This window comes from Rubrobacter calidifluminis, from assembly GCF_028617075.1.
GTDB lineage: Bacteria > Actinomycetota > Rubrobacteria > Rubrobacterales > Rubrobacteraceae > Rubrobacter_E > Rubrobacter_E calidifluminis.
This window is the reverse complement of the sequence record NZ_JAQKGV010000004.1, coordinates 112811-168577: the sequence shown is the minus strand read 5'-3', so window position 1 is coordinate 168577 and position 55767 is coordinate 112811. Positions and strand designations below refer to the sequence as shown.

General features: G+C 64.4%; 64 protein-coding genes (2 of these 64 only partly in view). 11 read left to right on the top strand and 53 right to left on the bottom strand.

What is annotated here, in order from left to right; all coding sequences use genetic code 11:
* The 11 genes in view from PJB24_RS04975 to PJB24_RS04925 are tightly spaced (at most 16 nt apart) and all read right to left on the bottom strand, a layout consistent with a single transcriptional unit that may run on beyond the window.
* Nucleotides 1-237 carry the 5' portion of an NADH-quinone oxidoreductase subunit N gene (locus PJB24_RS04975; RefSeq protein WP_273843338.1) on the bottom strand. It extends 1203 nt beyond the left edge of the window, so the window shows 237 of its 1440 coding nt (coding positions 1-237); it begins with the start codon at nt 235-237; its stop codon lies beyond the left edge, outside the window.
* A 1-nt stretch (nt 238) separates the two neighbouring features.
* On the bottom strand, nt 239-1699 hold the full coding sequence (locus PJB24_RS04970; RefSeq protein WP_273843336.1) for a complex I subunit 4 family protein: 1461 nt from the start codon (nt 1697-1699) through the stop codon (nt 239-241).
* A complete protein-coding gene (gene nuoL, locus PJB24_RS04965; protein ID WP_273843335.1) occupies nt 1696-3681 on the bottom strand; it encodes an NADH-quinone oxidoreductase subunit L in 1986 nt (661 codons plus the stop codon). Before nuoL ends, PJB24_RS04970 begins: the two co-directional genes overlap by 4 nt.
* A gap of 16 nt (nt 3682-3697) precedes the next feature.
* A complete protein-coding gene (gene nuoK / locus PJB24_RS04960; protein WP_273843333.1) occupies nt 3698-4018 on the bottom strand; it encodes an NADH-quinone oxidoreductase subunit NuoK in 321 nt (106 codons plus the stop codon).
* Entirely contained in the window at nt 4011-4544 is a 534-nt protein-coding gene (locus tag PJB24_RS04955) for an NADH-quinone oxidoreductase subunit J family protein (RefSeq protein WP_273843332.1), read from the bottom strand. The genes nuoK and PJB24_RS04955 overlap by 8 nt, the downstream gene beginning before the upstream one ends.
* The gene (locus PJB24_RS04950) at nt 4541-5059 is read right to left on the bottom strand and encodes a NuoI/complex I 23 kDa subunit family protein (RefSeq protein ID WP_273843330.1); all 519 of its coding nucleotides are present in this window, start codon (nt 5057-5059) and stop codon (nt 4541-4543) included. Before PJB24_RS04950 ends, PJB24_RS04955 begins: the two co-directional genes overlap by 4 nt.
* Before the next feature lie 15 nt (nt 5060-5074).
* Complete coding sequence (gene nuoH / locus PJB24_RS04945) at nt 5075-6079, bottom strand: NADH-quinone oxidoreductase subunit NuoH (protein ID WP_273843329.1); 1005 nt, start codon at nt 6077-6079, stop codon at nt 5075-5077.
* 1 nt (nt 6080) lies between these two features.
* A complete protein-coding gene (locus PJB24_RS04940) occupies nt 6081-7274 on the bottom strand; it encodes an NADH-quinone oxidoreductase subunit D (RefSeq protein WP_273843327.1) in 1194 nt (397 codons plus the stop codon).
* Nucleotides 7271-7762: an NADH-quinone oxidoreductase subunit C gene (locus PJB24_RS04935; RefSeq protein ID WP_273843326.1), complete on the bottom strand. Its 492-nt coding sequence runs from the start codon at nt 7760-7762 to the stop codon at nt 7271-7273. The genes PJB24_RS04940 and PJB24_RS04935 overlap by 4 nt, the downstream gene beginning before the upstream one ends.
* 2 nt (nt 7763-7764) lie before the next feature.
* Nucleotides 7765-8523: an NADH-quinone oxidoreductase subunit B gene (locus PJB24_RS15835; protein ID WP_337959005.1), complete on the bottom strand. Its 759-nt coding sequence runs from the start codon at nt 8521-8523 to the stop codon at nt 7765-7767.
* On the bottom strand, nt 8523-8912 hold the full coding sequence (locus PJB24_RS04925) for an NADH-quinone oxidoreductase subunit A (RefSeq protein WP_273843324.1): 390 nt from the start codon (nt 8910-8912) through the stop codon (nt 8523-8525). The genes PJB24_RS15835 and PJB24_RS04925 overlap by 1 nt, the downstream gene beginning before the upstream one ends.
* Nucleotides 8913-9142: 230 nt before the next feature.
* On the opposite strand from PJB24_RS04925, the gene PJB24_RS04920 reads away from it, so the two are divergent.
* The 4 genes from PJB24_RS04920 (at nt 9143) to ccmA (ending at nt 13051) form a co-directional block, all read left to right on the top strand.
* Entirely contained in the window at nt 9143-9781 is a 639-nt protein-coding gene (locus PJB24_RS04920) for a response regulator transcription factor (protein ID WP_273843322.1), read from the top strand.
* Between the two features lie 120 nt (nt 9782-9901).
* Nucleotides 9902-10231 carry a lactococcin 972 family bacteriocin gene (locus tag PJB24_RS04915; protein WP_273843320.1) on the top strand — a complete coding sequence of 110 codons (330 nt, stop codon included), beginning with the start codon at nt 9902-9904 and terminating at the stop codon, nt 10229-10231.
* Nucleotides 10232-10301: 70 nt separating this feature from the next.
* Entirely contained in the window at nt 10302-12413 is a 2112-nt protein-coding gene (locus tag PJB24_RS04910; protein ID WP_273843317.1) for a hypothetical protein, read from the top strand.
* A gap of 8 nt (nt 12414-12421) precedes the next feature.
* The gene (gene ccmA, locus PJB24_RS04905; protein ID WP_273843315.1) at nt 12422-13051 is read left to right on the top strand and encodes a heme ABC exporter ATP-binding protein CcmA; all 630 of its coding nucleotides are present in this window, start codon (nt 12422-12424) and stop codon (nt 13049-13051) included.
* Nucleotides 13052-13057: 6 nt separating this feature from the next.
* Here the strand turns inward: ccmA and PJB24_RS04900 are convergent, their stop codons facing one another.
* From PJB24_RS04900 to PJB24_RS04735, 34 genes are all read right to left on the bottom strand, one after another.
* Nucleotides 13058-14215 carry a M20 family metallopeptidase gene (locus PJB24_RS04900; RefSeq protein ID WP_273843312.1) on the bottom strand — a complete coding sequence of 386 codons (1158 nt, stop codon included), beginning with the start codon at nt 14213-14215 and terminating at the stop codon, nt 13058-13060.
* Between the two features lie 77 nt (nt 14216-14292).
* Complete coding sequence (murA, locus tag PJB24_RS04895; RefSeq protein ID WP_273843310.1) at nt 14293-15582, bottom strand: UDP-N-acetylglucosamine 1-carboxyvinyltransferase; 1290 nt, start codon at nt 15580-15582, stop codon at nt 14293-14295.
* Between the two features lie 46 nt (nt 15583-15628).
* Complete coding sequence (atpC, locus tag PJB24_RS04890) at nt 15629-16084, bottom strand: ATP synthase F1 subunit epsilon (protein WP_273843309.1); 456 nt, start codon at nt 16082-16084, stop codon at nt 15629-15631.
* Nucleotides 16085-17602, bottom strand: a complete 1518-nt coding sequence (gene atpD / locus PJB24_RS04885; protein ID WP_273843307.1) for a F0F1 ATP synthase subunit beta — start codon at nt 17600-17602, stop codon at nt 16085-16087.
* Nucleotides 17603-17623: 21 nt separating this feature from the next.
* Nucleotides 17624-18490 (bottom strand): ATP synthase F1 subunit gamma, encoded by an 867-nt coding sequence (atpG, locus tag PJB24_RS04880; protein ID WP_273843305.1) that lies wholly within the window; start codon nt 18488-18490, stop codon nt 17624-17626.
* 4 nt (nt 18491-18494) lie between these two features.
* Complete coding sequence (atpA, locus tag PJB24_RS04875) at nt 18495-20063, bottom strand: F0F1 ATP synthase subunit alpha (RefSeq protein ID WP_273843302.1); 1569 nt, start codon at nt 20061-20063, stop codon at nt 18495-18497.
* Nucleotides 20064-20065: 2 nt separating this feature from the next.
* Nucleotides 20066-20605 (bottom strand): ATP synthase F1 subunit delta, encoded by a 540-nt coding sequence (gene atpH / locus PJB24_RS04870; protein WP_273843300.1) that lies wholly within the window; start codon nt 20603-20605, stop codon nt 20066-20068.
* Between the two features lies 1 nt (nt 20606).
* The gene (gene atpF / locus PJB24_RS04865) at nt 20607-21131 is read right to left on the bottom strand and encodes a F0F1 ATP synthase subunit B (protein ID WP_273843298.1); all 525 of its coding nucleotides are present in this window, start codon (nt 21129-21131) and stop codon (nt 20607-20609) included.
* 24 nt (nt 21132-21155) lie between these two features.
* Complete coding sequence (gene atpE, locus PJB24_RS04860; RefSeq protein ID WP_273843296.1) at nt 21156-21467, bottom strand: ATP synthase F0 subunit C; 312 nt, start codon at nt 21465-21467, stop codon at nt 21156-21158.
* Between the two features lie 75 nt (nt 21468-21542).
* A complete protein-coding gene (gene atpB, locus PJB24_RS04855) occupies nt 21543-22328 on the bottom strand; it encodes a F0F1 ATP synthase subunit A (protein ID WP_273843294.1) in 786 nt (261 codons plus the stop codon).
* On the bottom strand, nt 22325-22756 hold the full coding sequence (locus PJB24_RS04850; protein ID WP_273843292.1) for a hypothetical protein: 432 nt from the start codon (nt 22754-22756) through the stop codon (nt 22325-22327). The genes atpB and PJB24_RS04850 overlap by 4 nt, the downstream gene beginning before the upstream one ends.
* Nucleotides 22753-22950 (bottom strand): AtpZ/AtpI family protein, encoded by a 198-nt coding sequence (locus PJB24_RS04845; RefSeq protein ID WP_273843290.1) that lies wholly within the window; start codon nt 22948-22950, stop codon nt 22753-22755. Before PJB24_RS04845 ends, PJB24_RS04850 begins: the two co-directional genes overlap by 4 nt.
* A 96-nt stretch (nt 22951-23046) precedes the next feature.
* The gene (locus tag PJB24_RS04840) at nt 23047-23520 is read right to left on the bottom strand and encodes a deoxycytidylate deaminase (RefSeq protein ID WP_273843288.1); all 474 of its coding nucleotides are present in this window, start codon (nt 23518-23520) and stop codon (nt 23047-23049) included.
* Entirely contained in the window at nt 23507-24142 is a 636-nt protein-coding gene (upp, locus tag PJB24_RS04835) for a uracil phosphoribosyltransferase (protein WP_273843285.1), read from the bottom strand. The genes PJB24_RS04840 and upp overlap by 14 nt, the downstream gene beginning before the upstream one ends.
* Nucleotides 24135-25355 (bottom strand): serine hydroxymethyltransferase, encoded by a 1221-nt coding sequence (locus PJB24_RS04830; protein ID WP_337959004.1) that lies wholly within the window; start codon nt 25353-25355, stop codon nt 24135-24137. The genes upp and PJB24_RS04830 overlap by 8 nt, the downstream gene beginning before the upstream one ends.
* Nucleotides 25356-25492: 137 nt before the next feature.
* Complete coding sequence (locus PJB24_RS04825; protein ID WP_273843283.1) at nt 25493-26071, bottom strand: L-threonylcarbamoyladenylate synthase; 579 nt, start codon at nt 26069-26071, stop codon at nt 25493-25495.
* The gene (prmC, locus tag PJB24_RS04820) at nt 26068-26934 is read right to left on the bottom strand and encodes a peptide chain release factor N(5)-glutamine methyltransferase (protein ID WP_273843281.1); all 867 of its coding nucleotides are present in this window, start codon (nt 26932-26934) and stop codon (nt 26068-26070) included. The genes PJB24_RS04825 and prmC overlap by 4 nt, the downstream gene beginning before the upstream one ends.
* Before the next feature lie 3 nt (nt 26935-26937).
* Entirely contained in the window at nt 26938-28032 is a 1095-nt protein-coding gene (prfA, locus tag PJB24_RS04815) for a peptide chain release factor 1 (RefSeq protein WP_273843279.1), read from the bottom strand.
* A gap of 1 nt (nt 28033) precedes the next feature.
* Entirely contained in the window at nt 28034-28951 is a 918-nt protein-coding gene (locus PJB24_RS04810) for a DUF1385 domain-containing protein (RefSeq protein ID WP_273843277.1), read from the bottom strand.
* Between the two features lie 10 nt (nt 28952-28961).
* Nucleotides 28962-29177, bottom strand: coding sequence for a 50S ribosomal protein L31 (gene rpmE / locus PJB24_RS04805; RefSeq protein WP_273843275.1), 216 nt, complete (start codon nt 29175-29177; stop codon nt 28962-28964).
* A gap of 125 nt (nt 29178-29302) precedes the next feature.
* Nucleotides 29303-30778 carry a transcription termination factor Rho gene (rho, locus tag PJB24_RS04800; protein WP_273843271.1) on the bottom strand — a complete coding sequence of 492 codons (1476 nt, stop codon included), beginning with the start codon at nt 30776-30778 and terminating at the stop codon, nt 29303-29305.
* 52 nt (nt 30779-30830) lie between these two features.
* Nucleotides 30831-31808 (bottom strand): class II fructose-bisphosphatase, encoded by a 978-nt coding sequence (gene glpX / locus PJB24_RS04795; protein WP_273843269.1) that lies wholly within the window; start codon nt 31806-31808, stop codon nt 30831-30833.
* 189 nt (nt 31809-31997) lie between these two features.
* Complete coding sequence (locus PJB24_RS04790) at nt 31998-33326, bottom strand: 2,3-diphosphoglycerate synthetase (RefSeq protein WP_273843267.1); 1329 nt, start codon at nt 33324-33326, stop codon at nt 31998-32000.
* Between the two features lie 13 nt (nt 33327-33339).
* On the bottom strand, nt 33340-34149 hold the full coding sequence (locus PJB24_RS04785; RefSeq protein WP_273843265.1) for a metallophosphoesterase family protein: 810 nt from the start codon (nt 34147-34149) through the stop codon (nt 33340-33342).
* 62 nt (nt 34150-34211) lie between these two features.
* Nucleotides 34212-35597 carry a sugar porter family MFS transporter gene (locus PJB24_RS04780; protein ID WP_273843263.1) on the bottom strand — a complete coding sequence of 462 codons (1386 nt, stop codon included), beginning with the start codon at nt 35595-35597 and terminating at the stop codon, nt 34212-34214.
* A gap of 360 nt (nt 35598-35957) precedes the next feature.
* A complete protein-coding gene (gene argS, locus PJB24_RS04775) occupies nt 35958-37595 on the bottom strand; it encodes an arginine--tRNA ligase (protein WP_273843261.1) in 1638 nt (545 codons plus the stop codon).
* Entirely contained in the window at nt 37585-37818 is a 234-nt protein-coding gene (locus PJB24_RS04770; RefSeq protein WP_273843259.1) for a DUF3006 domain-containing protein, read from the bottom strand. The genes argS and PJB24_RS04770 overlap by 11 nt, the downstream gene beginning before the upstream one ends.
* A gap of 33 nt (nt 37819-37851) precedes the next feature.
* A complete protein-coding gene (locus tag PJB24_RS04765; protein WP_273843256.1) occupies nt 37852-39492 on the bottom strand; it encodes a sensor histidine kinase in 1641 nt (546 codons plus the stop codon).
* A gap of 90 nt (nt 39493-39582) precedes the next feature.
* Nucleotides 39583-40056, bottom strand: coding sequence for a 23S rRNA (pseudouridine(1915)-N(3))-methyltransferase RlmH (locus PJB24_RS04760; RefSeq protein ID WP_273843254.1), 474 nt, complete (start codon nt 40054-40056; stop codon nt 39583-39585).
* Complete coding sequence (locus PJB24_RS04755; RefSeq protein ID WP_273843252.1) at nt 40053-40922, bottom strand: MBL fold metallo-hydrolase; 870 nt, start codon at nt 40920-40922, stop codon at nt 40053-40055. Before PJB24_RS04755 ends, PJB24_RS04760 begins: the two co-directional genes overlap by 4 nt.
* Nucleotides 40919-41122 carry a twin-arginine translocase TatA/TatE family subunit gene (locus PJB24_RS04750; RefSeq protein ID WP_273843251.1) on the bottom strand — a complete coding sequence of 68 codons (204 nt, stop codon included), beginning with the start codon at nt 41120-41122 and terminating at the stop codon, nt 40919-40921. The genes PJB24_RS04755 and PJB24_RS04750 overlap by 4 nt, the downstream gene beginning before the upstream one ends.
* 30 nt (nt 41123-41152) lie before the next feature.
* Nucleotides 41153-42007, bottom strand: a complete 855-nt coding sequence (locus tag PJB24_RS04745) for a class E sortase (protein WP_273843248.1) — start codon at nt 42005-42007, stop codon at nt 41153-41155.
* A 13-nt stretch (nt 42008-42020) separates the two neighbouring features.
* The gene (locus PJB24_RS04740; RefSeq protein WP_273843246.1) at nt 42021-42701 is read right to left on the bottom strand and encodes a ferritin-like domain-containing protein; all 681 of its coding nucleotides are present in this window, start codon (nt 42699-42701) and stop codon (nt 42021-42023) included.
* A 14-nt stretch (nt 42702-42715) separates the two neighbouring features.
* Entirely contained in the window at nt 42716-43381 is a 666-nt protein-coding gene (locus PJB24_RS04735) for a ferritin-like domain-containing protein (RefSeq protein ID WP_273843245.1), read from the bottom strand.
* A gap of 231 nt (nt 43382-43612) precedes the next feature.
* Between PJB24_RS04735 and PJB24_RS04730 the strand changes: the two genes are divergently transcribed.
* The 5 genes from PJB24_RS04730 (at nt 43613) to PJB24_RS04710 (ending at nt 46875) form a co-directional block, all read left to right on the top strand.
* Entirely contained in the window at nt 43613-44173 is a 561-nt protein-coding gene (locus PJB24_RS04730) for an RNA polymerase sigma factor (RefSeq protein WP_273843244.1), read from the top strand.
* A gap of 5 nt (nt 44174-44178) precedes the next feature.
* A complete protein-coding gene (locus PJB24_RS04725) occupies nt 44179-44919 on the top strand; it encodes an anti-sigma factor (protein WP_273843407.1) in 741 nt (246 codons plus the stop codon).
* 62 nt (nt 44920-44981) lie between these two features.
* Nucleotides 44982-45185 (top strand): dodecin family protein, encoded by a 204-nt coding sequence (locus PJB24_RS04720; protein WP_273843243.1) that lies wholly within the window; start codon nt 44982-44984, stop codon nt 45183-45185.
* A 104-nt stretch (nt 45186-45289) separates the two neighbouring features.
* Entirely contained in the window at nt 45290-46180 is an 891-nt protein-coding gene (gene uvsE, locus PJB24_RS04715; protein ID WP_273843405.1) for a UV DNA damage repair endonuclease UvsE, read from the top strand.
* 26 nt (nt 46181-46206) lie between these two features.
* Nucleotides 46207-46875 carry a haloacid dehalogenase type II gene (locus PJB24_RS04710; protein ID WP_273843242.1) on the top strand — a complete coding sequence of 223 codons (669 nt, stop codon included), beginning with the start codon at nt 46207-46209 and terminating at the stop codon, nt 46873-46875.
* On the opposite strand, the gene queC is transcribed toward PJB24_RS04710, so the two are convergent.
* The 3 genes from queC to PJB24_RS04695 are packed head-to-tail and all read right to left on the bottom strand — an operon-like array spanning nt 46872 to nt 49212.
* Complete coding sequence (queC, locus tag PJB24_RS04705) at nt 46872-47546, bottom strand: 7-cyano-7-deazaguanine synthase QueC (RefSeq protein WP_273843240.1); 675 nt, start codon at nt 47544-47546, stop codon at nt 46872-46874. The genes PJB24_RS04710 and queC overlap by 4 nt on opposite strands.
* Nucleotides 47546-49018, bottom strand: coding sequence for a sodium:solute symporter family protein (locus tag PJB24_RS04700; protein WP_337959003.1), 1473 nt, complete (start codon nt 49016-49018; stop codon nt 47546-47548). Before PJB24_RS04700 ends, queC begins: the two co-directional genes overlap by 1 nt.
* Nucleotides 49015-49212 (bottom strand): DUF3311 domain-containing protein, encoded by a 198-nt coding sequence (locus PJB24_RS04695; RefSeq protein WP_273843238.1) that lies wholly within the window; start codon nt 49210-49212, stop codon nt 49015-49017. The genes PJB24_RS04700 and PJB24_RS04695 overlap by 4 nt, the downstream gene beginning before the upstream one ends.
* 126 nt (nt 49213-49338) lie before the next feature.
* Between PJB24_RS04695 and PJB24_RS04690 the strand changes: the two genes are divergently transcribed.
* On the top strand, nt 49339-50826 hold the full coding sequence (locus PJB24_RS04690; protein ID WP_273843236.1) for a gluconokinase: 1488 nt from the start codon (nt 49339-49341) through the stop codon (nt 50824-50826).
* A 38-nt stretch (nt 50827-50864) separates the two neighbouring features.
* Here PJB24_RS04690 and PJB24_RS04685 read toward each other — a convergent pair whose 3' ends face one another.
* Nucleotides 50865-52226 carry a citrate synthase gene (locus PJB24_RS04685; RefSeq protein WP_273843235.1) on the bottom strand — a complete coding sequence of 454 codons (1362 nt, stop codon included), beginning with the start codon at nt 52224-52226 and terminating at the stop codon, nt 50865-50867.
* A 139-nt stretch (nt 52227-52365) separates the two neighbouring features.
* On the opposite strand from PJB24_RS04685, the gene PJB24_RS04680 reads away from it, so the two are divergent.
* Nucleotides 52366-52791, top strand: a complete 426-nt coding sequence (locus tag PJB24_RS04680) for a DUF4870 domain-containing protein (RefSeq protein WP_273843233.1) — start codon at nt 52366-52368, stop codon at nt 52789-52791.
* On the opposite strand, the gene PJB24_RS04675 is transcribed toward PJB24_RS04680, so the two are convergent.
* The 4 genes in view from PJB24_RS04675 to PJB24_RS04660 are tightly spaced (at most 16 nt apart) and all read right to left on the bottom strand, a layout consistent with a single transcriptional unit that may run on beyond the window.
* Nucleotides 52782-54470, bottom strand: a complete 1689-nt coding sequence (locus PJB24_RS04675) for a hypothetical protein (protein ID WP_273843231.1) — start codon at nt 54468-54470, stop codon at nt 52782-52784. The genes PJB24_RS04680 and PJB24_RS04675 overlap by 10 nt on opposite strands.
* A gap of 16 nt (nt 54471-54486) precedes the next feature.
* Nucleotides 54487-55065: a PilW family protein gene (locus PJB24_RS04670; protein ID WP_273843403.1), complete on the bottom strand. Its 579-nt coding sequence runs from the start codon at nt 55063-55065 to the stop codon at nt 54487-54489.
* Nucleotides 55055-55555 (bottom strand): prepilin-type N-terminal cleavage/methylation domain-containing protein, encoded by a 501-nt coding sequence (locus PJB24_RS04665; protein ID WP_273843229.1) that lies wholly within the window; start codon nt 55553-55555, stop codon nt 55055-55057. The genes PJB24_RS04670 and PJB24_RS04665 overlap by 11 nt, the downstream gene beginning before the upstream one ends.
* A protein-coding gene (locus tag PJB24_RS04660) for a pilus assembly FimT family protein (protein WP_273843228.1) crosses the window boundary here: on the bottom strand, nt 55545-55767 show its end. The gene runs 239 nt beyond the window's last position; 223 of the gene's 462 nt are visible here — the last part of the coding sequence; the start codon falls outside the window, past its right edge; it ends in the stop codon at nt 55545-55547. The genes PJB24_RS04665 and PJB24_RS04660 overlap by 11 nt, the downstream gene beginning before the upstream one ends.

The window sequence follows — 55767 nt, the reverse complement described above, 5'->3', positions numbered from 1 at the left end:
GAAGTAGAGTGCGAACCCGTCGACCACGTACCCACCGCCGAAGAATGTCCCGTGGAACCCGCTCGCGAACATCCACATGGCCACCGCGAAGACCGCCGCGGCGCCGGCGGCCGCGAGCCCTCCGACCACGCGCACCGAGCCCGGCAGGAAAACGCCCACCATCAGGACCACCAGCAGGAAAACGGCCCCGATGAGCTCGGGCAGGAGCGCAAAGAGGGCCTCTGCAGAGTAGGGCACGCTAGCCACCTCCTATGACAGTCAGCACGCTCTGGACCGCATGGTGCTGAACCACGACCAGAAGTCCTGGGAAGAACCCGAGCAGCACCAGCAACGCGACCAGCGGGAATATCGCCGTCATCTCGAGCGGCGTGGCGTCCTGTATCGCCTCGTACGCCGGGTTCTTTATGGGGCCGAAGATCACCCGCGCGAGCATGTACAGGAAGTAGAAGGCGCCCGTAATGATCCCCAGCGCGGCCAGTATCCCCTGCACGGGATGAGCATCGTAGCCACCGAGCAGCGTCATGAACTCCGAGGAGAAAACCGCGAGCCCCGGCAGCCCCATCGCCGCCAGGGAACCCACGGCGAAGAGCGAGGCAGCCCACGGCATCCTCCCGACCAGCCCGCCGAGCTCGGGGATCTTGCGGGTGCCGGTGCGCGCCTGGAAGATCCCCACCACCAAGAACAGAAGCGCCGAGTAAAGCCCGTGGGTGAACTGCTGCAGCACCGCCCCGTTGTATCCCACGGCGTTCACCGCGGAGGCCCCGAGCAGGATGAACCCGAGCGTCGCCAGCGAAGAGTAGGACACCAGCGCCTTCAGATCCTGCTGCATGAACCCCACGAACGCCCCGTAGAGGATGTTTATCACCGCCAGGATCGCGATGTACGGCAAAAACGGATGCACCCCCTGCGGCAGGAGCGGGATCGCGACCCGCAAAAGCCCGTAGGTCCCGAGCTTCGGCAGCACCCCCGAGAGCAGCACGTTGGTCGAGGTCGGGCTGGAGAGGTAGACGTCGAGGAGCCACCCGTGCAGCGGCACGGCCGGCACCTTGATCAGGAGCCCGAGCACTATCGGGGCGGCGACCGCCACCTGGGCCACGCGCGAGAGTCCCCCTCCACCTTCGAGGGCCGAGAACGAGAAGCTCCCGGCCAGGATGCCGAACGCCAGGAAACCGGCGAGCATTATCGTGCTCCCGAGGAACGTGTAGAGGAAGAACTTTATCGCCGCTGCCCTCCGGTTTTCGTCCCCCCACGCTCCCACCAGCAGGTACATCGGGAGCAGCGTCAGCTCGAAGAACACGTAGAAGAGAACGAGATCCTGCGCGGCGAAGACCCCGAGCATCCCCACCTCGGCGACGAACAGCAGCGCGAAGTACTGCCTCAGGTTGCGGCGCACGTCCCACGCCGCCACCACCGCGATGAGCGTGAGCAGCGCCGTCAGCAGGAACATCCCGAACCCTATGCCGTCGAGCCCGACCCGGTAGCCGATGTTCAAAGCGGAGACCCAGGTGGTGTCCTGGGTGAGAGCCGGCGCCCCCAGATCTTGCCGGTAGACGAAGTAGATGTAGAGCGTGAGCGCGAGCGGGACGGCCGCGACCGCGGCCGCGATGGCGCGCACCCTCCTCTCCTCGAACTCCTCCGGCAAAAGCAGCATCAACAGGGCGCCGAGCAGCGGGATGAATATCGTTACCGTCGTGATCACAGCCTGGACCCCACCGCAGCAGCCGCCAGCCCGAACGCCACGAGCACGATGACGGCGATAAAAGAGTACTGCGCGCTCGCGACCACCGCCACCACGAAAGCACCGAAGAGTATGAAGAGCGCGTAGTTCTGGGCCCCGCCGGTCTGAAGCGAGCGTAGCTTCTCGCCAGCCCATCCCGCGCCCCTGCCAAAGCCGCCCACCAAGCCACCAACCTCCCGCAGATCGAAGTCACGCACCGCCCGCCCGAGCGCCTTGGCCGGACGGACGAAGAGCCTGTCGTAACAGAGGTCGAAGTACCAACCGTTGAGGAGGAAGTCGTGCACCACCGGCAACCTCCTCCCGAGCGCCTCGGCCCACTGAGGCCGCGCCAGCACGAACACGTACGCGAGGAACAGCCCGATGAGCGCGAAGAGAACCGAGATGCCCGCCAGCACGAAGCTGAACAGCCCCGGGGTCGCGTGCGTCACGCTCTGCACGAACCTGTCGGGACGCACGAAGTCCCCGAAGACGTCCTTCACGGGCAGCCCGAACCCCCTGGGGATGCCGACCCAGCCGGCGACGACCGACAGAAAAGCCAGTATCACGACCGGCACGCGCATTATCACGGGGACCTCGCTCGCCTTGCGCGCATCCTCGCTGCGCGGCTCACCGTGGAAGCAGATGAAGATCCCCCGGAAGATGTAGAACGCGGTCAGCCCCACGGTCAGGAGGGCAAGGGCGAAGAGCACGTAGTGACCTTCCTCGTAGGCCGAGGCGATCACCGCGTCCTTGCTCCAGAAACCGCTGAACGGGAAGACCCCGGCGAGCGCGAGCCCGGCTACGACGAAAGCCCAGTAGGTGACCGGCATCCTGCTCTTCAGCCCGCCCATCACCCGCATGTCCGAGCTGCCAGCCACGGCGTACCCCAGGTTCGCCGCGAGCAGGAACAGGAGCGACTTGAAGAGCGCGTGGGTGTAGATGTGGAAGACCCCGGCCGTGAAGGCCCCGACGCCGAGCCCGAGCATCACGTACCCGAACTGCGAGATCGTCGAGTAAGCGATTATCTGCTTTATATCCTTCTGCACCAGCGCCATCGTCGCTGCCATGAACGCGGTGAACGCCCCGACTATCGCGACGACCTCCATCGCCGTCGGGCTCTGGACGAAGATGTCGTAGGTGCGCGAGATCACGTAGACGCCGGTGACTATCATCGCCGCCGCGTGGATCAGGGCCGAGAGCGGGGTCGGGCCCTGCATGGCGTTCGAGAGCCACACGTGCAGCGGGAACTGCGCACTCTTGCCCGTCGCCCCGAGCAGAACCAGGAGAAGACCGATGGTGAGCGCCGTCTGCCCGATGATCCCGGCCTTCGCCGCCTCGGCTATCCCGGAGAAGGAGGTCGTCCCCGTCTCGCGCCAGAAGACCATGATCCCGATAAAGAGCGCCGCGTCGGCCACCCGGTTGACGATGAAAGCCTTCTGCGCCGCGTAGGTAGCCGCCGGACGCTCGAAGTAGAAGCCGTGGATCAGATAAGAGGTCCCGCCGACGAGCTCCCAGAAGAAGTACGCCTGGATGAAGTTCGGGGAGACGACGAGCCCGAGCATCGAGCCGGTGAAGATGCTCACCACCGCGTAGTACCAGGCGAACCGGGGATGCCCCGCCATATACCCGCCGGAGAAGAGCTGCACCATCAGGCTCACGAAGCACACGATCACGAGCATGACCGCCGTCCAGTGCCCGATCTGCACGCCCATCGGGAACGTCGCATCCTCCCCGAGCCCTATCCAGGGCACAGAGAAAGAGATCTGACCCCCGCTCGCGGGCAGCACCCCGGCGACCCACAGAAGCGCGAAGATGGAGAACACGAGCGAGATCGTGACGGCAAGTATCGAGACGTACTGGGCGTTCTCCTTCAGGCGCCGCCCGAGGAAGACGCACGCGAGAAAGGACATGAAAGGCAGCCCGACTATGGCCGCGATGATGAGCTGCGATCCCGCCGTGTTCAACTCTTCCGCTTCCTCCCTAGCCCTTCATCGAGTCGATCTCGTCTATGTTGACCGTCCTGCGCGTCCTGAAGACCGCGATCACTATGGCGAGCCCGACGGCAACCTCGGCGGCGGCTATGGCGATCACGACGACAGCATAGCCGCTGCCGGCACCGTGCGCCTTCGGCAGGTAGTCAGAGAAGGCCACCAGCGTGAGGTTGACCGCGTTTATCATCAGCTCGACGCACATGAACACGACGACCGCGTTGCGCCGGATGGTCACCCCCCACGCCCCGAGGGCGAACATGAGCGCAGCGACTATCAGGTAGGCCTGAAGCGGTATCACGCCCTCACTCACCCCCTCTCTCCGTCGGCTGCTCGGGCCTGCGGCGGCTTATCACTATCGCGGCGACGGTGGCCACGAGGAGCAGCACCGAAGACCCCTCGAACAGAAGCCCGAAGATCTGCGGCGCCCCGCCGGTGCCGACCAGTATCCTGCCGAGCTGGGCGACCAGCCGGGGCCCGTGGCCCGGCGAGGTCCCACCCCAGTCCTGCTCCAGGAAGACGTAGATGAGGATGGCCGCGATCCCAGCCGCCACCACGAAACCTCCCCACACCTGCCGGTTGAGGATCACCCGGAAGCGCCTGGCCTGCGGCTTCTGGGTGAACATGATCCCGAAGAGGATGACCACCGTGACCGCCCCGACGTAGATGAGCACCTGCAACGCGGCGAGCGCCGGCGAGTGAAGCATCACGTAGAACCCGGCCACGCCCAGAAAGGCCCCGGCCATGAACAGCGCCGAGTGGACGACGCTGCGGCTGATGACGACCCCGAAAGCCGAGAGCAGCGTCATGCAGGCCAGAACCACGAATACCGCTATCAAGCCGCCTCTTCCTCCTTGCCGGCGGCCTTCTTCTTCGCCGCGGCCTTCCCCTTAGATCCTCCCCGAACCGGCCGCTTCTTCTTAACCTGCGGCTTGGGATCCACCGTCGGGTCGACCGGCCGCTCTCCGAACTGCCGGGCGAGCTCGAGCCGGCTGTAGGCCTGCACCTCGAACTCCTCGGTGTGGTAGATGCAGTTGACCGGACACACCTCGACGCACAGCGAGCAGTACATGCACCGCGAGTCGTCGATCATGAACCCCACGGCGAACGGCTTGGGTTTACCCGAACCGTCGAAGTCACGCTTGGTCTGGTCGATCGAGATGCAGTGGTCCGGGCAGATCCTCATGCACTGCAGGCAGGCGATGCACCGGTCCATGTCCACCGTGAGCATCCCGCGCGAGCGCTCGGGCATCTGGCGCTTGTACTCGGGATACTGACGGGTGATCTTCTTCGAGAGGAGGTGCTTGAGGGTTATCCCCATCCCCTTCAGTGTTCCCTGTCCGATCTGTGGCATCGCCAACGACCTCCTCTAACCGACTATCAGCGTCCCCGCGGCGGTGACCAGAAGCCACACCAGCGAGAGCGGTACCAGAACCTTCCAGCCGAGATCCATCAGCTGGTCCATCCGGAAGCGGGGCACGCTCCAGCGGACCCACTGCAGCGTGAACATGACCAGCGCCGCCTTGAGACTGAACCAGATCCAGTCGAAGTTCCCCAAGTCCAGGAACTCGAACGGCGGCTGCCACCCACCGAGGAAGAGCGTCACCGTGATCGCGGACATCAGCCCCATCGAGGCGAACTCGGAGGCCTGGATCATGGCCCACGTCATCCCAGAGTACTCTATCTGGTAGCCGCCCACGATCTCGCTCTCCCCTTCCGGCAGGTCGAAGGGTACCCGCTTGACCTCCGCGATCGAAGCGATGTAGAAGACCGCGAACATCGGCAGCTGCGACCAGATGTACCAGTGCCAGAATCCTCCGGCCTGTTTGTCTACCACGTCGGAGAGCGAGAGGCTGCCGGTGAGGATTATCGTCCCGAGCAGGCTGAGGATGAGCGGCACCTCGTAGGAGATCATCTGCGCCGCGCCCCGCAGGGCTCCGAGCAGCGAGAAGTTGGAGTGGCTCCCGTAACCGGCCATTATGACCCCGAGGGCCCCGATGGAGGTGGTCGAGACCACGAACAGAAGCCCTATGTTCAGGTTCGTGACCACCGCCTTCGGCGCGAAGGGGACCACCATCCAGATCACCGCGGCCGGGATGAACATGGCTATCGGTGCGGCGAGGAACACCCAGCGATCCGCCCTCCCGGGCGCGACGTTCTCCTTGACGAACAGCTTTATGACGTCCGCCGCCGGCTGCAGGATTCCCCGGAACCCCGTGCGGTTGGGCCCGTAGCGGAGCTGTATGTAACCCGCCACCTTGCGCTCGGCGAGCGTGAGGATCGCGGCGGTGTTGAGCGTGAGCACGATGATCACGAGGAACGAGATGATGAACCGCCAGGGCTCCTGATCGAGCGCGTTCACGAAGGCGCCCATCCTACTTGTCCCATCCCCCGGAGACCGGGTCGATGAGCCCCATTATCGGCATGATGTCCGGCAGATAGTGACCCGGCACGATCTCCTGCAGCATCTGCATGTTGACGAAGCTCGGGTCGCGGTAGTGCACCCGGTAGGGCACGTCGGTGCCGTCGGAGACGACGTGCACGGCGAACTCCCCACGCGGACTTTCCACCCGCCCGAAGCCCTCGCCCTCCGGCGGCCTGAGCCTCCGCCCGAGGTCGGCCATGACCTCCCCCTCGGGCATCTTCTCGAGAACCTGCTTGATGATCCTCATGCTCTGGTAGCACTCCCTGACCCGCACCCGGTATGAGGCCTCGACGTCCCCGGCCTCGTCCGTCACGACGTCGAACTCGACGTTCGGATACCAGCTGTAGGGATAGTCGCGCCGTACGTCGAAATCGACTCCGGTGCACCGCAGGGGCGGACCGGTGAGCCCGATCTCGAGCGCCTTCTGCGGCGTGATCTTGCCCACCCCCCTCGTGCGGGCGACGAAGATCTCGTTCCCCTCTATCAGGTCTATGAAGTCGCGCTTGAAGCTCGCCTCGAGGCTCTCGATGTAGTTCCAGATCCTCTCTTCCATCCCCTCGGGGAGATCTGCCTTCACACCCCCGATGCGGATGTAGTGGAACATCATCCGGGCCCCGGTTATCGCCTCGAAGATATCCTGTATGCGCTCCCGCTCGCGGAAGCCGTAGAGGATCGGGGTGAATGCCCCGAGCTCCAGAAGCAAAAAGCCTATCGAAGGGATGTGGCTCGCGAGCCGCATCAGCTCGCTCATGAGGACCCTTATCGCCTCGGCCCGCGGGGGGACCTCGACGTCCATGAGATCCTCCACCGCCATGCAGTAACCGTGCTCGTTGTGGATGTTGGCCAGATAATCCAGCCGGTCGGTGAGCGGGATGACCGCCGGGTAGAGCCTGTTCTCGGCTATCTTCTCCTGGCAGCGGTGCAGATAGCCCATCACCGGGTCACACCGCACTATGGTCTCCCCGTCGAGCTCGAGTATGAGCCGCAAGAGCCCGTGCATCGAGGGATGCTGAGGCCCCATGTTCATGTCCATCGTCTCGAGCCCGAACTCGTCCCTGATGTCCGGCCGGACGAGCCTGTCGCTCATCCTCCCGCTCAGGGTTACGGTCTCGGTGTGGCGTCTCTCCTCTTCCCTAAGCATCATCTCAACCCTTCGAACGTGCGCTTGGTGCTTATCTCGAAGCTCTTCAGCAGCGGGTGGTGATCGAAATGATCCTGCCAGGTGTAGACCCTCCTCAGGTCCGGGTGCCCTCTGAAGGCTATCCCGAACATGTCGTAGGCCTCCCGCTCGTGCCAGTTGGCGGTGGGATAGATGCCGGTGACGCTCTCCATGACCGGCTCTTCGTCTTCGAGCGTGGTCCTGACCTGAACGCGTCCTCCGCGCAAATCGAGGAGCTCGTAGGTGAGATCGAAGTGCCCCCGACGGTCCACGACCGTGATGAACGACAGGTGCATTATCCCCAATGCCTCCCGCGCCACCGTGAGCACCCGCGGAACCGCGCCGGGCTCGACCACGACCCTGACCAGGTTCCCCTCGAGTCCAGCCTCATCGAGCTCTACGTGCTCCCGAAAACCTTCCAGATAGCGCTCGAGCCTCTCCCGCAGATCGCCCTCCGGCAGACGTACGGTCATCTTCAGGACTCCTCCCCGTCACCAGCCGGCGCATCCTTCTGCTGTTCCGCCGCTTTGCGCGCCTTCTCCTGCGCCCGGAGCTTCTTCTTCACCTCAGGAGGGATCCAGCCGACGTCCGTCATGCTCTTCGGCGGCATCCCCTTGCGCTCGAAGACGTAGGTGCGCTTGAGCGGCCTTATCCCGGGAAGCCGCGCCGCCTTGCCTTCGCTGATGTTCCTGTACTCGCGCTCGGGGAGGTACTCCATGACGTTGCCCTCTTCGTCCACCAGCGCCGGACGCGGTTTCCTCTCGTAGCCCACCTGACGCTCGCGCTCTATCTTCTTCTGCAGCGTCATGATCCCGAAGATGAGCGCCTCGGGCCGCGGCGGGCACCCCGGAACGTACACGTCCACCGGGATCACCCGGTCCGCCCCCATCAGGACCGAATAGCCCTCCAGAAAAGGCCCGCCGCTTATCGCGCAGGCACCCATCGCTATCACCCACTTGGGCTCGGCCATCTGCTCGTAGAGCCTCGTCATCCGCTCGGCCATCTTGGTCGAGACGGTGCCCGAGACGATCATCACGTCAGCCTGCCGCGGAGACGCCACGAAGAACCCGGCCCCGAAGCGGTCGAGGTCGTTGTGCGCCATCCCCGTGGACATCATCTCTATCGCACAACAGGCGAGCCCGAACTGGAGCGGCCACAGCGAGTTCTTGCGCGCCCAGTTGAAGAGCCTGTCGGTCGTAGTAGTCAGGATGTTGGGTTCCTCGAACTGCTGCATCACACCCACTTGAGGGCCCCCTTCTTCCAGGCGTACACCAGCCCGGCGGCAAGGATAACCACGAACACGACCATCTCCACGAACCCGTAGAGGCCCAGCGTCCGGTAGATCACCGCCCACGGATACAGAAACGCCGTCTCGACGTCGAAGATCAGAAAGAGCAGCGCGAAGACGTAGTAGCGCACCGGAAACGGCCTCCACGGGTCCGTCACGCTCAACTCACCCGTCTCGTAGACGTTGCTCTTCGCCTTCGAGCGTCGGCTGGGCGAGATGAGCCGCGCCGCCATCAGAACCACCGCCACGAAACCCGCCACCAGCAGCATGAACAGCCCCACGTACAGATACAGCGCCCCGTAGGACATCTGCTGCTGTACCAGCGCTAACGCCACACAACCCCTTTCTGCCCTCAGAACTGTCCTGAATATACCTGTGAAACAATCAACTTTCAAGTGGATACTAATCGTAGCAAAAGCTTAGTTTATGGATACTTTGGTTGCTTTCCGAGGATCTGAACGAACTGGACGAGCATCTGGCGGTAAGCCCCGGCTTCTTTCCTGTTTGAGTTGCCTCACAATTCTTGATAGGGTTCTTTTTTCTGTGATGCGTCGCAGCGGGGGAGATGACAGAGGGGGCGTCCAACACCTTCATCGTTGCAGACGGATGTCCGATGGTGCGCCGGGGAATGGCGGAGTTTCTAAAGAGGAGAGGCTTCGTCGAGATCACCGGTGAGGTCGTACTGCCGGATAAGGCCATGGAGGCGACCTCTAGGCTCAGGCCGGATGTTGTCTTCATAGATCCGATCTTCCCACACTTGGAAGGAGAGGTCTGGACATGGGGCGCGTGTACGGCTTTAAAGAGCTTACACCACGCTCCGTGCGTCATCGTCTACACCGCGCGCAATGGAGCTCTTGATGTCGCGGCTGCGCTTCTGGCCGGCGCAGATGGGTATCTGCACAAGAGCCTTGGCGAAGAGGAGCTTGAGGAGTCTATCGAGCAGATACTCTCTGGAGAGAGTGCCTGGCGGCTCGGACTGCCCCCCGACGAAGAGACAAAGCTACTGAGGGAGTCGATAAAGGTCCTCGGCCTCTCCAGACGGGAGCAGGAGGTGCTCCCCCTCATCCTCCGCCGCCTCACATGCAGGGAGATCGCCGAGCAACTGCACATACGGCCGCAATCCGCGCAGAACCACATCTCAAACATCCTGCGCAAGCTCGGCTACTCCAGCCGCAGCGACCTCTACAGGGCGTGGCGCACGTGAGCTTGCAACATCTTGTAGAGTAGAGAACCTACTCGAAAAAACAGTAGCTTCTCTACGATGCGCCCCCGGCTCCGTGGCAGCATGCTTATCTCTGTCAGGCGAGAAAGGAGGGACAGGCAGATGCAACGGATTCTCACCGCCAGACTCGGCGGCCGAGCGGGGTTGAAGCGTACGTTGCTTACGGTGGCTGCCACGACGATCCTGACGGTCATCGTGGCCGGGATAGCCTTCGCCCGCATAGACTATGTCGGAGGCGGCACCTGGAACCACGGCTATAACGACAGCAGCGTATGGTCGTACTACTATCATGGATCCAGATGCCACACGGCCTCGATCAAGAGCGGTAATGTGCTGGTCTCGCGCTCAAAGAGGCCCGCAGGATACTGGGCGAGGGCCTCATGGGAGAACACCTGGAGAGTGGAGAGCGCCTACTGGAACAACAGGTGTTAGACAATCTTCCCGCGCGGGGACGGTGCGAAGACCCCCGCGCCCTTTCTTTTCTCAGCGACGCAGGTGATGCATGCTGCCGCGCGGTGTAAAGTTCGCCCACGCCGCGGTGCTTCTCTTCGCCGCTTTGCTGGCCTTTCTGAGCCTGCGGGCGCTGGACGAGGGAGTCACCATCGGTGCCTCCTACGGTATCCTGGTCGAGGACTTCGGTGGCGGCGCGGCGAGCAGCACCCGCGCAATAGAAGAGGTCGAGTCCCTCGCCGACGAGCTCGACGTCAACGTGGCATACGAGGACCGAGATCTTCTACAGGGTCCCGGAAGTCGCCGGCGGCTCTATCTGGCGATCGGAGACCCCGATGATCCTTCCGGCTCGTGGCTGAAGAGAGGCTATCCTGAGTTCAGCCGAAGTCTCACCACAGAGGTGCACCCGATGCGTGAGTTGCGGGGGTTGGATCCGCGCGGCACCTACCTGGTGTTCGGTCCTCAAGATTCCGCGCGAGAGCTGCTTGCAACTTTCGAACGGCTCGGCTACAGGGTTACGCTCTTCTCCCAGCCCTCGCTCCTCGACCCCAACGCATATTTCGGGCAAAAGGGCGAGCTGGAGTCACTCCTCATCATGATCGTCGCGGTGGTGATGACGGTCGGGGCCAGCGTCGTCTTGAACGCCAAGACCTACGGGGTGCTGCGGTTGCAGGGGAGATCCTTCGCTCAGATCCTGGGGCGGGACATGGCACTGATAGCGGCGTTCTGGGTTCGAGCAGCCGCGCTCGCAGCGGCGGCCCTCTTCGTCTACAACGGTCTGAGTAGGCCGGCATACTTCGGGCTGTTCTTCGCGGTGTTCCTCGCCGCGCTTGCACTCCCGACGCTCGTCGCGCATGCCCTCGCGCTCGCCATCACCTACAGAACGAGGATCACCGACACGATCAAAGGCGAAACCTCCGGGACGCTGGCCATGCTCGCGACCTACAGCGTCCGTATCGTCGCCGCCCTGCTGACCCTCGCCGTCGCGATCTCAGCGCTCACCTCAGCGAGGGAGGTCGTAGTGCAGCAGGCCAGCAGAGAGGCCTTCGCGAGGATCGGCGACGCCTCCGTTCCAGTCCTGACCGGTGATCCGGCCGACCGCGAGGCTGAGAAGAGGTACGACCGGAAGATCGGCGCGTGGATTCACGGCGCAGAGAGCCGGGGCGAGGTGATAATCGCCATCCGCCCCGACGTGGAATCCATGACACCTCCCGGTGAACCCACCCTGGAGCGAGACATCCTTATCGTCAACGACGAGTACCTCGCCGGGCAGACCGTGCTGGACGCCTCGGGAAGGCGGCTGGCTGGCCCGCGGGAGGCCGGGACGAAGGCTCAGATCCTCGTGCCGGGATCGCTCCCCAGAGCCGAGAAAGACCGCCTCGCATCTTCTGTCGCCAGCTGGCTGAAGTCCGAGGCCGATCTCTACGGCGCGGAGCTGAACGACCGGGAGATCGAAACGCTCTCGACGAAGCCCGGCCAGCGTGTTTTTACCTACGGCTCGCGTCTGCCTTTCGGTGCCAACGACGAGCTCGCCGATGCTATGCTCTCGGACCCGGTGATAGTGATTATCCCGAAAGACTCAGACATCCTGGACGGCGGGTATCCCGGTTACGCGACGCAGGGCGGCGTGATCTTCAAAGACCCGCAGTACATAAAGCGTGCTATGTCCACCGGCGTAGGCGAGTTTCTGATCGAGGCTGAGCCCGTAGCCCGGCGGGCCGCCACCGAGTACTGGACCACCCTGCGCGAGTTCCGCCTCGCCCTCTTTAACACCACCGCGGCCCTCGCCGTCCTGCTGATCAGCGCGGCGAGCGCGGCGCTGATCTACCGCCGCAAAAACACCCAGTCCCTCTTCGTGAAGTACATCAACGGCTGGCCCTTCGCAAAAGCCCACCTCTCGCTGCTGATCCTCGAAGCCACCCTCGCACTGGCCCTCATAGGCTGGGTCCTCAAGACGACCGTAAGCCGCCTGCTGACCGAGCGGGAGCTCGCAGCCCAATACAGAGCCGAGGGCATCCCCCCTCCTCCGACTGAGGCCGTCCCACTCGCACAATGGCAGCCTGCGGTGATGCTCGCCGTGGTCGTGGCGGGCTTCTTGACGACCCTCCTGGTGCTCGCTCTCTCGCAGGGTGTGATGAGCCGCAGGCAGGCCATCGAAGAGTAAGGAGCGTGATGCTTACTGTAAGGAACCTCTCGAAGTCTTTTGGGAGCAGAGAGCTCTGGTCGGGCGTGAGCTTCGAGGTCGCAAGGGGCCAGATGCTCGCCCTCACCGGGCCGAGCGGGGCCGGCAAGAGCACACTGCTCAACTGCATCGGGCTTCTGGAGAAGGCCGACGGAGGTGAGATCCTCGTCGAAGGCACGGACATCACCCGCTTCGGCAGAAGGGCGCAGAGGCTCTTCCGGCGCGACACGCTCGGGTATCTCTTCCAGAACTACGCCCTTATCGAAAACGCGACGGTAAAGGAGAACCTCGACGCCGCCATAGCCTCCGGCTCTGCGCGGAGAAAACGCCGCCAGTACGCCGAGGCCCTGGAGAGAGTCGGGCTCTCGGGGAGGGAGGAAGAACCTATCTACCAGCTCAGCGGAGGAGAACAGCAACGCGTCGCTCTCGCTCGCCTGATCGTAAAGCGGGCTACGCTCATACTCGCCGACGAGCCGACGGGGGCCCTGGATGAGAAGAACGAGCGGATGGTCATGCAGATCCTGAAGGACCTGGCCGATGAGGGAGCATGCGTCGTCGTCACCACCCATCGCCGGAGCGTCCGCGAAGAGTGCGATTCCGTCCTTCAGGTCGGGAAATAACGACTCCTAGCGGACTGCGTGCCCGTTCTTGCCGACGATCTGAACGAACTGGACGAGCATCTGGCGGTAGGTCTCCAGAGAGCTGGAGACGACGTACTCGTTTGGACCGTGGTGACCGCCTCCAATCGGGCCGAACTCGACGCCGGGGACACCGGCGCGCTGGAAGTACACGATATCCGAAGCGCCGTGTCGTCCGACGCTGACCGGGTTGGCCCGGTAGTGGCGGGTGACGACCTCGCGCAGGGCGCGCACGAAGGGGTTGCGGCGAGACACGTAGGTGGGCTCGCGCGAGAAGAGTACCTCGACCCGGGCGGGGAGATCTATCGAGCGGATCTGGCGTACGATCTCCTGCGTGTCCTGCTCGGGGAGGTAGCGGATATCGAGGTCGTAGGTGCATCGGTCGGGGACGCGGTTTATCACGTCTCCGCCTATGATCCTGGCGAGATTTATACTCGGGTAGGGGAAGAGCTCGCTGCGCTCTCTGGTGAAAGGCAGCCCGGTCACCCTGCGGTAGTGTTCGGCGGCGAGCAGCACCGCGTTCTTGCCGAGCCAGGGCCTGGAGCCGTGCGCGCTCTTGCCGAAGAGAGTTATCCTGAGGTCCAGAACCCCTTTGGCCTGCGTCCCGATCCGGAAGTCCGTCGGCTCTCCGGTGATGATGAAGTCCCCTACGTGTCCGTTCTCGATCAGGATCTCCGCCCCGCTCGGTCCGCCGTAGTCCTTTTCTTCGTCGGGCACCACCAGGAGGTCGACAGTCGCGGGGCACCCCAGATCGTTCAGGTCCTCGAGGGCGTACATCATCGCGGCCAGAGCACCCTTCATGTCGTAGGTGCCCCGTCCGTGCAGCTCGCCACCCTTCTCGTAGGGCTCGAACTGCCTCTCCTCGGCCGGGACCACGTCCGCATGCCCGTGCAGCAGGATGTGGGGGCTCCCAGAGCCTATCCGCACGGCCAGAGAAGTCAACCCGCCGTCCGGCCCGGCCCCCGGGTACCGCATCGGTTCGAACCCCCGCGCCTCGAACCAGCCCCCGATGAACTCCATGACCGACTGGGCTCCCGCGGGTGAGTAGGAGCGGTACCGCACGAGCGTCTTCGTCAGCGCGAAGACCTCGGTACTTCTCAGCTCAACCGTCAGGAGCGCACCTCTCCGGTACAGGGCCGGGATCATCCGGCCATAAACCGACAGGAACCAGACTGTATTCTATATTGTCCTATGTTGTCCGTGTCCCGGGTGTCGCCCGCATCCTAGCGTATCGCCGGCGTATCGACGGTCTCGAACGAAACGCTGGCTCCCAAACAGGAGAGTTTCTCCTCGAACCTCTCGTAGCCGCGGAGGATGTGGTGCGCCCCCTCGACCACGGTCGTCCCGCTCGCCACGAGCCCCGCCATCACCAGCGCGGCCCCGCCGCGCAGCTCCGGAGCCTGCACCACCGTCCCCGAAAGTTGCCTGGGACCCCGCACCAGGGCCCGGTGCCCCCCGAAGAGGTCTATCGCTGCCCCCATGCGGTTGAGCTCCTCCGCCACCTGGAAGCGGTTCTCGAAGATATTCTCCGTTATGATGCCGACCCCGCTCACCTGGGTGAGGAGCACCATCATCTGCGCCTGATGATCGGTCGCGAACCCGGGGAAGGGCAGCGTCGAGATGTCCACGCTCGAGAGTTCGGCCGGGTCCCCGACCCGCACCCGCACGCCGGGCTTCCCCGGCTCGAAATCGAGCTCCGCACCCATCTCGCGCAGCTTCTCGAGCTCCATCTTGAGGTGTTCCGGAACGGCGTTTTTCACGTTCACGTCGCCGCCGGCGGCGGCCGCGGCCATGATGAAGGTCCCCGACTCTATCCTGTCGGGCATCACGGTGAACTCGACCGGATGGAGCTCCTCAACGCCCTCTATGACTATACGGCCGGTTCCGGCCCCCCTGATACGCGCCCCCATCGCGTTCAGGAAGCGTGCCAGCTCCACGACCTCCGGCTCGCGCGCCCCGTTCTCCACTATCGTCGTCCCGGAGGCCAGAACCGCCGCCATCATGATGTTCTCGGTCGCCGTGACGCTCGGGTAGTCGAAGAAGACCTCCGCCCCCCGCAGCCCGTGGGGAGCCGAGGCCTTGATGAAGCCGTGATCCAGCTCAACCTCAGCACCGAGCGTCTTGAGCCCGTCGAGGTGGAAGTTGAACTTCCTCAGCCCCAGGTTGCACCCGCCCGGGGCGGAGACCTCAGCCTGCCCGAAGCGGCTCACCAGCGGCCCCAGCACGACCAGGCTCGCCCTCATCTGGCGTACCAGTTCGTACGGGGCGGTGTAGGAGGTTATGCTCCCCCCGTATATCTCCAGCGTGCTACCGTAGAACTCGGAAGGTGCGCCGAGCTCGTCGAGCACGGCGCGCATCGTCTCCACGTCCCTTATGTGCGGAACGTTGTGCAGTACCGTTCGACCGGCGGCGAGCAGCGAGGCCGCCATCAGCTTCAGCGCCAGGTTCTTGGCACCGGAGACCTCGACCTCACCGTAAAGCCCGCCACCACCCTCGACCACGAACCTCTCCAAGATCGATCCTCCCCTTCCTAGAAGCGCGGTAGCCGGTACCCTGCGGCTACTGTTGCTGTCCGTGTCGGCGCGCCACCAGCACCAGGTTCTCCCCCACCTTCCGGCGGCGCTCCATCTCCCGCTCGATCCTCTCCCAGCCCGGCCGTTCGCGGTCCAGGCTCTCCAGAGATCTGCTGGCCTCCTCGATCCTGTGCTCCGCGGCCTCTACGTCTATGTCCTCGGGCCGCACCGCCTCCTCGACCAGTATCTGCACCAGGTTCTCAGACATCTTGAAGAACCCGTCGGAGACGGCGAAGACCTTGACCTCCTCTCCCTGCCTTATGCGCACCTCCCCGATCTCGACCGTCGAGATCGTCGGGGCATGGTTGGCCATGACACCGATGTCGCCGTCGGCGATGCGGGTTATGACGAGGTCGGCCGACTCGTCGAAGACGATCCTCTCGGGGGTTATGACCCGGCAGTAGAGCTGCCGGCTCTCCTCGCTGCGCTGCTCCTGCGTCACCTAGGCCGCCTCGCCCTCTTTCTCCCGCTCCTCGCCGCTTATCTTCCTGGCCTTCTCGATCGCCTCGTCGATCCCGCCGACCATGTAGAAGGCCTGCTCGGGGAGGTCGTCGTGCTTGCCCTCGACGACCTCCTTGAAGCTCTGCACGTTCTCCTCGAGCTCCACGAACTTGCCCTCCTGGCCGGTGAACTGCTCGGCGACGAACATCGGCTGCGAGAGGAACCGCTGCAGCCTCCGGGCCCGCCCCACGATCACCTTGTCTTCCTCGGAGAGCTCGTCGATACCCAGGATCGCGATGATGTCCTGCAGCTCCTTGTAACGCTGCAGGATGCTCTTCACCTGCTGCGCCACCTGGTAGTGCTCCTCGCCTACCACCGCCGGGTCGAGGATGGTCGAGGTCGAGGTCAGCGGGTCGACTGCCGGGTAGATCCCCTGCTCGGTGAGACTCCTGGTGAGCTCGACCGTGGAGTCGAGGTGGGCGAAGACCGTGAAGGGGGCGGGGTCGGTGTAGTCGTCGGCCGGGACGTAGACCGCCTGGAAGCTGGTTATCGCACCCTTCTTGGTCGAGGTGATCCTCTCCTGCAGGGCCCCCATCTCCGTTCCGAGGGTGGGCTGGTAGCCGACCTCGGAGGGCATACGGCCCATGAGCGTGGAGACCTCGTTGCCCGCCTGCGCGAAACGGAAGATGTTGTCCAGGAAGAAGAGGACGTCCTGCCCGAGTTCGTCCCGGAAGTACTCCGAGAGCGTGACGCCGGTGAGCCCGACCCTGAAGCGCGCGCCGGGCGGCTCGTTCATCTGGCCGAAGACGAGCGCGGTGTTCCCGAGAACACCGGCCTCCTGCATCTCCAGGTAGAGGTCGTTGCCCTCACGGGTGCGCTCCCCGACACCGGCGAAGACGCTCGTCCCCTCGTACTGGTAGGCGATGTTGTGGATGAGCTCCTGGATCAGAACCGTCTTCCCGACCCCGGCCCCGCCGAAGAGCCCGACCTTCCCGCCGCGCCTCACCGGGCACAGGAGGTCGACGACCTTGATGCCGGTGACGAACTGCTCGGCCTGGGTGGAGAGATCCTCGAAGCGCGGAGCGGGCCGGTGTATCGGCCAGCGATCCTCGGCACCATCGATGGGTCCTCCTTCGTCTACCGGCTCACCGAGCACGTTGAGCACCCGGCCCAGGACGGCCTTGCCCACCGGTACCGCGACCGGACGACCCGTGTCCCTGACCTCCACGCCGCGCTTCAGGCCGTCGGTGGGGCCCATCGCCACCGTACGCGCCACGTCGTCGCCGAGGAGCTGCTGTACCTCCAGCGTCAACGTGGTCTTCTCACCCTCTCCGGTGTCCATCTCCAGCGTGAGGGCGTTGTATATCTCGGGGATCTCATCCGGCGGGAACCTCACGTCCACCACCGGCCCCTTCACCTCTACGACCCGACCGACGCCGCCTTCCACGTGCCCGTCGGCGCCGTTGCGGCTCTGCTCACGCTTCTCCCTCTCGAGGGTATTCTTGCCGTCCTCGGTCATGAGATCACCCCTTCTCGCTACTCATCCGGACGTCAGCGCCTCCGCACCGGCGGCGATTTCGCTTATCTCGCGCGTGATCTGCGCCTGACGCGCCTTGTTCATCTGCAGCGTCAGGGTATCCACCAGCTCGTTGGCGTTGTCCGTGGCGTTCTTCATCGCGGTCATCCGCGCCCCGTGTTCTCCGGCCGCACTCTCTAGGAGCGCCTGGAAGACCTGCGTCTCCACGTAGCGCGGGATGAGCTTGCCAAGTATCACGTCCGCATCCGGGACGAACTCGAAGGGACTGGACACACCCCGTTCGTCCCCTTCTTCCTGCTCGGGAGCGGCGGGCAAAAGCCGTATGAGCACCGGCCGCTGCACGAGCGCGCTCTGGAAGCGATTGTAGACGAGATACACCTCATCGGCCTCCTCGCCCTCGAACAGGCGAGTGAGGCTCTGGCCGATCTCCTGCGCGTTCTCGAAGGCCGGTGAGTCGGTGAAGCCGCTGAAAGTTTCCGCCAGTTCTATCCTGCGGAAGCGGAAGAAGGCGATGCCCTTGCGCCCGCTCACCACCTGCCGGACCGGCACGTCCTGCCTGCGCCGGAAGTCCATCGTGCGCCGGATCACCTGCGCGTTGAAGGCCCCGCACAGCCCGCGGTCGGAGGTGAGCGTCGCGATCGCGACCGCCCTCACCTCCTCCCGCCCGACGAGCAGCGGGTTCTTGCTCCCCGAGCTCGCCGCGACGGCCCGCATCATCTCCTCGAAGTTCTCGGCGTAGGGGCGTGACCTCTTCACCGCGGCCTCCGCCTTGCGGAACTTCACCCCGGAGACCGTCTGCAGGGCGTCGGTCATCTTGGAGATGTTCTTTATGGAGGCGATCTGCCTCCGGATGTCCCTGACGGAGGCCAAAGCCCTATCCCTCCCTGGAGCCGGCCGAGACGCCCGCTATCCCGCTCTCGGGAGGCTCGTAGGTGTCGTTGAACTGGGCGATGGCCTCCTTGAGGGCCGCGATGCTCTCGTCGGAGAGGTCCTTCTCCTCGCGGATGGTCCTGAGGAGGTCCGCCTTGCTGTCCCGGAGGTAGCTCCTGAAGTTCTCCTCCCAGTCCGGGACGTGCTCGACCTCCACCTCGTCGAGGAAACCGTTGGTCACCGCGAAGATGACCGCGACCTGCTCCTCGACCGGCAGCGGCTGACGCTCCCCCTGCTTGAGGATTCCGAGCGTACGCTGTCCGCGGGCCAGGGTGTCCTGGGTGGCCTTGTCCAGATCGCTGCCGAACTGCGCGAAGCTCTCGAGCTCGCGGTACTGGGAGAGGTCGAGCCTCAGGGTGCCGGCGACCTTCTTCATCGCCTTTATCTGCGCCGACCCTCCGACCCGGCTCACCGAGTTCCCGACGTCTATCGCCGGGCGCTGGTTCGCGTTGAACAGGTCGGTCTCGAGGAAGATCTGCCCGTCGGTTATCGAGATGACGTTCGTCGGGATGTACGCCGAGATGTCCCCGGCTTTGGTCTCGATGATCGGCAGCGCCGTGAGCGACCCGCCCCCGTGCTCGTCGGAGAGTCGTGCCGCCCGCTCCAGGAGCCGCGAGTGCAGATAGAAGATGTCCCCGGGGTACGCCTCGCGGCCCGGTGGCCGCCTCAGGAGGAGCATCATCTGCCGGTAGGCCACGGCGTGCTTGGAGAGGTCGTCGTAGATGACGAGCGCGTCCTGCCCCTGGTGCATGAAGTACTCGCCGATGGCGCATCCGGCGTAGGGCGCCAGGTACTGCAGCGTGGCGGCCTGCGAGGCCGAGGCGTTTATGACCGTGGTGTACTCCATGGCCCCGGCGTCCTCGAGCACGCTCACCACCCCCGCAACCGAGGAGTCCTTCTGCCCGATGGCCACGTAGATGCACTTGACGTCCTGATCGCGCTGGTTGATGATCGTGTCGATCGCGATCGAGGTCTTCCCCGTCTTGCGGTCGCCGATGATCAGCTCCCGCTGCCCCCGTCCTATCGGAATCATGGAGTCTATCGCCTTGATCCCGGTCTGAAGCGGCTCGTTGACCGGCTGGCGTTCTATGACCCCGGGGGCGATTATCTCCACGGGCCGGTTCTCTTCGGCCTGGATCTCCCCCCTGTCGTCGAGCGGCTGTCCGAGCGCGTTTATGACCCGGCCGAGCATCCCACTCCCCACGGGTATGCTCACCAGCCGTCCGGTCCGTCGTACGACGGATCCTTCCTGGATGTACCGGTCGTCCCCGGCGATGATCGCGCCGACGTTGTCCTCCTCCAGGTTGAGCGCGAGCCCGAGCACCTTTTCGCCTCGGACGTCCTCGAACTCGAGCATCTCCTGGTACATCGCGTTGGTGAGGCCGTGCACCCGGGCGATGCCGTCGCCGACCTCCAGAACCTGGCCCACCTCCTCGGTGCGTACCCTGTTCTCGTAATCGGTTATGGCTCCCTTGAGTATCGAGGAGATCTCCTCCGGCCTCAGCCTACCCATCGCTATACAACACTCCTCTCGACCATCGCCTCCCGCAGGCTCTCCAGCTGCCCCCGGAGGCTGCCGTCCATCATCCTGTCACCGAACCTGAAGACCGCTCCACCGATTATCTCCGGGTCCACGCTCGTCCTCAGGATCACCTCCCTGCCTGCGAGTATACCCTCCAGCCTCTCCTTGAGACGCCTGACCGCCCCCTCGGAAAGCTCGATGGCGGTGACGACCTCGACCTCGACGCGCCGGAGGTGCTCCTCGACGAGTTCCTCGTAGCGAAGCAGTATCTCAGGGAGAAGTTCCTCCCGATCGTTGTCCACGAGCACCTTGAGGAAATTGCGGGTGGACCGGCTCATCCGCTCGGTCAGGGCGTCTATGACCCGCCGCTTCTCGCGTTTCTCGAGCTGCCCCCCGTAGAAGAAGAGCCTTAGCTCTTCATTACCCTCGAGCGCCTCGACGAACTCCTTCAGATCCCCAAGGACCCCTTCGAGCTCGTCGCGCTCCCGCGCCGCCGCGAAGAGCGCCTCGGCATAGGTTGAGACGGCGCTCAAACTAACCTCCGCTCACGGAGCCGGCAACCTCGGCCTCGAGATCGTCCAGCGCGGCCTGGATGAGCCTCTCGTGCTCCTCCCGGTCTATCTCGCGCCGCAGCACCTGCTCCGCCGCCTGTACGACCATCTCGGCGACCTCCTGGCGCACCTCGCGCAGCGCGGCGTCGCGCTCGCGCCCGATCTCCTCCCGGGCCTGCCGGATTATCCGCTCGGCCTCCTGCCGGGCCTCGGCCTTCGTCCGCTCACGCTGAGCCTCACCCTGCCTCCTCGCCTCGTCCAGGATGCGGCGCGCCTCCTGCCGGGCCTCCTCCATCTGCCTGCGGTACTCCTCCAGGAGCTCCCGCGCCTCTTCTCGGGTCCGCTCGGCCTCCTCGATGGCCTGCTCGATGGCGGCCTGCCGGCGCTGTATCTGCTCCCGGAGCACCGGGTAGACGAACCGGTAGAGCAGGATAAGCAGGATGGCGAAGCTGACGAGCTCCCAGAAAACCAGGCTCGTGTTGGTTACGTCGAATATTCCGCCGCCCATGCTCCTTTACCCTCCTGCCAGAAGCTAGAGGACGAAGGCGAGGAGTATGGCGAAGACCAGACCGTAGAGCGCAAACGCCTCCACCAGACCGATGCCGAGGAACATCAGACCCCGCGTCTGCTCGAACGCCTCCGGCTGCCGGTGGATGCTCGCTATCGTCTGGCCAATCAGATACCCCATCCCGGCCCCCGAGCCAATGACCGCCGTACCGGCCGCGATGCCCGTACCCAGATACTTGAGACCCTGGTCGGTTATGTTCGACTGCAGGAGCGCCAGGGTGCCATCAAAGCCCCCCGTCTGGGCTAGCTCGAGGACGCTGGTGGCCGTCTCCAACATTCTATCTCCTTTCTCTCGCCCCTCTCAGGGACCTGACTTTACCCGCAAAGTTTGCTCGAAGAAAGCCGGGATATCCTATCCCTCTCCATAGATGGCCAACTCTATATAGACCTGCGTAAGTATAGCGAATATATATGCCTGGATCACAGCCACGAATATCTCAAATGCATAGAACACCACCGCGAGCGGAACGGAGACTACGGCGAAGTAGATCCCGTAGTAGAGGATGAAGCTGAGGAAAACGAATATGATCAGGTGCCCAGCAATGATGTTCGCGTAAAGTCGCATGGCGAGGGTGAGCGGTTTGGTGAACTCCTGTATGAGGTGCAGGAACCACAGGGCCGGGGCCATCAACCGGCCGGAGCCTTCGGGCACCCAGCTCTTGAGGTATTCCCCGAGCCCGTGCCGCCTCACACCCTCGTACTGGGTGAGTATGAAGGTAAGTATCGCCAGCGCACCGGTGAAGGAGAGATTGCTGGTGACCGGGTAGGTGTTGGGGATGAGGGCTATGAGGTTCAGAACAAGGAGCAAAACGAAGATCGAGAGGGTGTATGGGAACCATTTCATCCCTTCGGGGCCTATCTGACCTCCCAGCATCCGTCGGCCGAAGCCGTAAGTCTCTTCGACGAGAACCTGGTATGCCCCGGGCCGGTTTTTGAGCGCCCGGCTTCCAAAGAAAAGGAACAGGAACGTCACTGCAACCCCGATGAAGAGAAACCACTCGATCTTCGTTATCGAGAGGTTGAGGGGGCCGAGGTGGATCGGGATGACCCACGACTTCTCCCCGCTAGCCCAAGTGTGAAGGATCTTCTCCCTGACCTGTTCCTGGCTGAGCTTCAAGAGCGCCAGCGTAACCGTCAAATCTTAGCCCTCCGCTCTACTAGTTCACCTACCGCCTCAGAGCCGGGAGCGCGGCGCACCGCGCCCCCAGCCACCGCCCTGGGAACCAGCAAGACGATCTCCGCCAGATACACCATCGTGAAGCCCGAGAGCATGGCCACAACGGGCCAGAGCCCCAAGAAGGCCGGAATCCCCAGAGCGAGCGCGTCGAATCCGTAACGCAGGAAAAAAGACCCGACACCGCACCCTCTGCCAAGCCACGAGCTCGTGGTCAGCAGCGTGACGGTCAGGGCCGTGGAGATCAGGCTCACCAGGCCGACGCCAACCCCGTACTCGAAGGCACCGGCCACTACGACTCCGTAGACGTACACCAGCCCGGCCCCCACAACGACAGCGACGACGGACACCCGGAGCGCGTACCCGAGGGCCAGACGCCACTGGTCGGTCATCTCCCCCCCAGTCCCTTCACCGCGAGGTACACATAGTAGAGAGCCCCGGCGAAGCCCGCGACGAGCCCCAGGATCGTGAAGAGGGGGAGGGTGCCAACAAGTCCATCGACGAAAAAACCGCCGGCAGCGAGCGCCGCGATCACGGCCACGAAAGCGAACCCAATCCCTATGTATCGGGCATAATTACCGCCCATATCCGCCTTGAGAGAATTGTTCTCCACCATTGAGCAAACTATACCTTACTGGTTATATTGCTGCAAAGAAACGGATTCGCACCACCTGCGAAACGTCTATCCTCGAGCCTCATCGGGCCCGAGCCTGACCATCTTGAGCCCACCCTCAGCCGCCATCTCAAGGGCGAGGGGATCTGGGTATCCCCCAGCGTAGTAGACGTCTTCTATGCCGGAGTTGATGATCATCTTCACGCAGAGAAGACAGGGTTGGTGGGTGCAGTAGATCGAGGCACCGCGCACGCTGACCCCGTGATATGCGGCCTGGATGATGGCGTTCTGCTCGGCGTGGAGGGTCCGCTGACAGCTCTCCCGCCCGTCGACTATCCGTATGAGGCAGCCGACCTCATCGCAATGCGGCATCCCGGAAGGACTGCCATTGTAACCGGTGGTGAGGATCCTGCGGTCGCGGACGATCACCGCCCCGACCGCAAGGCGCGGGCAGGTAGAACGGGTTGCCACCTCATGCGCTATGCGCATGAAGTACTGGTCCCAGGAGGGCCTGTTCCGGTTCGAGATTTCAGAGCGTGCCATACAGCCTGTCCCCCGCATCGCCCAGCCCCGGCACTATGAACGCTCTCTCGTCCAGCCCCGGATCCACCGCCGCCGTGTAGAAGGAGACGTCCGGGTGTTCGCGCGTGACCCGCTCTATCCCGGGTACGGCGGCCACGGCGTGCACGCACGAGATCCAGACGGCCCCTTCCTCCTTGAGCTTGGCGAGCGTGGCGGAGAGGCTGCCGCCGGTGGCGAGCATGGGGTCGAGCACGACGACGAAGTAGTCTTTCAGGTTGCGTGGAAGGTTCACGTAGTACTCGACCGGTTCGGTGGTCCGCTCGTCCCGGAAGAGACCCATGAAACCGACCGTGGCCTCCGGCAGCAGCGCCAGCGCCCCTTCGAGCATCCCCAGACCGGCCCTCAGCACGGGCACCAAGCAGATGGGTCCCGAGATCTCCTCGACCTCCGTCTCAGCGAGCGGGGTGTGCACCTTCACCGTGCTCGTCGGCATCCTACGCGTCGCCTCGGCGACCAGGATGAGGGCGAGCTCGTGCATGGCCTGCCGGAACTCCCGGTGCCTGGTGCGCTCGTCCCTGAGAACCGAGAGCTTGTGCCGGCTCAGCGGGAGGTCTACGACGTGAAGGTTGGGGTAGTCACGCATAGAGCGGGTGGGCTTCCACGATCTCCCTGACCCTCCCGCGCAGCCCATCGGTCTCACCCCGGGCCGCGGCCGCTATGATGTCCGCGATCTCGCGCATCTCCTCTTCCCCCATGCCGCGCGTGGTTACGGCGGCGGTGCCGAGCCTGATGCCGCTGGTCACCGTCGGTGGCTCGGGATCTCCGGGGACCATGTTCTTGTTGCAGGTGATCCCGACACTTTCGAGCCTCGTCTCGAGCTCCTTGCCGGTAACCCCGCTGCCGCGCAGATCGACGAGCATCAGATGGTTGTCCGTCCCGCCGGAGACGAGCTTCATCCCACCCTCCATGAGCCTCTCGGCCATCACCCGGGCGTTTGCCACCACCCGCCGGGCGTAGTCCGCGAACTCGGGCCTCAACGCCTCGCCGAGCGCAACGGCTTTGCCGGCTATGGCGTGCATCAGCGGCCCGCCCTGCAAACCAGGGAAGACCCGGCTGTCCAGTTTCTTCGCGAACTCTTCGCGGCAGAAGACCATCCCGCCCCGCCCGCCGCGCAGCGTCTTGTGGGTCGTCGTCGTGACCACCTCGCAGTAGGGGATCGGGGATGGGTGCACCCCTCCTGCGACCAGCCCGGCGATGTGCGCCATGTCCACCATCAGATAGGCCCCGACCTCGTCGGCGATCTCACGGAAGGCGTCGAAGTGCAGCGTGCGAGGGTAGGCGCTCGCCCCGGCGACTATGAGCCGGGGCCGCTCGCGCCGGGCTATCTCACGCACCTCGTCGTGGTCTATGTAGCCGTCCTCACCCACACCGTAGTGGACGAAGTCGTAGGTTCTGCCGCTGAAGTTGATCTTCATCCCGTGGGTCAGATGCCCGCCGTGGGCGAGGTCCATCGAGAGAACCTTCTCCCCGGGCTCGAGCAACACGGCGTAGGCGGCCTCGTTGGCCTGGCTGCCGGAGTGCGGCTGGACGTTGACGTGCTCGGCACCGAAGAGCCTCTTCGCCCGCTCTATGGCCAGGCTCTCCACCCTGTCGACGTGCTCGCAACCACCGTAATACCGCTTCCCGGGATACCCCTCGGCGTACTTGTTGGTCAGTACGGAACCCTGGGCAGCCAGCACCGCCGGCGACGCGAAGTTCTCGCTCGCTATGAGCTCTATCGTGTTCCGCTGGCGTTCGAGCTCCGCGTCCAGAGCTTCCTGAACTTCCGCGTCCACCTCGACGTAAGGCCCGATCAAAGGTTCACCTCCGAATCTCTACCGTCGCCAGCCCCAGGCTGCCCGAAGCCAGGGTTGCAGGCTGGCGTGTGCCGGCTCCTGAAACCGGCGTTTGCAGCCAGCCCGGGAGAGGAGTATAAACACCCCGCGCTCCGTCCTCAAACACCGACCTCCCGGCGAAGCCGCTCCAGCTTCTCCTGGTCCAGCTCCCCCGAAGGACGCAGCACCCGCAGGTTCTCTCCCGACAGATCCACCACCGCAGAAGCCGTGCCCCCGCCGGGTTCTCCTTCCACGATGAAGTCGACCTCCTCCAGCACCCGGGGGTCAACCTCCTCGAGCGAGGAGGGCGCCGGCTCTCCAGAGATGTTGGCGCTCGTGGCGTAAGCGGGTCCGCCATGGGCTTCGAGGATTCGCTGCACGGTAGGATGGTCCGGGACACGCAGCCCCACCGTCCCACCCCCTGGACGGTCCAGCACGAGCGTGAGACCTCCGGGCCAGTAGAGCCCGGCGAGCTTCTCGGCGAGCGGGGGAACCCGGGCCGCAAGACCGAACGCCTCCCGGGCCGAGCGGCACAGAAGCTGCAGCGGCTTGCTCGGATCCCGCCGCTTTATCTCCTGTATCCTGCGCACGCCTCTCTCCGTGGCCATGAGCCCGACGACGGTCTCGGTCGGAACGAGCCCGACCTCGCCCCGCTTCAGACGCTCTGCCGCCTCCTCCACCTTTACTTTAGCTTTCATCTCACCTCCCACACGAAGGCGACCACACGTTCGCTGCCGGCGAGATCACGCTCCACCCCGAGCGGGCGGAAGCCGGCTTTCTCCCCGAGGTCGAACACCTCTTGTGCCTGTCCGTCCCCAATCTCCAGGATCACCCCGGCCCCGGGCGCGAGCAGCTCCGGGATCTCGGCGAAGATCCTCCTGTAGAAGGAGAGGCCGTCCGAACCGCCGTCGAGGGCCCCGGGGGGATCCCACAGGCGTACTTCGGGCATGAGAGCGCCGATCTCCCCGCTCTTCACATAGGGCGGGTTCGAGACGAGAAGGTCGATCCTCCCCGCAAGCTCCTCGAGCCCACTCGAGAGGTCGGCCTGCAGGAAGGTCACCTCCACCCCGGAAGAAGCGGCGTTGCGCCGGGCGACCTCGAGCGCCGCAGAAGAGACGTCCGAAGCGTAGACCTCACAACGGGGCCTCTCCAACGCTACGGAAAGAGCTATCGCCCCCGAACCGGTCCCGAGGTCGAGCACCCTCGCCTCCCCCCCGCGCCCGTCGATCCAGCGTAACGCCACATCGACGACGCTCTCCGTGTCGGCGCGCGGCACGAGCACCGAACCGTCTACTTCAAGCTTAAGTTTACGGAAGTACGCATAACCGAGGATGCGCTGCACGGGCTCACGTCCCCTGCGTCGGGAGACCATGGAACGGTAGCGATCCAGCAGTTCACCGGAGACCGGGATATCGCGGGCCGCCACCTCGGCCCTGCCCACGCCCAGCAACTCGGCGAGGAGTACCTCCGCCGAGACTTCGGGCTCGGGTACGCCTGCGGCACGCAGTTCCTCCGCCGCCCACCTGACAAACCGTCGGCTGGTCAAAGCTTGGTGCAGCAAAACTCAGCTTCTGGCCCCGGCCGCCTCCTCGGCCAGTCGCTCGGCCCTCTCCTTGGCGGCCAGAGCACGGGTGAACTCCTCGAGCTCCCCTTCGAGCACGGCCTCGAGGTTGTGGGTGGTGAGGTTGACCCGGTGGTCGGTAACGCGCCCCTGGGGGAAGTTGTAGGTACGGACCTTCGCAGAGCGATCTCCTGTCCCGACCTGAGCGAGCCGCATCGCCCCCTGCCGTTCGCGCTGCTCGCGCAGCTCTCGTTCGAGCAGGCGCGAGCGCAGGATCCTCATCGCCTGCTCCTTGTTCTGAAGCTGGCTCTTCTCGTTCTGGCAGGTCACGACGAGGCCGGTCGGCTTGTGGGTGATCCTGACCGCCGAGTCGGTGGTGTTCACGCTCTGGCCGCCGGGTCCGGAGGAGCGGTAGACGTCTATCTCGAGGTCGTTGGGGTTTATCTCCACCTCGACCTCCTCGGCCTCCGGGAGGACGGCGACGGTCGCCGTGGAGGTGTGGATGCGCCCCTGGCTCTCGGTCTTCGGAACGCGCTGGACGCGGTGGGTACCCCCCTCGTGCTTGAAGATGGAGTACGCCCGGTCGCCGCTGATCTCCATGGCGACCTCCTTGTAGCCACCGATCTCCGCCGGGCTCGAAGAGAGTATGCGGTGGCTGAAACCGAGCCGGTCGGCATACCGGGCGTACATCTCGTAGAGCTCACCGGCGAACAGGGCGGCCTCGTCTCCCCCGGCCCCGGCCCGTATCTCGAGGATGACGTCCTTGTCGTCGTTCGGATCACGCACTATCAACTCCGCCCGGATCTCCTCGGCCAGCTCCTCTGCCCTTGCTTCGGCCGCGGCGGCCTCCGAGGCGAAAAACTCCCTCTCCTCGGCGTTCTCCGAAGACTCGACCAGCTCTCTGGCCTCCCGGCCCTCCTTTATGGCCTCGAGCATCGCCTCACAGAGCTCGGCGCCGCGCTTCAGACGCGCGTGTTCCTTGGCCACCTCCGCGTACCTGCGTTGATCCGAGTACAGCCCGGGGTCGGACAGCTCCTGCGTGAGCGCCCGAAACCTGCCCAGCGTCTCCTCCGCCAGCTTTACGACCTGCTCGTCCAAATTAGATCACCAGCTTGCTCGTACCATCGTCCACACCGCCGCCTCGCGCCTCCTGCTCCATGGAGAGCACCTTCTTGAGCGAGGCCATCGCCACCTCGACCATCTCGTCCGTGGGTTCACGGGTCGTCAGCTTCTGCAGCTGCAGCCCGGGCCAGATCAGGGCCCTCACGAATGGGCTCTCCTGGTGTCTGGCGCTCCACATTATGAACTCGAAAGCTATACCCGCGACCAGCGGGATCACGACTATCCTGCTCGCGACCATCGCGGCCCACCCCTGTATACCGAGCAGCGAGAAGACCAGGATCGAGAGCACGAGCACGTAGAGGATGAAGCTCGTGCCGCAGCGGACGTGGCTCGTGTCGAGGTCCCTCGCGTTCTCGGGGACGAGCTCGTCCCCACGCTCGTAGACCTTTATCGCCTTGTGTTCGGCTCCGTGGTAGGCGAAGAAACGTTTGATGTCGCGGCTCACCGCCGTGATCCCCACCAGGTAGGCCAGGAAGATGGCGATGCGCAAAACCCCCTCTACCAGGTTGAAGACCAGGGGGTTCTCGATCCTACCTCCGAGGAGCCAGCCTATCCCCTTGGTGCCGAGCACCGGAACCGCCAGGAAGAGCACCACCGCGAGCACGAGCCCGAAGAGCATCGTACCCGCTATCTCCTTCCTGGAGAGCTCCTGCTCCTCACCGAGCGCGATGTTGGTGGAGAGCGTGAGGGCCCGCATGCCCAGCCACAGGGTCTCGGCCAGAGAGACGAAACCCCTTATCACCGGGAGGCGCAGCAGGCGGCTCTTTCCGGTGACCGAACGAAACCGCTCGGCCTTGATGTCTACCTCCCCGTCGGGCGTCCTGACCGCCACCCCCCAGAAGTTGGGGGAGCGCATCAGGACGCCCTCCATCACCGCCTGCCCGCCGACCCGCATGGTGGCCCCGCTACTTCTTGCTCCGCCGGGCCAGACGGTCCTGGAAGCGCTGGACCCTCCCGCCGGAATCGACTATGCGCTGCTTGCCGGTGAAGAAGGGGTGGCAGGCGGAGCACACGTCCACGTGCAGCACCTCCTGCTCGGCGGTCGAACGGGTCTCGAACTCGTTGCCGCAGCTACACCTCACGATCGTCTTCGTGTAGGCCGGATGGATACCACTCTTCATCTTTTTTCCTCCGATCTGCAGGATCTCGTCGAACGACAACTAGTTTAATACTTCCCGTCCAGAAAGCCCGGGAAGGCGGGCCCCCGCGGACGAGAGCGGCGCCTTCCCGACCTCTAAACGCCTCGCTACCGCACCCGCTGCAGCTCGCGCAGGAACTCGGCGTTGGTACGGGTCTCCTTGAGCTTCTGGATGAGGAGCTCTATCTTCTGGCTGGTGTCCAGCGCGTTGAGGATGTTCCTGACCTGCCAGACCCTCTGCGCCTCGGCGGGCTCCATCAGGAGCTCCTCCTTGCGGGTTCCGGAATCCTCGATGTTGATGGCCGGGTAGATCCTCTTGTTCGCCAGCTTGCGCTCCAGGTGGAGCTCCATGTTGCCGGTGCCCTTGAACTCCTCGTAGATAACTTCCTCCATGCGGCTGCCGGTCTCCACGAGGGCACTGGCCAGGATCGTGAGCGAGCCGCCGTTCTCGATGTTGCGCGCCGCGCCGAAGAACTTCTTCGGCGGGTAGAGCGCGGCCGAATCCACACCCCCGGAAAGGATACGCCCACTCGCGGGGGCGGCCAGGTTGTAGGCGCGCGCGAGGCGGGTGAGCGAGTCGAGCAGCACCACCACGTCGTCGCCTTCCTCCACGAGCCGCTTGACGCGCTCGAGGACGAGCTCTGCCACGGCGATATGGTTCTCCGGCGGCTGGTCGAAGGTCGAGGCCACGACCTCCGCCTCGGGCACGCTGCGCCGCCAGTCCGTCGCCTCCTCCGGGCGCTCGTCGGCGAGAAGAACCAGCACCTTCACGTCCGGGTAGTTGGCGATTATGGACTGCGCGATCTGCTTCAGAATCGTGGTCTTGCCCGCCTTCGGAGGGGAGACGATGAGCCCGCGCTGCCCCTTGCCGATCGGGGCAACCAGGTCTATCACCCGCGGGGCGATGTCGTTGGGCTTCCACTCCAGGCGCAGCCGTTCCATGGGGTAGAGCGGCGTCAGGTCGTCGAAGTTCGGCCGCTGACGCCCCTTCTGCGGTTCGCGGTCGTTTATCTTCTCGATGCGCACCAGCGCCGGGTACTTCTCGCCCTCGCGGGCGGGCCGGATCTGCCCGACTATGTAATCCCCGCGCCTGAGATTGAAGCGCTTTATCTGCGAGGTGGAGACGTAGATGTCCCCCTTGCTCTGGATGTAGCCCCTGGTGCGCAGGAACCCGAATCCGTCGGGCAGGATGTCAAGGACACCGCTCTGCCTGAGTTTCTCATCCTCGGGAGGACGCTGTTCCGACCGCGGCTGCCGTTGCTCGGCCTCCTTCTTCGGCCTCTCTTCTCTAGGCCTCTCCACGACCGCGGTCTCCGTCCCACCGGCAGACCCAGCGGCGGCTTCCGGAGCCGCCTCTTTCACGGCGGAGCCGTTCGCCTCGGGACGCACCGCGACCTGAGCCTCCTCGGGCGGTTTCGCCTGGGCCTGCCCGCCGCCGTTGCCGGCCTGCTCTGTAGCCACCTTGTAAATCAGGGCGGCGAGCTCGGATTTGCGGTACTTGCGGTACTTCTCGATGCCAAGCTGGGATGCTATCTGGTGCAGATCGCTCAGCTTCTTGCGTTCAAGGGTGGATATGTCGGCCATCTCTTACCTCTCGTTTGCTAAGATACTTCCAGGACAATCCGGTGGTGTGGCTTCAACGTCGAAAGCCCTGCAGCCGGACATCTGGTCCCAGAACATGGATGGTGTCGATAAATCTTACCATACGCGGGTTGGTGGACATCACAACCGTCTGCGTTCTCGCTCCTCCTCTAAAGTACTTCACGCCTTCGAGGGTCTCCCCGGGCGTGATGCCGGTGGCAGCGAACACCACCTCATCACCCCGAATGAGATCTCCCAACGTAAGCTTTTGCTCGGGGTCGTCGAGCCCACACTCCCTGAGCTTCTCGACCTGAGATCGCTGCGTCGGCCACATCCGCGCCTGCATCTCACCACCGAGGCACTTTATGGCCGCAGCGGCGAGGATACCCTCCAGCGCTCCCCCGATCCCGATGACCGCGTCGAGATCGGCCCCCCGCAACCCGACGGCGATGGCCGGGGCGAGATCCCCCTCGGGACGGATCTGTATCCTGGCCCCGCTGCGTCTGATCTCCTCGATGAGTCCCTCGTGCCTCTCCCGGTCCAGTACGGCGACCGTTATCTCAGAAGTCTCACGCCCCATCGCCTCCGCGATGGCTCGAATGTTTTGAGCCACGGGGGCGTCTATGTCTATCTTCCCCCTGGCCTGGGGACCGACGATGAGCTTGCTCATGTACATGTCCGGCGTCCGCAGCATCGTGCCCCTCGGCGAGGCGGCCACCGCGGTCACCGAACCCGCCAGCCCCTTGGTCAGGAGCGAGAGCCCCTCGACGGGCTCGACAGCGATGTCCACCTCGACCCCACCGGACCCGAGCACGTCACCCACCGAGAGCACCTCGGAATGCACCAGCCTCCCCCTCCCCGGTCTCTCCTCCCGGAAGACGACCACCTCCGCTGAGACGTGGACCTTGTCCATCTCTTCCCGGAAAGTCTTGCTGGCCAGGGTATAGGCCTCCTCCGGAGAACCTGAACCTTCCAGACGGGCCACCCGCAACGCGACCTGCTCGGTCACGGTTGCAAGCTCAATAGCCCTCATCATCCCCCCGGAATGGGGCTCGACCGTGCTAATAGAGGATCACCCACCTCCCGTACCCGCCGCGGGCCCCTCCCGGAACCCTTCTCTCAGTGAGGGCGGGGTCTTGCGGAATTTGATACGGAGTATCCCTACGATCGTGGAACCGTAGCGGGATACTTCAGCATCGAAATTATACACCAGAGCATGCCTTCAACCACAGTCCATTCCCGCAAACCCCTCCGCCGCACGCCGGGCCAGATCGATCAGCAGAGACTCGAGCCCCTCCGCCACGGGTTCGTTGTCACAGTAGAAGACAGGTATCCCCTCCTCCCGCCCCCGCCGTGCCACCACGTCGACCGCGGCAGCCTTGATCTCGGTGAGATAGGCCTCCGCGTCCCCCGCCGCTTCGAGGTCATATTCGAGGGCCCGCCGGTCCGAGAGGTTCCCCGAGGCCGCCACCACCCTGCAGCCGTATTCCTCCTCGAGATACCCGCTCAACCTGCCGAGCATCTGCCGTGGCGCGGTGGAGACGTACACCAGCCGTACCCCGCGCACGTCATCGACGGGCCGCGGGCGGAAGACCACGGGGACGACCTCGATCTCCGGCTTCACCCTCCGAACCTCCTGCCTGAGCCGCTGCACCCTCTCGGGTGAGGCCAGCGGCTCCTCGGCCATCGTGATCAGCAGCACGTCGGAGACGAGCAGCCGGTAGGCGCCGAGGAACCCGGTCACGTATTCGGGGTCCTGGTTCGCTCCGGCGACGAGCACCCGCGCCCCCGCCTCCACGGGCGGCAAAGCGGCCCCCGAGCCATCGAAGAGGATGAGGCCCCCCTCGAGCCCGGCGGCTACCCTCGCCCCCTCGATCACGTTGGAGACGAAAGGTGCCCCGGCGAGCCCGCCGCCGCAGCGCCGGCACCCCACAGTCGTCACCCGGCTGAGCGCGGCGGTCTCGTAGCAATCGCTCGCCGCATGCGCCCCGCGCCGCAGCGCCTCGAGAAGATAGTCGCTGCCGATCTCCATCCTCTTCCCATCTATCACCTCCGGGCGCGGGGGACCCCCGCGCCCCATGGAGACGACGATCGGATCGAACCCCTCCCGGGCCAGAAGCCGGGCGAGATACCCAGTCACCGCGGTCTTCCCGATCCTTTTCCCGGTGCCGATGACCGCCAGCGAAGGCTTCCCAAAGACGGGATGAAACTCCGGCGGACGAAGCTCGAAGTCGCTGCCCACGTAGCGCGCGCCCGCGGCGAGTACCCTCGAGGCTATCCTCATCCGCTCCCTGTAACCGACCACCGGCTCATCGGAGAGATCGACGACGACGTCCACTTCGTAACGTACGATCGCCTCCCTGACGGCGTCTTCCGGGTCCTCCCCGAAGACGAGCGGCAGCCCGTAGTCGGCTCCCTCCCCGATCTTCTCCGTCCCCCCGAGCAAAGCCGCCGCGACCGGTTCCACGCCGAGGGAAGCGCGCAACTCCTCTATCGCCTCGATCACGACCGGAGGATAGTGCTCTCCGTCTATCAGGAAAAGTGCGCGCATCTTTTCCAGGCCCCTACCGCTCGCCCGGCAGCACAACCTCCGAATCTATCTTCTCCTCCCGGCGATAGTAGGCGTGCGTCCTGGGGTTGAAGTCCACCGCGAGTTCGCGTTCCTTGAACGGATACTTCCGGAAGACCCGCACCCGGCGGTCCTCTATCTCGACCACGTTGTAGCAGGGACGGGTGTTCCCCCGCAGCCGGGTGGTCGACGCGGTCCCAGCGTTGACGATGAACATGTCCTCGAGCTTCCAGGAATAGGGCACGTGCTTGTGTCCGGAGAGCACGAGGTCCACGCCCACCTCCACCAGGAGCTCCAGGATGTCACCCGCGTCGAAGATGATGTTGCGTTCCCGTCCGGTGCCGGGGATGGGCACGAGATGGTGGTGGATCACGAAGATCTTCAACCTGTCGCCAGCCCCGGCGAAGGATTCGCGGATGAACTCGTAGTGCTCGCGCCCCACCCGGCCGTCGTTCAGGTCCGGCTCCGAGGAGTCCACCCCGACCATCACCGCCTCGTCGAAATCCAGGACCGAATACCGCTCCCCGAAGAGACGCTCGAAGTGTATATATCCCACGTTGCGTGAGTCGTGGTTGCCCGGGATGACCATCACCCGCTCGCAGCGGAAGCGGCGCACGTAGTCGGCGGCAGTCTCGAACTCCTGCCGGTAGCCGGCGTCGGTGAGGTCTCCGGAGACCACCACCGCCGTAGGGTCCATCTCGTTGACCTCCAGGATCGTGCGCTCCAGAAGATCGGGAATAAAATGCGGGCTACCGCAGTGAATGTCGCTCACCTGACAGATGACCAGCCGCTTGCTCGCGCTCATCTCCTCCCCAGGTCTCTTCTCTCGGGATCACGCGGGTGTATCCAGCAGTATACCAGAGCGGCTCAGCCCGCCTTTTCGACCTCGACGTTCAGCTCCTCCTCTATCTCCTCGAGCGTCTTCCCCTTGGTCTCGGGAACGAGCGCGAGCACGAAGAGGAACGATATCACCCCCATCCCGGCGAACATCAACATCGACGGTCCTTGACCGAGCCCGGCGAGCATGCTCGGGAAGGTGAGGGAGACGAGGAAGTTGGAGGCCCAGTTCCCCCAGGTCGCGAGCCCCTCCGCAGGCCCGCGCACCCGCAGAGGATAGATCTCCGGGAGCATCACCCAGACCGTCGGGCCCCAGGTGGCCGCGAAGGAGGCTATGTAGACGGCGAGACAGATTATCGTGATGATGCCGATGGCCCCACCCTTTATCCCCACCGCGAGCGTGAGGAAACCGAGCACCGCCAGGCTCACGGTCATTCCGATGCTCCCGGCCAGAAGCAGCTTCTTGCGACCTATGGTGTCGAGCGTCCTTATCGCGACGAAGGTGAAGAGCACGTTGACCACGCCTATTCCTACCTGCGCCAGGATGGAAGCGGAGTCTCCGAAGCCGAGCTTGGTGAGCGTGGTCGGGGCGTAGTAGATGATCGTGTTGATACCCACGAACTGCTGCAGGATGGCGAGCCCGAGCCCGACGATGAGAGCCGGACGGATCCAGGCCTTGACCAGCTCCCCCCAACCGGCCTGCTCCCTGGCGCGCCGCTCGGCCTCCTGGATCCCTTCTATCTCCTCCTCGATCCTCTCCTCCCCGCGGGTACGTCCCAGAACCTGCCGCGCGACGTCGAGCTGGCCGTGGCTGACGAGCCAGCGCGGGGTCTCGGGCATGAAGTACATCCCTATGAAGAGCACGGCCGCCGGTATCACGGCGAGCCCGAACATCCAGCGCCAGGCCGCGTAGGGGGCGAGCACATAGTCGATTATGTAGGCGACCAGGATACCGACCGTGATCATGAGCTGGTTGAGCGAGGTGAGCCTGCCACGCACCTCGGCCGGAGAGATCTCCGCTATGTACATCGGCACTATCACCGAGGCGAGCCCAACTCCGAGGCCGAGAACTATCCTGAAGAAGACCAGCACCGCCACGTCGGGTGATAGCGCAGCCCCTATGGCCCCGACACCGAAGACGACCCCAGCCAGGAGCGTGAGCCTCCTGCGCCCGAGCCGGTCGGCGAGAGACCCGCACACCAGCGCTCCGATCATGGCCCCGATCAGAATCGCACTGGTCACCAACCCCTGCATGAACGCATCGTGCTGTATGCCGAGATCGCGCTTCAGGAAAAGTAGCGCACCGGAGATGACCCCGGTGTCGTAACCGAAGAGAAGCCCGCCCAGCGCACAGATACCGGATGCGGTATAGACGAAACGCCGCCCACCCCGCCCGATCGAAGAACCTTCCGACATCTTTCGACCCCCGTTGGAGTTTGCCCAATGCCTCTCAGAGGGTTTGATCCCCAAAAGAGTTTTACCCCGCCGGGGCGTTCTCGAACCGCCATCACCCTACAGCCGGGGTGAAACGTTTAACCCCGGCCACCGTCGAGTCACCTTGACCGTTCCGGCCGCCGATGTAGCCTATGGCCCGGTCTGCACAGAAGACGTTTCGAAACCCCGCAGAGCGACGAGCTCACGGGGCCATGCCAGCGACAGCGAGGAGGTATAGACATGTCCGTCACGCTGCAGGCGATAAAGAGGCTCAGGAAGATGACCCGGGCGCAGAAGGAGCGCCAGAGCAGACGCGCCCGCCCCGGGAAGCAGGGTTAGAGGCTACATCCTCTCCGGAGCCTCGACCCCGAGCAGCTCGAGGCCAGAGCTCAGCACGTTCTTGGTGGCGGCGCAGAGGGCGAGCCGCCTCGCACGCTCGGCTTCGTCGTCCACGAGCACCCGGTGCACCGTGTAAAAGCGGTGGAAGAGCGTGGCGAGCCCTTCGAGGTATTTCGGTATCGGGTGCACCTCCCGCCTCTGCGCGGCGTTCTCCAGCACCCGCGGGAAGTCGAGCAGCTCCAGGGCAAGGAGGCGCTCCTCTGGGGCAGGCTCAGCAGGCTCGACGGAGTCGAGCGACCCCGCCTCGACACCGGCCCTCCGAAATATGGAGGAGATCCGCGCGTGCGCGTACTGCACGTAGTAGACCGGGTTCTCGTCCGACTGCCGAACAGCGAGATCGAGGTCGAAGTTCATCTCCGTACGGTGAGAGGAGCGGACGTAGAAGTAGCGCGCGGCGTCCACGCCGACCTCGTCGAGGAGTTCGTCCAGGGTGACGAAATTGCCCGCTCGCTTGCTCACCTTCACCTGCTCACCCTCCCGAACGAGCTTGACCAGCCGTACGAACTCGACATCGAGGAAGTCCTCCGGCACCCCGAGCGCCACGAGCCCAGCCCGTATGCGTGGCGGGTAGCCCGCGTGGTCTGCTCCCAGGACGTCCACCGCCCGCCGGTAACCACGCTCGAACTTGTCCAGGTGGTAGGCGAGATCCGGGGCCATGTAGGTGTAGGAGCCGTCGCTCTTCACGAGTACCCGGTCGCGGTCGTCCCCGAAGTCGCTCGAGGAGAGCCACAGCGCCCCCTCCTTCTCGTAGGTGTGTCTGCTCAGCCTGAGCCGCTGCAGAACTTCCTCGATCTTACCCGACTCGTAGAGAGACCTCTCGCTGAAATACCCGTCGAATCCGACCCGGGCGCGGGCGAGGCTCCTCTCTATCTCCCGCATACACCACCGAACGGCGAAGGCGCTGATCTCCTTGATCGCCTCCTCCGTGGGAGCCTCGAACAGATCGTCGGCCCGCTCGGCGGCGAGGTCCCGAGCTATGTCGGTGATGTAATCGCCCTGGTAAAGAGAACCCGGGTCGGAAACTTCCCACTCCCTGCCGTAGAGGGCGGCGTAGCGGGCGGCGACCGACTCGCCCAGCAGGCGTATCTGGTTCCCCCCGTCGTTCACGTAGTACTCTCGGAACACCCGTCTCCCCGAGGCGGAGAGTATCCTGGCCAGAGAGTCCCCGTAGGCGGCGTGCCGGCCGTGGGCTACGGTCAGCGGGCCGGTGGGGTTCGCGCTGACGTACTCGAGTATCACGGGCTCGCCATACGGTTCCCTCCTCCCGTAGGATCGCCCCTGCCGCAGCAGCTCTTCTATTTCGGCCCACAGCGCTCTTGCAGACAACCGGAGATTTATGAACCCGGGGCCGGCAGCCTCGGCACGCTCCACGAGCTCGCTCCGGAGTGCGCTGCACAGTTCCGCCGCCACCTCTCTGGGATTGCGCCGGAAGATCCTGGCGCCAGCCAGCGCCACGTTGCTGGCGTAATCCCCGTGGCCGGGATCGCCGGGCCTCTCGACGTGTACGCCGTCGAGCTCCACGTCGTACACCCGGCGAGCGGCATCCCTTATGGCTGCGGCGAGCCTCTGCTCAAGCCTCATCCAGCTCCCCTCTCCCGAGAAGCCTGTTCATGAGGGCGCGGCCTTCTTCCTCAGCACGCCGGCTCTCCGCCTCGTCCGGTATGAACCTGGCCACAAGTACGTCCCCCGCGGAGCACCCTGGCGGAATCATCTCCCTTGGCACGTCGAAGGTGACGCCACTCCGCGGATATGGCACAAGGACGGCCCATCCACCGTCTTCGAACCTGTCGATCTGTACCCGCATACGCTTATGGTAACATCCTGCGGCCACCTCTCCCTAACGCTGCAGGCGCAGCTGCACGGTGGTCCCGAGGTGGGGCGAAGAGACGATGTCGAGTCCCGCGCCGATCTCGGCGGCCCGGCGGTGCATCACCCGTATTCCAAACCCCTCACGGGAATCATCCGGCGAGAAACCACACCCGTCATCGCGTACCCGGATGACGAACACCGACCCCACACTCCGGCTCTCAAGCCGTATATCACTCGCTCTGGAGTGCCTCGCGGCGTTCCACAGTGCCTCGCACACCACCCTGCAGACGGCTGCCGTCTCGGAGGGATCCAAACCATCGAACGGAGCCCGGAGATCGACGCACACCTCAAGCCCGAAACACCCCCGTAGATCCTCCACGAAGCGCAGCAGCGCGCCCTCTGGATCTAGCACCTTCCCGCACCTGCCAAGCATCTCCTCTACAGGCAGAGACACCTGATAGCCGACCTGGCGAGCTTCGAACTCGGCCCGTCCGAGCTCCTCGCCCGCCAGGCTCCCGTCGCCGCGGTCGAGCGCAGCGCGGGCCTTTCTGAGACTGGCCCTCATCTCCCCCACACCCCGCTCCAGCGACCTCCTGAGCTCTTCGGAGATCCTGGCCTGCTCCTCCCTCCTGGCCAGGCCCGCCGTCTCCCTACGTATGCCGTGACTGACGAGGGTGAGGGCGGAGGTCCTCAGACCGAAGTAGACGACGAAGAAGGCCCCAGCCCATAAGACATAGGGGGGTACCGGTGGATGGAGGGACACCCAGCCAGCCAGGAAGGCGTACTGCACCGACGGCGAGAGTGGGCCGAACCAGAATAAGAACGTCCGCAGGGAGCCTATCCCGGCGGTCCGCGCCCACCCCGGCATCTCATCCACCCTCTCGTCCCCGCGGAGCGCCGCAAGGCCCAATAACACCATCCCCAGGCTCCACATCACCACGGGAAACCCGCCGGGTTTCTCCCCGCCAAGCGGTTCGCCGACGAAGTAGGCGAGGTCTGCGGACACGAACACGGAGAGCCCGGCCACCAGCCACCCGGCGAAAGCGGGCCGCTCGTCGCCGGAGAGGACCACCAGGGCGAGAAAGAGCAGCCCGGCATCCGCCACCCCGCCCGCGAAGTTGAGCACGGCCTCCCTCCTGAGATCCTGCAGGACGCCGTCCATCGCGCGCCCGAGCACGAAGTACCATCCGAGAAGCCCCGTCGAGACCATGACCGCCAGCGTATCCAGCGGGATTAGCGGGAAGACACCCCTTGTGGTCACCGCAACCAGGTATGTGAAGGCAAGAAAGAGTAAGAGATACGCCAGAGCGTACATCGGATCCCGGGGCATAAACCCGAGAGAGTCGAACCCGCTGGTACCAAGGACCAGCCAGATGAGATATCCGGCGAGCACCAGGGCGACGCCGGAGAAGCAGAGACCCCAGAACCACCTCGCCTGACGTGACGAACCTCTCACGGCAGCCCACCCGCAAGCGCCGAGTGCGAAGATCGCGGAGCACCCATAAAGCGCTGAGAGAAGCGCGACCTTTAAGGTCTCTTCCATCCTGAAGATCTCCGGCAGGGCAGCCGCGAATCCCCACAGGAACAGAACCGGAGCAGGGAGAGGCATCCGGCGCACGTCACCCGTGATGGCGGTCGGAGCCCCCCTCCGGGCCCCCTGACCCTTCATGGCCCCGCTTCACCTCCCCCTGCGGACAGCCTGAATCTTCGTAAATGTGAACCCGGATCTTATCTTAGAGATCGCTAAAAGATCGGTCAACTACCAGTGATAGAGCTCCCCGCGTTCGATCTTCACCGCCCGGTAGAGCTGCTCGAGGAGCACGACACGGGCGAGCGCGTGCGGGAGCGTCAGGCGGCCGAGCGAGAGGACGAAATCAGCACGCTCGAGCACCCTCTCATCGAGACCGAGCGGTCCCCCAACGACGAAGGCCACGTGGCTCCTTCCCAGCGCCCCGAGCGAAGAGAGCCTGCCGGCCAACTCCTCCGAGGAGAGCTCTCTACCCCGTTCGCGGTCCAGGACGATGGTATAAGAGCCCCGCGGCAGCCTCCGCAGAAGCCGCTCCGCTTCCAAGGCGAGCACTTCATCAGGCTTCCTGCGGTTGATATCCTCCTCACGCACCTCGATGACCTCGACCCGGAAATACCGGCCGAGCCTGCTCAGGTAGTTCTCACACCCTCCGGCGGCCCATCCCCGGACCTTCCCGACGGCGACGATGGTTGCGCGCCGGATCACCTCCCCAGATCGAACAGACGCCCCGACTCTTCCGCGCGGCGGTAGACACACTCCCCGTCGTCATCCGCCAGTGCCCCCACCGAGATCCAGGGTGTAGGATGGCGACGCATCGCGGCCCGGACCCGTACTCCGCCGTAACCTGCTCTACGCAGCGCGAGCGCGACGGTTCCGCAGGCCCTCACCGGCGTATTGTTGGTCTCGGAGAGGTGCGCAAGGACTATCTCCGAGAGCCCGTACGGAGCCAGGGCGAGCGCGGCTTCGGCGCTCTGCAGGTTGGAGAGGTGCCCCCGGCTGGAGAGAATCCTGCGCTTGAGATCCATGGGGTACGGCCCCCTGCGCAACCATTCGGGATCGTGGTTGGCCTCCAGGACGAGAGCCCGCGCACCACGCATCCAGCCGAGGACCTGCGGCGTCACCTCCCCGAGGTCGGTGGCGAAAGCGGCTGTGACCCCGTCTCCACCGGAGATCCTGAGACCACAGGTCGGGGCGTCGTGAGGTACCTCGAAGAAGGCGGCCCGTACCCCGCACACCTCGAAGGACTCCGCGACCTCCACGGCAACGGTCCCCGGCGCGTCCCACACCCCCCGCGCGGCGTAGACCTCCACCCCGCGCTCACGCACCAGCGAGCGGATGCCGGAGGTGTGGTCCGAGTGCCCGTGAGTGACGAGGACCGCTTCGACGCTCTCCAGGTCACGCCCGACGCGGGCGAGCAGACGCCGCAGGCCGCGAGCAGATAGCCCGGCATCGACCAGAAATCCGCGTCCTCCGGCCTCGACGTAGGTGGCGTTCCCAGAGCTCCCGCTCGAGAGGACGCTCAGGCGCAGACTCGGAGCACACACACCGTGGAAGACCGGTTCCCGCCTCAACGCTCCTTCTTTCGGGTCTCCCCCCTGTCGGCGAGCGCGGAGGCAAAGCCCTCCCTGAGCTCCCGGCGGTAGCCGTTCAACCTCCCGAGACCATCCCCCACCTCCCGGGCCAGACGCATCGAGCGCCGGGGTCCCACGGCGGTGAGGATGATGGCGAAGAGGATCAGAAGATGCAGTGGTTGTAAGAGGTCGGTTACCATGGAGTCAATATACCATTTCGGTAGGCAGCCCTACTCCCGGGACCGGCCGACCAGTTCGGCCTGCACAATGATCCGCTTTGTATAGTGTGGGAGGGTGCAGGTCTGCAGGGTCACGAGTGATTTCCCGGGTACCGGGTTCATCACCTGCACGTTTTCCGGGCCTACGGTCTCTTTATTTATCACCCGGTAGGTATATTCCTGGCCGGCGGAGTCCTTCAGGATGACCTCGTCACCCTCCGTAAGCTCGGGAAGGTGGTAGAAGAGGTAGAGCGAACCCGTGTTAGGGTAGCCGAGGCGGTGACCTGCTATGTAGACGTTTGCACCCTTCTGCCAGGGAAAACCCGTCGCCGGCACATGCACCGCCCCCTCGTCGAGCTTCGCCGAGTCGACCGAGTTGTAGACCGGCACGTCCTGCAGCCCTATCTTGGGGATGGAGAGGTAGAGCTTCTTGTCCTTGGGGCCGCCGGGATCACGGCCGAAATTGAAAGGCCTGACCGCCGGTATGGCACCCGCGGATGTCCCGACCGAGATCATCTTACGCGAAGAGCCTCCAGAGCCCTTCTCATTCCAGCCCCTGTAGGAGGGCAAGCCATCCGGAAGCTTCTTCCTGGAGAGCACCCTGCTGGGATCGGCTGCCTTCACGGTCACGCTCCCGGGGGAGGCCTTCAAGGCGTCCCCCGTCCGCGCCTCTTTGTCGCCCCCCCGAACGCTACCCGAGTCTCCCCGGCCCCCTCCCGCCGCGTGGTGCGAGGCATCCCCGCCCGCACCGGGAGCCTTCGTGGCAACGGGTGTGCTATCGCATGAAGCGAGAGCGAAGATCATGAAGAGGAGCAGGACGGCCAAGAACGCCGCCCTGCTCCTCAGCGAACGGGAGACAAAGCTCAAGCCTCTCTCCCTGCTAGACGTGGGCGTTGCGGTACCAGTCTCTGCGCGAGCCGCCACCCGTCTCCATCATCGAGCCCATCCCGAGGAACGGGGCTATCTTGGCCAGCACCTCGTCCTTGGTCAACGCTGCCGGGAAAGCCTCGAGCGTGGCCGCGGCATTACCCAGCAGGTTGTTCACAGCGACGACGTGCTCGCCCTCCACCCCGGCGATGCTCCCGGCGGCGGCCAGCACGTCGGGGCTCTGTATGAGCGGTGCGGCACCAAGGTAGGCCCCCACGCCGACCGGTTCAAAGGTGGCGGCGAGGTTCAGGATAGAGCTCTCACTAGATGTCGCGCCCGAAGGGAAGGTGAACTGCGGCTTGGAGACCGGGGTCCCACCGGCGCTCTTGATCAGCGAGATCAGTGCATCCACGTGGGCCTGCTCGTGGTCGCGCAGCGCCGTCACCACCTTGAGCGCATCACCCGAGAGCACCCCAGAGTTCACGGCGTTCTCGTAGAACGTCGCCTCCAGGTACTCCAGCGTCAGCGCGAAGTTGGCTATACCCAGATCACCGCTCTGGGCGAAGGCCTTCGGGGCGAGGGCGACCGAACCCAGCACGGCGCCCGCCCCGGCGAGACCGGCCATCTTGAAGAACTCCCCGCGGCTGCGGGTGCCCTCGAGCACCGCAGCTTCGGTGCCTGTCTGCTCTCTCATCCTCTACCTCCCCTTCAGCCCGTGATCCCGAACGGCTTGACCCGCGACTGGACCGTCTGCAGCGTCAGCGCCTTCTCGAAGGGCACGTTGTTCGGCGGCACGACGCCCTGCAGGATCTTGATCGCGTCCCAGTGGCGGCACTCGGCGTTGTGGATCGAGATGGCCGCCGCCAGGTAGTCCTTGTTTTTGAGCGCGGGGGCAGCCCCCTGGTAAGCCCCGATGCCAGTCGGCTCGAAGGTCGCCGCCAGCTTCAGGAAAGCGCTCTGGCTGCTGAAGGTCCCGTTCGGGAAGGTGAAGTTCGGCGTCTGGGGCACCGGCGCGCCCGCTTTCTGCAACGTCGAGGCCAGGGCCTGGGCGTGCGCCATCTCGTTGTCGCGGATGTCGGTTATGAACGTGAGAGCCTCGCCGCTGAAGATACCCGACTTGACGCCCTGGTCGTAGAAGGTCCCCTCCAGCTCCTCGAGCAGGTAGGCGAAAGAGAGGATCTTTACGTCACCAAGCCCCTGGTACGTCGTGTACTCCTTGCTCTGGGCCTGCGCCTGCCGCACCGCGACGCCGAAACCCCCAATGCCAGCCGCGGACAGCGCCGCCCCCACTGCCGCGGCGGTCTTCAGGAAGCCGCGGCGTGAAACCTCTCTATCAAGCACCGCCGGACTCCCCCGGTCCTCAACACCACTCATCCGTGCACACTCCTTTACTCGCCACCAGTAGAACTTCCATCAAGCCAGCCTGCGTCTTTCTCTGAGTCTCACACCCCCTCAATCGATCTTTATTGTTCTTCACAAACCCTTACGAGAACCGGTACCGCCCGGATCACTCCAAACACCGGCAAAATCCCGGTTCCGTCTCTGATCCGGGCTGCACAGACCTGCGTATACTGTGGTATGGGCGACGTCCCGAGAAGGTATCTGTTGCTTGCAGACGAGGATCTCGTCTCGCTCGCCGCGGCGGGCGACACCGATGCTTTCGCCTGCCTGTACGACCGGCACAGCCGGGCGGCTTACTCCCTTGCCTACCGGATGATGGGGGAGCGACAGGCAGCAGAAGACCTCGTGCAGGAGTCCTTCTTCAAGGCGTGGCGCTCAGCGGGGAGCTACCGTGCAGAGCGCGGCAGCGTGAGGAACTGGCTGCTTACGATCGTCCACCACGGCGGCATAGACCAGCTGCGGTCCGCGGCCAGCCGCCGCCGGACGGAGGACCGGGCACAGGCCGCCATCTCCGGCGCACAGCAGAGTGAAGCCTTCGCCGAGACGTGGCAGAACACCCAGCGGGAGCAGGTACGCGAGGCGCTCAAGGCGCTGCCGCCGGAGCAGCTGAAGATACTGGAGCTCGCGTACTTCTCGGGTTATACCCACACGGAGATCGCCGAGCTGCTCGGGCTGCCGCTCGGAACGGTCAAAGGCAGGATGAGGCTGGGCCTCAAGAAGATAAAAGACTACTTCGACGCGAGGGATCTGAGCATTCCACAGTGAGCGGGATGGAACACGAGAAGTTCGAGGATCTGAAGGAGGCTTACGTCCTCAACGCGCTCGACGAGAAGGAACGGCGTGAATTCGAGGACTACCTCTCCCGCCACCCGAATAAACAGGCCGAGATAGAGGAGCTCGGCGCGATAGCGGGTCTGCTCGCCCTCTCGCCTCCTGAGCAGGAGCCCTCCCCCGAGTTGCGCCGCAGGGTGCTGGCCAGGGTGCGCTCCGAGACAACCTCCGGCAGCGAAACGCGTGACGCCCTGAAAGACAGGTTGGGTTGGATCCTTCGTCCGCGCACCCTGGCCGCGGCAGGGGCGGCGCTCGCGGTGGCGGGTCTCCTCGTCTGGAACGGGCTCCTGCAGAGGGAGCTCGGGAACCTCCGGAGTGAGAACCACAACCTGCAGGGACAGGTTGAAAACCTCAAGGCATACGCGATGCGGAGCTCCGGCCCGGCGAAGGGAGCCTCGGCGGAGGTGCTCCGGATGAGGAACGGGAAGATGATTCTCACGGCGAGCAACCTGCCGCCCGCGCCCGAAGGCAAGACCTACCAGATATGGGTAATGGAACACGGCACCCCGAAATCCGCCGGCCTCTTCTCACCGAGCGGCCGGGCCGTCGCCATACCCATGAGCTTCAAGGGCGAAAAGGTCCAGGCGGTAGCCGTCACCATCGAACCCGCTGGGGGATCGCAGCGACCTACCAGCAGCCCGATCCTGGTGAGCCAGCTCTCGACCAGAAGCAACGTTTAGCATTTTCCCGGACGGGTAATACTCCTTACCCCAACGGCAAGGCGGAGAGGAAGGAGGAGAAGGTGCCGGTAGCCAGGGTCACCGAGATCAGTGCGACCTCGCCTGAGAGCTTCGAGGCCGCCATCAGGGAGGGCATAGCCCGCGCCACGAAGACGCTGCGCAACGTGGAGGGTGCCTGGATCAAGGACATGAACGTCATGATCGAGAACGGCAACATCACCGGCTACAAGGTGAACATGGAGGTGACATTCGTACTGGAGGATTAGACCAGAGTAGTGTTGCCCGCGGCGGGCCCGGTCCTCTAGGACCGGGCCTCTTTTGTGGGTGAGAGAACACAGCACCACCTCCCCGCGCCGGATATACGTTGGGAATGATACGACTCGGGTACCCGACGCAGAACCTTACCCTCCGGGCGAGTACCAACCGCACCCTGCGCCTTTCGACCATGGGAAACGCCGAGAAGATCAGCACGCTGGTACACCGCAACCTCGCCGACCTAGAAGACATCCTGCGGTGGAACGCCCGGTACGGGTTCGGCCTCTTCCGCATGGGGCAGAGCCTGATCCCGTTCGCTTCCCACCCCGCCTTCCCCTACGACTGGCAGGAGGAGCACGCCAGGGAGCTGCGCCGGGCGGGCAGCCTTGCCGGGAAGCTCGACATCCGGCTCTCCATGCACCCGGGACAGTACATCCAGCCCGGTAGCCCCGATCCTGCGATATCCCGGAGAAGTATCGACGAGCTGCGCTACACGGCACGCATATTCTCGATGATGGGCCTTACGGATGGGATCATCGTGCTGCACGCCGGCGGCGCCCACGGAGACCTGAGGTCCTCGGCAAGGAGGTTCGTGAAGGCACTGTGCGACGAGGAGGAGATCCTCCGCCACCTCGCGCTCGAAAACGACGAGCGAATCTGGACGGTGGAGGAGGTCGTCGATCTCGCGATCACGCTCGGCGTACCGGCGATAACCGACAACCTCCACCACGCGCTCAACCCCGGCAGCATCACCCTGCGCGGGGCATTGGATCTTTCGCTCCCGACCTGGGAGGTACGCGGGACGCGTCCGAAGGTCCACCTCTCGAGCCAGGCCCCGGGAAAACAACCCGGAGCCCACGCCTACGCCATCGAACCAGGGGACTGGACCCGCCTGATCGATGCCCTCGACGGTCGCGACACCGACGTAATGCTTGAGGCCAAGGGGAAGGAGAGATCCCTCGAGAAGCTCGGCCTCTCACCCGGCATGCTAACCTCCGATCCGTAGGTCACGACCGATGGAACGGAGCGGAGATGCCCCAGAAGATGGCTTTCGACATCTACGGAACGCTCGTCGACCCTTTGAAGATGGAGGAGAAACTCGAACCGTTCGCCGGAGAGAAAGCCGGGCGCCTCGCAAAACTCTGGCGCGAGAAGCAGCTCGAATACACCTTCCGGCGGGCGCTGATGCGCCGCTACGAGGATTTCGGGGTCTGTACCCGCCAGGCGCTCGCCTTCGCCACGCAGAGCGTCGGCCTCGAGCTCTCGCGAGAGGACGAGAGAAACCTCATCTCCGCCTACCAGAGCCTTCCCGCCTTCGAAGACGCCCTGCCGGGACTCCGGGCGCTGCGTTCGCAGGGGCACGAAATGTCCGCCTTCTCCAACGGCGTGGAGGAGAGCGCGCGGAAGGTACTCGAGCAGGCCGGCCTGTTCGAGTACCTCAACACTGTGATAAGCGCCGACGAGGTGAAGAGCTTCAAGCCCGACCCGGAGGTCTACCGCCACGCCTGCGAGAGGCTCGGGGGTACACCGGAAGAGGTGTGGCTCGTCTCGAGCAACCCGTTCGACGTGATCGGAGCGAAGTCCTTCGGGATGCGGGCCGTCTGGGTGCGGCGCGACCCCAAAACGCTCCTCGACCCGTGGGGAATCGAGCCGGACCTCGTGGTCCGGGACCTGCTGCACCTCGCAAAAGAGCTGGGTTAGCCCCGGTACTCCGTCGGGTCCTCCACGCCGGCGAGCTCGAATGCCTCCCTGCGCTCGGTGCAGGTTCCGCACAGCCCGCAGTGGAGCTCGCCCCCCTCGTAGCAGCTCCAGGTCTCCTCGAAGGGCACGCCGAGGGAGGCCCCGAGTCCCACTATCTCCGCCTTGGTCTTGTGGATGAAAGGCGTGTACAGGCGCAGCCCCGGATGACCGAGACCTTCGACCGCCAGACGCTCCATCGCCTCGAAGCTCCGGACGAACTCCGGGCGGCAGTCCGGGTAGACGGGGTGGTCGCCCGCGTGCATAGCCGCCGCCACCAGCACCGAGCCCCGCGCCACCGCGGCTCCGTAGGCCACGGACAAAAAGATCGCGTTGCGGTTCGGCACGACCGTCACGGACATGCTCTCCTCGTCGTAGCGACCGTGGGGGACTTCGATCTCGTCGGTTAGCGCCGAGCCCGAGAGCAGCCTCCCGACCCCGGAGAGGTCCACGACGTCGAAGGAGGCCCCGAGCCGCTCCGCGCAGCGGCGGGCGTACTCGAGCTCCTTTCCGTGCCGCTGTCCGTAGTCGAAGGAGAGCAGGTGCAGCGAGTAGCCCTCCTCCGCGAGAAGATGAGCCAGCGTCACCGAGTCCAGCCCGCCGCTCACCACGGCGAGCGCCTCTTCCCGCTCCATCACGTCGTCGGCGCCGAGGACCGGGCGACGAAGGGACGGGTCGCCAGGCTCACCCCGACCGTCACTATCGTGTTGGCGATGAGCGCCACCACCCCGTTGTTTATATCGGCGAGCGCCGGCGGCAGGAAGGGAAGCAGATCACCGGTCCCGAGCCCGCCCACGGTCGCGTAGGTAACGATGGCCACCCCGACGACGATCCCGGCCGCCGCCCCCCACTTGTTCACGAAGTTGTTCGGCAGGAGGCTCGAGATCAGGGCCGGAAAGAGCTGGGTGACGAAGCTGTACCCGAGGAGCAGCAGGATCACGATGGTCTTGCCGCTGTTGATCGTGAAGTACCAGGCTACCAGGGCGAGCACCGGCACGAGCGCCTTGGCCAGCCGGTTCACCCGCTCCTCACTCGCGGAGGGCACGAACGCCCGGTAGACGTTCTTAGAGAGGATCGTCGCCGAGCTCATCAGAAGCATCGAACCCGGCACGAGCGCGGTGAGGAGCCCGGCCGCCCCGATGAGCCCGACGAGCCAGGGGTCGAAGGAGCTCTTGGAGAGCCTGAGCAGCGCCAGGTCCACCTGGTCTCCCTTGAGCCCTGGCACCGCCAGGATCGCCGCGAAGCCGACCAGAAACACGAAGAGCAGGATGAGCTGGTAGAGTGGCAGATAGACCGCGTTACGCCGGAAGACGCGCGCCTCCCTGGCCGAGAAGATCGAACCGAACGTGTGCGGCCACATGTAGAAACCGAGGGCGGTCAGGAGGACCGTCGAGACGAACCAGACGACGTTGTAACCCGTGTGCGGCAGCGCGAGGAAGCCCGGATCGTGCTGCTGTATCCTGTGGAACATCTCCCCCATCCCGCCGTAGAGCTTCAGGGGGAAGTAGATCCCGAGGAAGACCGCCACCGAGAGGACCATAATGTCCTTTATCACGGCGGTCCACGCCGAGCCGCGGATGCCGCTGATCATGACGTAGAGCGTCACCGCCGCCGCCCCGATGGTTATGGCCACGTTCGAGGAGATCGCGCCGTAGGAGGCGACCGAGACTATGAGCCCGAGCCCCTTGAGCTGCAGCACCAGGTACGAGGGCACCATCGCGACCACGGCGACGATCGAGACGAGCACGCCCAGGGAGCGGCTCTCGTACTTGCTCGCGAAGAAATCCGCCTGCGAGTGCAGCCGCTTCTCCCTGCCGTAGCTCCAGATCGCGGGCAGGAGCCAGTAAGAGATGACGTAAGCCAGCGACCCGTAGGAGAGGATGTAGAACGCAGGCCCGCCCTCCCCGTAGGCCCAGCCGCTCCCGCCGAGGAAGGTGAACGTCGTGTAGATCTCCCCGGCCAAAAGCAAAAAGACGAAGATCGTCCCGAAACCTCGCCCGCCGACGGCCCACTGCTCGAGGTCCATGTCCTTGCCCCGCCGGGCGCGGATGCCCAGGTAGATCGCGAGCAGCAAAAAGACCAGTATGATCGCGAGGGCCGCGTTCAACGCTCCTCCTCCCTGTTCCGCGGGTCGAGCCTGTAGATGATCGCCATCACCACCGAGGTCAGGACGACCCACAGCACGATCCAGAAAAGGATGAACGGCATCCCGAACACGAAAGGCTCGACCCGGTTGGCGAAGAATATACCCCCGAGTATCCCGAGAAAGGGGATCACCCCAAGCAAATATACGGGCTTCAAGAAAAGACCTCCCCACGAGCCCTACGATAACCCGCCCGGGATTCTACTCCCACTTCCCCCGGAGTTGAACGGAGCACCGTGCTGCTAAACTGACGCTGGCGAGACGGACGGAGGGTTTGGGAAGAGGTGAACGAAGAGAGCGGCAAGACGCGGCTTCTGGCGGTGGACGTGGGATCCTCCTCGGTCAGGGCCTCAATCTACGACGAGAAGGCGGAGTACGTCGAGGGCACAGAGACGAAGCTCGAACACACCCTCGATTACACCCCTGACGGTGGGGCCGTAAAAGACCCGGACGAGCTCTTCTCGCTCGTCGTCCGGGCGGTGGACGAGACGCTCGAGCACGCCGGGGACACAGAGGTGGCCGGGGTCGCCTTCAGCACCTTCTGGCACGCGGTCCTCGGGGTGGACGGGTCGGGGAAACCCATCACGGACATCCTCACCTGGGCCGACCGCCGCTCCGCCGGCGCCGCGAGAAAGCTGCGCGAGAGGCTCGAAGAACGCGAGGTGCACCGCAGGACGGGGTGCGTGCTGCACTCCAGCTATCTACCGGCCAAGCTCCTGTGGCTGAGCGAGGAGCACCCGGAGCGCTTCGAGAGGACGGCGCGTTGGATCTCCCCGGCCGAGTACTTCTACAGCCGCTTCTTCGGCAGCGACAACCTCACCATAGGCACCTCGATGGCATCGGCAACCGGCCTCCTCGACCAGAACGAGAAGCGCTGGGATGAAGAGCTGATCGAAGACCTCCCCATAACCGAAGACCAGCTCTCCCCCATCTCCGACGATCCCGCGCAAGGCCTCGCCGAAGAGTGGGCGAAGCGGTGGCCGCAGCTGGCAAACGTGCCCTGGTTCCCCGCGGCCGGGGACGGAGCCTGCTCGAACATCGGCAGCGGCTGCACCACGAGGGAGAGGCTCGCGCTCATGGTCGGCACCAGCGGCGCGATGCGCGCGCTCTGGAAGGCAAAGAGCGTGGAGATCCCGGACGGCCCCTGGTGCTACCGGGCCGACGCGGAGCGTTTCGTGATGGGTGGAGCGCTCTCCAACGGGGGCAACCTCGTAAGCTGGCTCACGCAGACGCTGAGGCTTCCCGAGATAGAAGAGGCGGAGAAAGAGATAGCGAAGATGGAGCCCGACTCGCACGGGCTTACCTTCCTGCCGCTTCTGGCTGGGGAGCGCGGCCCCACCTGGTCCGACGACGCGAACGGCGCGATCCTCGGCCTCTCGCTCGCCAGCCGACCCGGGGACATCCTGCGGGCCGCGCTCGAGGCCGTCGCGCTGCGCTTCTCGCTCATCGCCCGGGCGCTCGAAGAGGCCATCCCGGGAGAGAAGGAGGTCATAGCCACCGGCGGCGGCCTCCTCTCCTCGCCGGTGTGGACCCAGATCATGGCGGATGCGCTCGGGCGTCCGGTGACGCTCTCGGGGGTGGAGGAGGCATCGAGCCGGGGGGCGGCGCTACTGGCCCTCGAACGCCTAGGCGTACTGAAGCTGGAAGAGGCAGAAGTACCGCTCGGCGAGACCTTCGAGCCCGACGAGGGCAGGCACGAGGCCTACCGCGAGGCCCTCGCCCGGCAGCAGCGCCTCTACGAGGCGGTGATGGAAGAGGGCGGCCCGGGATAGGCCGCCCTCCTTTCCACCGCGGCTGCGAGAAGCCCGCTCTATCCGCGCTCCTCGATCGGCACGTAGCGCTGGTTTAGCTCTCCGGTGTAGATCTGACGCGGACGCGCTATCTTGAGCTCCGGGTCGTGGAGCATCTCCAGCCACTGGGCCATCCAGCCGGAGGTCCGCGGGATGGCGAACATCACGGTGAAGGCGTCCGTCGGGATGCCGAGCGCCTCGTAGATGAGCCCGGAGTAGAAATCCACGTTCGGGTAGAGCTTGCGGCTGGTGAAGTACTCGTCGTCGAGCGCCCGCTTCTCCAGCTCGACGGCGATCTCGAGCCAGGGGCTGTTCTTGCCGGTGACCTCGAGCACCTCGTCGACGTGGCTCTTGATGATCCTGGCGCGCGGGTCGTAGTTCTTGTAAACCCGGTGGCCGAAGCCCATCAGGCGTTCCTTGCCCTGCTTGACGGTCTCGAGGAAGTCCGGGATGTTCTCCACCTTGCCGATGCGCTGCAGCATCTTGAGCACGGCGACGTTCGCCCCACCGTGCAGCGGTCCATAGAGCCCGGCGACCCCTGCGGCGATGGCGGTGTATGGGTCGACGCGCGAGGAGCCGACGACCCTGACTGCGGCCGCCGAGCAGTTCTGCTCGTGGTCGGCGTGCAGGATGAAGAGGGTGTCGAGCGCTTTCTCGAGCCTGGGGTCGGGCTCGTAGCGCGGCTCGGCCATCTTGAAGAGCATCGAGAGCAGGTTGCCGGCGTAGGAGAGATCGTTGTCCGGATAGACGTAGGGCAGCCCGAGCGAGTGCCGGTAGGCGAAGGCCGCAAGGGTGGGCATCTTCGCGATCAGGCGCACCGCCGCCAGGTGCTGCTGCTCCTCGTCGTCTATGTTCTTGGCCTCCGGGTAGAAGGTGGAGAGCGCCCCCACGCTCGCGAGCAGCATCCCCATCGGGTGGGCGTCGTGCCTGAATCCCTGCATGAAGCTCTTCATGTTCTCGTGCACGTAGGTGTGGTGGGTTATCTCGTAGACCCACCCGTCGAGCTCCTTCTGCGTGGGGAGGTGCCCGTGGATCAGGAGGTATGCCACCTCCAGGTAGGTGGACTTCTCGCAGAGCTCCTCGATCGGGATGCCCCGGTGCTGAAGGATGCCTTTCTCACCATCTATGTAGGTGATGGCACTCCGACAGCTCGCGGTGTTGGTGTAGCCGGGATCATAGGTCATGAGCCCGAAGTCATCTTCGTCCACCTTGATCTGACGGAAGTCCATCGCCCGCACGGTGCCGTCTTTTATCTCGATATCGTAAGTCTTGCCAGTGCGGTTGTCGGTCACCGTGAGGCTGCTCTTGCCCTCGACCGCGGTGGCCTTGCCGTTTCCCTCGCTGCGAGACTGCTCGGACACTTTTGCGTAACCCCTTTCCATGAGCTCGCTTCAGAAGGACACTATATGCCTTTTTCACTCTCCATTTTACCCACCACCGCGAAAACCGAAAGCCACCGCGTGAAACCCCTCGCCGCACGCGACGTAACGTAGGAATGTATCATCGGTTATCGAGAGGTGGATGGAGATGGAATTCGAAGATGATCTGAACTACGGGCTGCAGAGGGATCACCGCATCCCCTCCGGTGGTTTTCCCGCGGCAGCAACAACTCCTCACGAGGAGCGGACGTGGGCCGCGCTGGCGCACCTCTCGATCTTCCTGAACCTCCTGACTGGCTTCCTCGGACCTGTAGCCGCCTTCGTCATGTGGCTCGCCTTCCGCGGACGTTCACGGCTCGTCGCCGCGAACGCCATACGATCTATGTGGTACCAGCTGGTCTGGGGCCTCGCCCTCCTCGCCGGGTGGGCGGTGACCGGAGTCCTCACATTCTTCCTGATAGGGCTTTTGCTCTGGCCGGTGATGGTCCTGATAACGCTCGTCCCGTTCGTACACTCGGCCTACCGGGCCTACCGGGTGTACCGCACTATAGGGTCCCACTACCTGTAGAGTTCCCTCCAACTCTGCTGGGTTATCCGCGCGGAACCCCCGAAACCCGCCAGATTGCTGAAGACAACGGGGTCGAGGGCCCCGAAATCCGTGTAGTTCTGACGGCTGATGCTGCCGGCGACGATCACCGGCCCCCTGACACAGAGATCACCCGCCGAGCCGCTCAGGTCGGCGTTGGTCGAGGAGTCATCCTTCACTGTTATGATGCCCCCATCCAGGGGTGCAGCGCTGCTCGAGAAATTCACCCCGCCGTTCTCCACCACAAGGATCCCCCGACGAATGGAGCCTGGAGTATTCTGGCGAGCACTCTGACAGCGTGCCGAGGGGTCATTGCCAGAAAAAGCAGGCTGCGGGTTGGTAAGGACGTTCCAGTTGACGACGTTGTTGGAGCTGTGGTTGTCGAATCTGACGTAGATCACGGGCCATTCGGAAGGATCGGTGTTCGCGGAGACCGCAGGCCAGTTGAGCGTCAAATCACTGGTTCCACAGGGAACGGCAACATCGCAGAAGGTGACCGTGTGCGTACCCCCCGAAACCTCTATATAGTTTCCTTTACTGGCAGATGATATAGAAGAGGTAGAGGCACCGGCAGGAACCGTGTACTGTTTGCCCTGCGCCTGCGCCACAGCCTTCAGATCACTTGTGAGTGCTGCCGTATCTGGTGTCTTGTTGAAAGGGTACGTTATTTCTTTCGAAGGCTGCGGGCTGGTGCTCGGGGTATCGACGAATCTCGCTTTGAGGGTGGTGCCGCCGAGTATCGGATTTAGAAGCGGGTCGATCAGGTTGTCCAGCAAACTGGGGCCGCTGTCCTTGTCGAAAAAGCTCGATCTCCAACCACTCGGCTTGCATAACATGTTATCGCGATAGCCTATGCTGCCCACCGCTCCCATGCCGGGAGTGTTGACCTTGCGGGCGGTCGCATTGTACTGGTTCTGCCAGTTGCCCGCAGGGTCGGTACCGGAGACGGTCACCCCGGGACCACCTCCTATCTGGACCTGCAACCTGACACCGAGGATGGAGGCGCATACGGAAGCGGAGAGTCCAGAGCTGGGTGTAGGTAGCTTGATATCCCCACCGGAGAACATGCTGGCGTTCTTCAGGATCAGCGTCGGTTGGGTGATGTCTATGGTCCCGCTCGAGTACATGGGCAGCCCCTCCAGAGCTAACCGGTCCATGGACGTGTCCTTTCCTACGTAGACCATCTGCGGAATGTCAAGCCCGTTCGTGATACCGGAAGCCCGGAAGATCGCCTCTATCCTGCGCTTCGCGTTCCCGTACTGGCCTGTGGAGATCACCCTGAAGGTGGACGCCCCTGAATCGCTCGAGACATTTTGTATGGTCACGCTTACAGAGTTCATCGGGGTTCCCGACCCCGTATAAAGGTTGCTCAGGGTCACGCCGTTTGTCGCCCCATTCGTCTGCCAGGACCACTGACTCTCACCTCCGGTACTGACCGAACCCAGCCCGTCATAGTCGCTGGGTCTCGGATCAGAGGCCAGCTGTTTTCTGGCCGCCTGAATCCCGGCATCTGCGAGGTCGAAGGCCCTCTGCCCCTCGTTGGCCTGGGCGACGGCGGTCAAGTCGGTGTTGACGAACACGAGAAGTCCGGCACCCATGACGCTTATCAGCACGATCAGGATTATGGCCAGCGGCAGTGCTATGCCGGCCTCATCCACCACGACGGCATCCCTCGCCTTACTGATCCGACGCATTTCTGAGGTCCACGTAGGTGGTCAGAGACTGCCTGCCGGCCTGCACCCCGGGCACGATCACGTTCAGCGTGATCTTCACCGCCCTGACGTCGGTCCCGTTCGTCGAGGGCACCTCGGGGTCGACGCTCTGCAGGTAGGTGAACGTAAGCCCCTTCGAACCGTCGACGTACTCCGTCACCGGATCGCCGTTCCTCATGAGCGTGCGGCACCCGGAACAGCCGGAAACCGCACTTCCGGCACTCAGGCTGTAGACGACGCTTTCGCCTCCGGGTCCGTTCGTGAAGCCGATCTGGCTGGAACTCGGATAGGCGGGGCTGGCGACCAGAATGCCGCCGTTTGGATACGCCGACCTTATCTCGCGCGACATTCTCTCCATGGCCGCGCGGGCGTTCTCCACGGCCTCGACCTTGTCGCCGCCGAAACTGTAGACCTTCAGGCTCATGTCGAAGAGACCATAGAGCGCAAAGGTGACGATCATCATCATCGTCATTGCGACCAGCATCTCGGTGAGGGTGAATCCCTCCTCATCCTCGAAGAAGCGCCGCCCGGGATCATTCACCATCGCCGACAAGCCCGCTCTCCGTGTACGAACCGCCGCCCCAGTTCACGGTGACCGTGACCTTCAGCATCCCCTTGTCCGAACCCACCCCGGCGAAAGACTGGGATGGGCTGGAACCGAATGCGTTCCAATCGAGCGTGAGATACTGCTTGGTTATCTGGTAAGTGGAACCGGGGGGCAGCCCGGCGCTGGCGGGCACGGCCATCGGGGCGGTCGTGTAGCTACCCGAAGAAGAATACGTGGTCCTGGTGGAACCGCAATCGTTGGGGAAATAGTCTCTGGCACACGCATAATCAAGGCTTCTGAACTGTTCGATCTGGGATGCCGCAAGCTGGCGGGCCTGGTCGTAGTTTCCGCTCGTGCTCGCGGCCCGCAGCCCCGTGTCGAACATGCCGGCCATGGGGATTATCGCGATACTCAGGAGAAGTATGGCGACAAGCACCTCGATGATCGTGTAACCTGATTCTACCCGCCAAAAAGACCTATCCCCCAACGCTGACCTCGGAAGTTGCGGCGTCGATGTGGATCGTGCTGATATTGGAACCTCCCCGCGAGAGCGTCACCACGGCGAGCCCCTCGGAAGATCCGTCGGGATGGAAGATCACATCCCCAGAATTCCCGGAGACCACACCACCAGGAAGGCTGACCGACTGAACGGTCTGCCAGGCACCATCCCCGGACGTGCTGGTAGCCGACCTCTGCAGC

Bases quoted from the DNA above. Each gene is read 5' to 3' on its own strand.
- PJB24_RS15835 (WP_337959005.1), bottom strand. From the start codon at position 8,523: ATGCAGCAGTTCGAGGAACCCAACATCCTGACTACTACGACCGACAGG.
- PJB24_RS04910 (WP_273843317.1), top strand. From the start codon at position 10,302: ATGCTGCCGCGCGGTGTAAAGTTCGCCCACGCCGCGGTGCTTCTCTTC.
- rpmE (WP_273843275.1), bottom strand. From the start codon at position 29,177: ATGAAGAGTGGTATCCATCCGGCCTACACGAAGACGATCGTGAGGTGT.
- PJB24_RS04685 (WP_273843235.1), bottom strand. From the start codon at position 52,226: ATGGAAAGGGGTTACGCAAAAGTGTCCGAGCAGTCTCGCAGCGAGGGA.
- atpE (WP_273843296.1), bottom strand. From the start codon at position 21,467: ATGTTGGAGACGGCCACCAGCGTCCTCGAGCTAGCCCAGACGGGGGGC.
- PJB24_RS04810 (WP_273843277.1), bottom strand. From the start codon at position 28,951: ATGCGGGTCGGCGGGCAGGCGGTGATGGAGGGCGTCCTGATGCGCTCC.
- nuoH (WP_273843329.1), bottom strand. From the start codon at position 6,079: ATGGGCGCCTTCGTGAACGCGCTCGATCAGGAGCCCTGGCGGTTCATC.
- upp (WP_273843285.1), bottom strand. From the start codon at position 24,142: ATGCGTGACTACCCCAACCTTCACGTCGTAGACCTCCCGCTGAGCCGG.
- PJB24_RS04735 (WP_273843245.1), bottom strand. From the start codon at position 43,381: ATGAGTGGTGTTGAGGACCGGGGGAGTCCGGCGGTGCTTGATAGAGAG.
- PJB24_RS04850 (WP_273843292.1), bottom strand. From the start codon at position 22,756: ATGACCGACCAGTGGCGTCTGGCCCTCGGGTACGCGCTCCGGGTGTCC.
- PJB24_RS04750 (WP_273843251.1), bottom strand. From the start codon at position 41,122: ATGGTAACCGACCTCTTACAACCACTGCATCTTCTGATCCTCTTCGCC.
- atpD (WP_273843307.1), bottom strand. From the start codon at position 17,602: ATGACCGAGGACGGCAAGAATACCCTCGAGAGGGAGAAGCGTGAGCAG.
- PJB24_RS04840 (WP_273843288.1), bottom strand. From the start codon at position 23,520: ATGGCACGCTCTGAAATCTCGAACCGGAACAGGCCCTCCTGGGACCAG.
- PJB24_RS04950 (WP_273843330.1), bottom strand. From the start codon at position 5,059: ATGCCACAGATCGGACAGGGAACACTGAAGGGGATGGGGATAACCCTC.
- PJB24_RS04785 (WP_273843265.1), bottom strand. From the start codon at position 34,149: ATGAGCGCGAGCAAGCGGCTGGTCATCTGTCAGGTGAGCGACATTCAC.
- PJB24_RS04740 (WP_273843246.1), bottom strand. From the start codon at position 42,701: ATGAGAGAGCAGACAGGCACCGAAGCTGCGGTGCTCGAGGGCACCCGC.
- queC (WP_273843240.1), bottom strand. From the start codon at position 47,546: ATGGAGCGGGAAGAGGCGCTCGCCGTGGTGAGCGGCGGGCTGGACTCG.
- PJB24_RS04670 (WP_273843403.1), bottom strand. From the start codon at position 55,065: ATGGTGAATGATCCCGGGCGGCGCTTCTTCGAGGATGAGGAGGGATTC.
- PJB24_RS04780 (WP_273843263.1), bottom strand. From the start codon at position 35,597: ATGTCGGAAGGTTCTTCGATCGGGCGGGGTGGGCGGCGTTTCGTCTAT.
- atpA (WP_273843302.1), bottom strand. From the start codon at position 20,063: ATGGGTAGGCTGAGGCCGGAGGAGATCTCCTCGATACTCAAGGGAGCC.
- PJB24_RS04920 (WP_273843322.1), top strand. From the start codon at position 9,143: ATGACAGAGGGGGCGTCCAACACCTTCATCGTTGCAGACGGATGTCCG.
- glpX (WP_273843269.1), bottom strand. From the start codon at position 31,808: ATGAGGGCTATTGAGCTTGCAACCGTGACCGAGCAGGTCGCGTTGCGG.
- PJB24_RS04900 (WP_273843312.1), bottom strand. From the start codon at position 14,215: ATGATCCCGGCCCTGTACCGGAGAGGTGCGCTCCTGACGGTTGAGCTG.
- PJB24_RS04770 (WP_273843259.1), bottom strand. From the start codon at position 37,818: ATGCGGGTACAGATCGACAGGTTCGAAGACGGTGGATGGGCCGTCCTT.
- PJB24_RS04790 (WP_273843267.1), bottom strand. From the start codon at position 33,326: ATGCGCGCACTTTTCCTGATAGACGGAGAGCACTATCCTCCGGTCGTG.
- PJB24_RS04825 (WP_273843283.1), bottom strand. From the start codon at position 26,071: ATGAAAGCTAAAGTAAAGGTGGAGGAGGCGGCAGAGCGTCTGAAGCGG.
- ccmA (WP_273843315.1), top strand. From the start codon at position 12,422: ATGCTTACTGTAAGGAACCTCTCGAAGTCTTTTGGGAGCAGAGAGCTC.
- PJB24_RS04845 (WP_273843290.1), bottom strand. From the start codon at position 22,950: ATGGGCGGTAATTATGCCCGATACATAGGGATTGGGTTCGCTTTCGTG.
- uvsE (WP_273843405.1), top strand. From the start codon at position 45,290: ATGATACGACTCGGGTACCCGACGCAGAACCTTACCCTCCGGGCGAGT.
- atpF (WP_273843298.1), bottom strand. From the start codon at position 21,131: ATGGGCGGCGGAATATTCGACGTAACCAACACGAGCCTGGTTTTCTGG.
- PJB24_RS04765 (WP_273843256.1), bottom strand. From the start codon at position 39,492: ATGAAGGGTCAGGGGGCCCGGAGGGGGGCTCCGACCGCCATCACGGGT.
- PJB24_RS04680 (WP_273843233.1), top strand. From the start codon at position 52,366: ATGGAGATGGAATTCGAAGATGATCTGAACTACGGGCTGCAGAGGGAT.
- PJB24_RS04725 (WP_273843407.1), top strand. From the start codon at position 44,179: ATGGAACACGAGAAGTTCGAGGATCTGAAGGAGGCTTACGTCCTCAAC.
- PJB24_RS04915 (WP_273843320.1), top strand. From the start codon at position 9,902: ATGCAACGGATTCTCACCGCCAGACTCGGCGGCCGAGCGGGGTTGAAG.
- rho (WP_273843271.1), bottom strand. From the start codon at position 30,778: ATGGCCGACATATCCACCCTTGAACGCAAGAAGCTGAGCGATCTGCAC.
- PJB24_RS04940 (WP_273843327.1), bottom strand. From the start codon at position 7,274: ATGATGCTTAGGGAAGAGGAGAGACGCCACACCGAGACCGTAACCCTG.
- PJB24_RS04710 (WP_273843242.1), top strand. From the start codon at position 46,207: ATGCCCCAGAAGATGGCTTTCGACATCTACGGAACGCTCGTCGACCCT.
- PJB24_RS04935 (WP_273843326.1), bottom strand. From the start codon at position 7,762: ATGACCGTACGTCTGCCGGAGGGCGATCTGCGGGAGAGGCTCGAGCGC.
- argS (WP_273843261.1), bottom strand. From the start codon at position 37,595: ATGAGGCTTGAGCAGAGGCTCGCCGCAGCCATAAGGGATGCCGCTCGC.